Origin of the sequence: Ligilactobacillus saerimneri DSM 16049, assembly GCF_000423265.1 — a bacterium.
Classification (GTDB): domain Bacteria; phylum Bacillota; class Bacilli; order Lactobacillales; family Lactobacillaceae; genus Ligilactobacillus; species Ligilactobacillus saerimneri.
This window is the reverse complement of sequence record NZ_AUHQ01000017.1, coordinates 1-43,937: the sequence shown is the minus strand read 5'-3', so window position 1 is coordinate 43,937 and position 43,937 is coordinate 1. Positions and strand designations below refer to the sequence as shown.

Below are 43,937 nucleotides of genomic sequence, written 5' to 3'. Positions count from 1 at the left end.
GAAGGTTGAAATGGATTTTTTGTGCTCTGATCCAGTAAAAACGATTTTCACTTACTAGATCGGAACAGTGTTCAATTTGATTTTACAATCAGCGAACGCAAATTAACTCGGCACGGCGGACAATTGCCAGCCTGACTGCTCAGCAGGAAAAAGCTAAAAGTATTTCATCGGCGGAAGCACAAGCGCAACGGGCACTATCCGATCAGTTAGAAAAAACTCGGGGCGCAACGGCCCGGGTAAAAGACATTTCAGAGTCCTATGTTCGGGTGTTAGAAACTGAAGGACGAACTCACCAGGCCGCTAAGGCTAAACTTGATGGCTTAATTAATGTCCGTAAGTCACTGGAAGTACAACTCAAGCAGGAAAAAGAACTGCTACGAAGCATTGCCCAGACGTCAGGAACAACTTCTGATGCTTACCAGAAGCAGAAGATCACTGTTGAAAACTTAAGTGCTAGCTATCGGCAGAATGAAGCAGACATTCGTAGTCAGATTCGAACCACAAAGATGTGGCCAGAGTCATTGCACCGGGTCCGTGATGGGGTAGATAACTTAAAATCAACTTTCAAACGTTCTTTTGATGAGATTAAGACGGCAGCAACTGTTGGTATATCAGTATTTACGGCTTTCGGTGGGGTGCTAGTGAGAGGTGCTAATAAAGCATCTAAGTTAAATAGTCAGTACAACGTTATTAAGAACAACTTGGTAACCAGTGGCGAAAGTGTAGCTAAGGCAACTAGAGTAATTAGCCAGATGCAAGCTGACGGTGAAAAGTACTCACTGCGATATGGAAAGTCACAAAAAGAAATTGCTGACGCCTATTTAGAACTGGTAAAGCGTGGTTACTCTGGGAAACAAGCCCTAGGGGCAATGAATACTGAGTTACAAGGCTCGATTGCGTCGGGGGATGACTTTAAAGATGTGGTGGAAGTCGCCTCGCAAACCTTAGAAGGTTTTGGCATGACCGTAGATAAGAACGGCAAACAATTGACTTCTACTAAGGAAATGTCCGCCCAGACGAAGAAAGCAGTCAACGCCCTGGCATATTCGGCTGATGTGACCTCAACTTCATTCCAGTCCTTAGGGGTTGGGATGTCCTATGTATCATCAACGGCACATCAAGCTAAGTTCAGCCTGGCAGAAACAGCCAGTGCGATGGGTGTTCTATCGAACGCAGGTTTAGAAGCAGACAAGGCTTTGGTAAAACTGGCCGCTTAGCGAGTAATCGCTTTGAACAAGCATTTTGTTAATTCGGGGAAGGCTAAACCAGCAATGGCAAGTTGATCCCGAGCCAAGCCTCAAGGGAAACCTGAGGAAGGTGTAACGACTAGAAAGAGTAGGCTAAAAACATTGTTCATGCCGAAATTTCCACGAAGGCAAAACTCCTTGAAAGTGATATAATTAAATATAGAAAGAAACGGATAACGCCAATGGAGGTGGAAGTAATGAAACTGTATAAACCGAAAAAAGGTGACGGCAAGGAACTTATGCTTATTTTTATTTTTGCTATATTATTTGCCGCTGTAATAGTATGGCCTCTTTCAAATATGGGGATCACTTCCATTGACGAGTTGCTCATTCCTGCTTTTGTAATTGTTGGATTTATTTCATTTATCGGTGGAATATTCAGTAAATTATTATGATTAATTGTGAGTCCATAAGGACTCTTTTTTTATGCCAACTTTCAAGGATGAAAAGATAGTCTGAACACTATGGAAACATAGTGAAGTGCGGGATAAAGAGCCCGTACGGTAACATGTTGGGTACAGGTCTGCGAAAAGTTATTAATTCGTTAGTTTCTGCGGTAAAAAATATTGATAGTAAGAACTCAGTCCTTGGTAAACTAGGAATTAAGAAGAATGAAATTGTCGATGCTAGCGGAAACTTGCGGTCTTTAACGGACATCATGGGCGTGTTGAATAAGCATACGCAGGATATGGAAGGGGCTGACAAGAATGCCATCTTCAATGCTCTGTTTGGGACAACCGGTCAACAAGCCGGGATGATCCTAGCTGAAAACTCAAAACGCTTAGGAGAGTTAACCGAGAAAACCCAGGCAGCCGCTGATAAGGGAAAGTACGTTCAAACACTAGCACAAAAGAACTCTGAAACGGCTCAAGCCAATACTGAGAAGTTCAAAAAAGCTTGGGAAGACTTAGAAATCAAGTTTGGGGCAGAATTACTTCCTTACATGACAGAAGCCACTAAGTCACTGAGTGACTTGTTTAGTCAGAAGGATTTCCAGGAAAGTGTTAAAAGTGCTGCTTCTGGAATTGGTGAAGTGGCTAGTTGGATTCTGAAAGTAGCGGAAGGTGCTGTGAAGTATCGGTCAATACTTTGGGATGCTATTAAGTTATCAGCTAGATTGTGGGTAATTGACAAAGTAGTTAATTTTACTTTAAAGATGCAGAAGTTAGTAGAAGTTTTTGGTGGTTTTAAGTCAAAAATAGTAACAGAGCAAACCGAAGTGGCTTCACTAACTGCTGAATATCAAAAACTAGCCGAAGCTAAGACGGCCGCAAGCAATGCCTATACTGAAACGCCTGTGAAGAGTGCAAGTAAAGCTAGTGAAGCGGTTGAAGAAGTAGCTACTAATATTCCTACGACAGGTGGTAAGGCTAAGGGTGTTGGCACTAATGTTGCTAAAGAAGTAGAATCGGAGATTGCAACATCTGGAGCTGTTGCTACTGGTGTGGCTAAGAGCGCTGATGTAGCCACAAAATCATCTAAGCTGTTAAATGCTACAAAATGGCTAGGAAGAAACGTCGGTAATATAGTAGGTTTGGGTATTTCAGCAATAGATATAGGCTTATCAATTCGCTCGGCTATAAAAAGTGGTACTACCGACAGTAAAATGGCCGCAGTAAGCAAATCAGCCGGAATGGCAATAGGCGCTGGTATTGGCTTTGCTACAGGTGGACCAATGGGAGCAATTATAGGTTCACAACTCGGGGAAGTTGTAGGCTCATCTAAGACTGTCCAAAAAATCATTGAAGGAACTCATAAAGCCCTTAAAAAGGCACAGAAGAAGGTCTCTAAAAATGAAATGTTAATTAGCACTAGCGGAGCAACAGTAAACTTTAAAGGTGTGAAAGTAAGTAAAAGCTCCCTAACTAAAGCCCAAAAATCCATTGTCCGTGATCTGAGTAAGACTATGAATAAAACTGATTTGGCAGCTATTAAAATGTCTGTTAAGACGGATAAAAAGAGCCTGGATAAGTCGGCTAATGAATTGAAAAAGTATTATGCTTCCATTCTTAAGACAGCACAAACCCAGTCGAAAAAACGCGCTGATTTAGAAAAGAAAGCTGTTGAAGAAATGTACAAACAGCATAAAATCAGCAAGCAACAATACGACCAATACATTAAGGATATCAATGCTGCCGATGATAAGCGGAAAAAGAAGAATCAGGAGACTTATCAGAGTTTAACCAAGCAAACTGATAACTATAATAAGAAGTTACAGTCAATCACTAACCAGAGTGAGAAGAAGCTGGAAAGCATTGCTAATACGTACAAGAATCGACGTAAGAACTTAGCCGCCCAGGAAGCAACAGCTATCAGCAATGCTAAAGCGGCTGGTTATGTCAAGATCGGTCAGAAAACCTATAAAGGCGAAGAAGCAGTCCGTAAGATTCAAGAGCAATACAAGAAGAAACGGACTAAGCTTGCCCAACAGGAAAAGAAAGATCAAGAGAAGGTCACTAAAGAAACAGCTAAGGCTAAAGAAAAAGTTACTGAATCGTATAACAAGACGCGGTTAAAGAAACTGAAGACCTTGTCAAAGTCAATCGCTAAGGAAATGGGTTCTAGTTCCAAGCAGCAAAAAGAGATCCTTAAAAAGCTGAGTTCTGATAAAGGTAAGCTAACAGATAAGGAAGCCAAGGACTTAATCAATAAGTCAGCCAAGGAAGCGAACCGGATTATTAAGAATGCGGAGAAGACACGGAAAGAAACCGTAACGCAAGCAAAGAAGAACTACGAAGAAAAGAAAGCGCAATACGAAAAGATGCATCAGGACATTCCTGGTTATACCAAGTCCATGATGGAAAAAGATATTGCGAACGCTAAGAGTGAACGTGATGTCACGATTGAAGCGGCCAAGGAAGCCAAGAACAAGACGGTTTCAAGTGCTAAATCGAAGCATGACCAAGTGGTTGATGAAGCATCGAAACAAAACAAGTCGGTTTCTAGCAACGTGGTAGCTGAAGGTAACAACGGAATTAAAGCCTACAATAAATGGGGCGCAGCCGTTCATAATACCTTGAAGTTCTTATCTGATGCGTGGTCGGGAATTGTTAAAGCCTTTGGCGGTTCGTTTAGCGGTGGTGTTAAAGGATATCAAGAACAATCACTGATATCCGCACACGCTACTGGTGGTGTGGCCAAAACTGGATTGTCCCTGGTTGGGGAAGCTGGTCCCGAATTGGTTTACACACCATGGGCTAAGACTGCCCGGATTGTTGGTCAACGAGGGGCGGAAGTCACGCACTTGAATCAGGGTGAACAGGTCTTAAATGCACAAGACACAGCTAGAGTATTAAGTGGTAGTTACACTGGAATCCTTCCAGGATATGCTAAAGGAACAGGCTTTTCATTATCAGGATTACTAAGTGGAATTAAAGACAAGGTCTTAGACATTGCTGACAGTATGCTTGATACCTTAAAGAAGCCAGTTGAATGGATAAATAATGGGTTCAAGCGCTGGACCAGCGTCCAAGCATTTGACTTTACTCATTCAACTTTGATGGATGACACCCGTGATCTGGCTAAGAAGTCAATCATTAAACCGGTTAAAGATGCCTTTGCTAAGTTATTGAAGGGATATGAAGAAAGTGGTGCTGCTAATCCTGGTGGTTCAGGGGTAGCACGGTGGCGACCATACGTTAAAAAGGCTCTCGGTAAATTGGGGTTATCAACCAGTGAGTCGATGATTGCTAGAGTCTTGCGTCAGATTAAGACTGAATCAGGTGGTAATCCTCATGCTAAGCAACCAGGAGCGGATCCTGATGGTGACGGATCAGGACCAGCTTTAGGGTTGATGCAAACTAAGCGGAGCACATTTAATAGTAATGCTTTACCTGGTCATCACAATATTTGGAACGGTTACGATAACTTGTTGGCAGGGTTGAATTACGCTAGACATCGTTACGGCTCTAGCCTTTCATTCTTAGGCAATGGTCACGGCTATGCTAATGGCGGTTTGATTGCTAACCATGGGATGTATGAAGTAGCCGAAGGAAACTTGCCCGAAATGGTAATTCCATTGGACTTATCCAAACGGTCACGAGCTTACCAGTTAATGCAACGGTCGTTAGATTATTTCGCTCAGTCGGATAATCATGCTCAGCATGTGGTGCAACCACGCCAAGACGATGCTAACCAGAAGCTAGAACAAGGATTCAAGCTAGCAATCGATCTGATGGCTAAGATCCTCGGAGTCAATGAAGAACAATTAAATGTATTGAAACAAAACAAAGGAACAGATTTAAACAGTCTGTACAAGCGAATCGCAGTCGATAAAGGCATGCGTGATTATCAAGGGTGGTGAGTGAATGGATCCACAGTTATATGTACAACTGGATAAAGATAGTAAGGAATTTGAAATCTCAACTAAGATTCCTGGGCTAAAATTTTTAAGTCTAACGGATACCCCAGTTCAGACCAATTACTATCAGGAATATAGTGGAGTGGATAGCAGTGTTTTCTATTATTCAACGACCAGTAAAAATACAGTTACGGCTAAGTTTTTGCTTCGGTATCGGAACTACTACCACTACAAAGCTTTACGGCAAGAAATTTATCAGTTGTTTATGCAAAAGCACTTGTATCGGCTCAGGACTGATGCCGAAAGGATGAAGGTTAACTATGTTATCCCGACTTCGTTTGACATCGAACCAGCCGAACCGTTAGCCAAGTATGCACAGATCACAATTGCATTTGAAAATCCGAGTGGGTATAAGTTTTCCCGCTATCGGTCGGATGAACAAAAAGATATTTGGGATGATTATCCTTTGGGTTGGCATCTACCTGTATTGACAGGGGATGCTTTTCTTTTTAGAAATAATGCTTTCAGTGTCTACAATCCCAGTGACATTCCAATTGATCCGTACATGCAAAAAAATGATCTGAAGCTTAAGATGAAGTTTCAAGGGAGCGATATCAATGTTCAAAATGAAACGAACGGTAGCAACTGGGCTTTTAATGACCAGGTGTCCATGCAAGACACCATTGTTTTAGATGGGATTAATACTTACCTAAACGGCAGTCCTGCTAGCGGGAAGACAAACTTTGGTAACCTGGTGCTAGATCCGGGTTGGAATAAAATCTCAGTGGGTGGTGCAGCTGAGACGGAAATGATTTTTAGCTTCCCGTTTGTCTACATTGATTAGTGAAAAGATTCTGGTTAAGGGGTTGAATAGCACCAATCAGGAACCTCTTAACTACTATCCAAATGGGACCTTTGTTGTTTCATGGGAGAAAAACTCGACCTGGCAACTACAACTGACAGCGATTAATGATGGGTCTTTGGCTTATCAGATGTTAGAACCAGAGGCAACTATTATTTGGAAAGGGCAACAGTTTGTTATTAAGCAGAGCGTGGATGATCATCAGAACCGAATTGCGACCAAACAAATTGTGGCTACACATATTTATAGCGAGATTCAACGGGTTAGACAGAGTGCAGTTAAGTCTGGAACTTTAACATATACGGTTAATGATGTTTTAGCCTTTGGTTTGAATGGTAATGAGCTAGGTTTTACTTGGCAGGTTATCGGGAGCTTTGACAAACATCAAATCACCGACTTAGGTAATTGCTCTGGCAAGGATATCCTGGCTAAAATCACCGAAGCCTGGCCTGATGCAGTGATCTATCCGGATAACAAGCTAATCAAGGTGTATCAGCAGAACGCTTTTACGACTAACAATAGTAACCGGATTGATTACTTGAACAACGCTAGTGAAGTTAAATTGACCTACGATTCAACCGGAATTGTGAACAAGGTACGAGCACTGGGCAAAGAAAAAGAAGGCGATAATGCGGGCTATTATTTTAATCCGTTTGTCGTCGAGAATTCTGATTCGATTCAACGCTACGGGGTTCATTGGGGCGATGATGTATCTGATGAGCGTTTTACTGACGCTAATAACATGCGCCAGTATGCTTTAACCCAGCTTTCACCTGAACCAGCCTTAACTATTGAAGCTGTTTTAAATACGCGGGAGGAGCCAGTTCCTGGGGATGTCAGACGGGTAGAAGTACGTGAGGATGGCTATATCACTGAAGTTGAAGTAGTCGCCTACCAATACTATCCGTTTGATAAAGATCAGGTGACACAGGTTACTTTAAACAACCGGGCTAAGACAATTCTGGACTATCGCAACAATGTTCAAGCAAATATTTTGAAAGTGATTCGGGATCAACGCAATAAGATTGGTTTATTACAAGCTAATATCGGGAACTTGGAAAAACAACACCAACAAGACACCCAGAGCTTGAATGATTTTAGAAGCCAATATGAAAAGACCATTGCAGAACTACAACGGCAGTTAGATGCATTGAGTGGTGGTAATGAACAACATGTTGGTAAAATTATCGACGTATCAGAATGGCAAGGCGTAATTGACTGGCCGGCGGTGGTTGCAGATGATGTTACCCTAAGTATTATTAGGGTTCAACATGGCTCAACTCACCAAGATTTGAAATACATGGAGAACTTGCAAAAATGTATCGCCGCAGGCGGAAAATATGCAGTCTATGCGTACTTTGCCGCCGTTTCAACAGCTGATGCGCAAGTTGAAGCACAAGATTTTTATAACCGCACTCAGCAGGTTGTTGCAGGCAAGCAGCAACCTCTTTTTTATGCGATCGATATCGAGAGCGTGGAAATGAATGGTGATGTTAGCCAGATGCGAGCTGGGGTGGAAGCCTACATGAATAAATTGAATTCATTAGGAATCCCTGACAGCAAAATTGTTCTTTACATTGCTAATCATTTATATGACAGCTTCAATTTAAACGTATCTCGGCCAGGAGCAATCTGGATCCCGTCTTATGGTCAAAATGATGGTAGTTTGGCTAACAGCTTGAAACCAACTCACCCGTATGACTTATGGCAATACACAAGTAAAGGGGCGGTTAAAGGAATTACCGGTAATGTCGACATGAACACCGGTGCCAGTGACCGCTTCAAAGCGCTTATTAAATGAAAGGAGGAAGAAGATGGCTTATCGTGATGAAACACCAATCACTACTGATGATACAGACAAACTGATGAATGTTTTATCAATAGGGAATATTGATACGGTGGCGATGCAGGTTGCTACATGGCTCCGTGAAAAAATGTATGGCGATGATGTTCGAGAAGCTATAGCTCAATGGACGTTATTCAGTGCCAAAATATCTGAATACCTGATCAATGATGAACAGGCTTTTAAGCTTGATATCACACGGACCAAAAACGACCTACTAGAACGACAAGGGCAAGTTGAGACCAGGCAAACGGATATCGAGAATCAATTTCGGGAAGTTGTAGCTAATGCTACTAAAGACAGTGAGATCATCTTAGCTCGTGATAGTAAGAAGTATGGGGCTTTTGCAACGGTAGATGACCGGATGGAAAATATTGAAAATTTAGTTGCTCAATATATTCCTACTGGATTCACTGTAACTATCAAGCACAACCAACACAGACAACCTAAAGTTAGGGTTAGATACTATGAGTACGCACTGGGAACCGAACCTGATGGGATCGGGACTGGTCCGAAAGGATCGTTTGGGGGTTATCACAACGTTGATGTGCCTGCTACCGTTGAATACAGTGACATGGACACTTGCATTGTTCGATTACCGTTAGATTATCGGATGGCGGGCAAACCAAAGTTTGAAGTTGACAAGTGGCGCCTAATTGACGGCTATAAAACGCTCAGTATTGAATTGGATGGTACAGTTGATTCTTCACGGGCGTTAGCTGGAAATGACAGTAACAGCACTAACTACAATGTTGATGATTTGGCAGCACCTCGGAACCTACAAGGGACGACACTTAATGGAAATACAGAAAAACTAGATTGGGAGTGAGAAAATGAAATACTACGTTTATCGCGGGATCGGCTCTTCAGGGGAACTGACTAAGATTGGCGAAGTCACTGATACCAAAACCTATACGGATACGGGATTGCAGCCGAAGACGGTTTATCGATATGCTGTATCGGCTTACAACGGGCTTAGAGAAAGTGCCAAATCTAACATCATCACAGTAACAACTGCCGAGATCCCAGTTTCAACAATTACTTTATCTCTTACTAAAACAAGCTTTGAAGTGGGAGAAAAGGCTAAAATTACAGTTACTGTAACACCACCTAATCAAACTTCAGGTGTGCCAACGTTAACTAGTACTAATACGCAAGTAGCAACGGTTGATAACTTCGGTAACGTTAATGCAATTGGTGTTGGAACGACAACCATTCAGGCAACTTTGGCAGGTAAAACATCTAATGTACTGACATTAAAGGTATATGAAGCTTTGGTTACAGTAAACTCTCTGACATCAAGCAACATTACAGCAACTGGTGCAACTTTGACCTGGGAGTAATGTTATGGAGTATCGGATTTATAAGAATTCGAGCTTGATAGCTACTACTAGTTCAAAGTCATATACCTTAGCTGGATTGCTACCGGCTACTAGCTATCAGTTTGGAGTTGCGGCTTATAACGGACAAAGAGAAGGAACTAAAAGTACGATAACAGTTACCACTAGAGGCATTCGCTTGCTAGTTGATAAAGGAATGGCTGTTGGCAGTACAGCAACCCTTCACTATCAAGAGTATAGCTTGGGGTTAGTACCAATTGGAACCGAGCCAAAAGGAATGTTTGGGGGTGGTAATCGTCAAGTACTATCAGCAAAAGTCACTTCAAGTACAAACGGTCAAAGTGTGATTGAATTGCAATCAAACTTTACTAAAATGCCTGAAAACACGAAACTAACTTTACACAATGGTGTATACAGTGCCTTTGTAGGATATAAAGCGATTTATTTGAAATAAGGAGGAAATAAAATGGTTCAATTCACAAAAATTGCTATTGGTGACGAAGACGGAGTAAAGAAAATTAACGATAATTTCGATACAACACAACAGACATTAAATTTGGAAGAGCGCAAAGAAATTTCCATTCCGCTAAGTAGCGGTTGGAAAACGATTAACAACAACTCGCTAAAGTTAGTGCTTACACCAGGCAGAGCTTGGTTATATGGAGATATTGGTGGTACATCAGGCTCAAGCTCTCCTTATGGATATAACAACCCGATTGCGATGGCAGTTCCTACTAGTACTACTTTTAGAAATAAAAAGTATAATTTGAAAGGAGTATATGCATTTTGTCCGGTTGGTGGGCATGGTGGTAACACGGCTACAAATGGAGTACGTGTACTCTGTGATAGTGGTGGCAGATTATATCTAGATGAACCTAGTGACAAAGTAAAAGATGGAACCCTAACAATCAATATCCAGTTGGACATGTACGAAGCATAAAAAAGCACCTCTTAACTGAGGTCTTTTTTTAGTATCTGTGAAAGAGGTGAGGAGATGCAGCATACTTTTTTGGGGTTCTCTATCAACGAGTGGGTTGGATTATTGGGAATTTTTACGGCAATTATTACGGGGGTGGGACAGATTTTTAATCGAACACTAAACCGTGCGCTTGATAAAACAATGCAGCCGTTGCGATATGCGATTGATAATCTCAGTAAAACCATTGAAGCGTTAAAGCACGATAATAGTGCACAGCAGGTCGAAGTCCGCAATTTAGGTAAGAGTTTTGAAAATCATTTAATTGATTCTCAGGAGATTAAGACCAAGGTTATCAATCTCGAAAAGGAAGTTTTTAGAAGGGGTGGACACAATGATTAAAAAAGCCTTTATCAATGAAGATGGAAAGTTGAATCGCAAGACAATTACTTCTCTGGCGTTGCTACTGATTGTTCTAGTCCAACAATTATGTGCAATTTTTGGAATTAAGTTTACAGGTGATCCGTCACGAGTTATGGACCTTGTGAACACGATTTTAACCATCGGCGGTATCCTAGGTTTAGTCGATGGAGTTACTGTTGACACAGAAACAGTCAAATCCATAGATGAAACAGCAAGCAAGGCTTTAGAACTTGCAACTCAGCACCAAGAAAAAGGTGGTAAGAATGATTAAATTGAATAAGAAATGGCTTGTAGGTCTAACCTGTATGGTTGGACTTTTTTTATTGCCAATGAATGCTGATGCTGCTAGATATTATGGAGTTGATGGTTCTAGATATCAAGGCAACACTCTTAAAAAGGTAACATCTGAAGATAGCTTTGCTATTTCTCAAATAGGGGGCTACTACAATGGGACATTTATTCCACAAGCAACCTATCAATCACAAGTGGCAAGCGGTATCGCAATGGGTTTACGAATGCACACCTATATTTATATGGAGACTGGTGCTAACCAAGCGCAAACCAAGGCGATGCTTGATTACTACTTACCAAGGGTGCAAACACCAAAAGGCTCTATTGTTGCCTTGGACTATGAAAGTGGTGCTAGTGCTAATAGGGAAGCCAATACAGATAATGTATTATATGGTTTACGTAGAATTAAGGCAGCAGGTTATACCCCAGTACTATACTCGTACAAACCTTATATCTTAGCTCACTTAAATCGTCAGCGGATTACAGCCGAGTTTCCTAATTGTTTATGGGTTGCTGCATATCGTGATTACTCTGTGATGACGAGACCGGATTATAACTATTTTCCATCCATGGACGGTATCAATATGTGGCAATTTACGTCTACTGCAATTGCTGGTGGATATGATTACAATGTTGATTTACTAGGCATTACTTTAAATGGTTATAAGAAAGGTAATGCAGAACGGCCTAATAGTGAAACAAAAGCTATTCAGCAAGGACAAAAAGCCGACAACACGCCTAAGAGTGCCATTAAAGTGGGCGATACTGTTCGCGTTAAGTTCGGTGTGAAACGCTGGGCTAACGGTGTTGGCATGCCAAGCTGGGTACAAAGCAATACTTATAAGGTGCAAGAAGTATCAGGTAGTAAACTATTGTTAGGTGGCATTATGTCATGGATTAATGCTAGAGATGTAGAAATAGTTAGTGTAACTAACAATATTTCATCTAGTTACTATATAGTAAGATATGGCGATACATTAAGTGGTATTGCCAGTCGTTATGGTACTACTTGGCAAAACTTACAACGCTTAAATGGCTTGAATAATCCTAATTGGATTTATCCAGGCCAACGTTTAAGGGTGACTGGGAATGCATCTGCTAAGAGAACGTACACAGTCCGTTATGGTGATACATTATCTGGTATCGCGTATCGTTACGGTGTAAATGTATATACTCTAGCACACAATAATGGGATCAGGAATATTAACTTGATTTATCCTGGTCAAAAACTATCCTTATAATAGGAAACAAAAAATAAGAAAAGGAGAAATCCTCGATAATTAACAAGACCCTCTACTGGATGTCCGGTAGAGGGTCATTTTTTGTTGCCGTCTTTCTTGCTGAAGTATGGATAAAGTATGAATATTTTTGTTTTAAGGGCTGTGAAAGCCTTGATATCAAGGGTTTACAAGAGTAATACCAGGTTCAATTATACTCAGGAAAAAGCAGTTAGTCCATATCGTCCCGGGTATTTTCCCTAAAGAATTTCGATAATTATCCTTTTATATTTAATAGTAGCTTGCAAAGCAGAAGGACGTCAAGGAAGGGAAGGAATGGTTTTGACTATAAAATAGGAATAGTGACTAAGATTGAAGAAATTTACCAGTACCTAACTAAATAAATCTGGTTACGTATTTGAGCCAATAAAAAACGCTCCATCACTCCCCGTAAGGAGAGAAGATGGAGCGCCTTTACATATATTGAAATTATACAGTAATCAGCATTGGCAAAATCATTGGATGGCGTTCTGTTTGGTCAAACAGGAACGATTGTAAGTCAGCAATGATATTTTCTCTGATCTTAGCTTCAGTTACCTTGTCACCTTTGAGTGACCGGGTAATCGACCGGAAGAGTTGCTTCCGGGCTTGGTTGATCAGTTCACCAGATTCACGCATATAGATGAAGCCCCGTGACAATAAGTCTGGACCAGCTAAAATGCGGCGTTTCTTCATATCGATGGTTGCAACAACTACCACCAAACCTTCTTCGGATAAGATCCGCCGATCCTTGAGGACGATGTTGCCAATATCACCAACACCTGAGCCATCAACATAGACATCATCGGCATTGAAATGACCAGCATAGCGGGCACTATCCTTAGTGAGGGCGAGGACATCACCGTTTTTCAGGATAAAAGAGTTTTCCTCAGGGACCCCACATTGTTCAGCCAATTCGGTGTGGATCTTGAGCATCCGGTATTCACCGTGGATTGGCATGAAGTACTTCGGCTTGATTAACCGAAGCATCAATCGTTGTTCTTCTTGACCACCGTGACCAGAAGCGTGGATGTTGTTGATCCGCCCATGGATAACATTAGCCCCGGCTTCTTCTAGTTCATTGATTACCTTGTTAACACTTAAAGTATTACCAGGAATAGGAAGACTAGAGAAGACGACTGTATCTCCGGGGTGAATGGAAACTTGCCGGTGAGTACCGTTGGCAATCCGACTAAGGGCGGCCATTGGTTCACCTTGGGACCCCGTACATAAGATCATCACCTTATTGGCAGGGAGGCTATTGAGTTCCTTGGCAGAAATCAAAGCCTTATCAGGAATGTCCAAGTAACCTAAACGGCGCCCGTTTTCGATGGCGGCTTCCATGCTCCGACCAAAGACAGCAATCTTGCGACCCTTGCCTAGGGCAGCAGAAACAGCTTGTTGGACCCGGGAGATATTAGAAGCAAATGTCGCAAAAATAATTCTCCCGTCAACTTTTTCAAAAATTCGGTGGATTGACTTACCCACCCATTGTTCTGACTTAGTGAAGTTAGGTACTTCAGCATTGGTACTGTCAGAGAGGAGACACAAAACACCTTCTTCACCTAAGCGCGCCATCTTTTGGAAGTTTGGTGCCTGGTGGGTGATCGGTGTCAGGTCGAACTTGAAGTCCCCTGTTTCAACAATCGTCCCAGAAGGGGTCTTAACAGCTACCCCTAAGGTATCGGGGATTGAGTGTGTTGTTCTGAAGAAAGAAACACTCGTTTTGCGGAACTTCAAAACAGTATCTTCATCAATTTCGTGTAATTTAGTTGATCTGAGCAATCCATGTTCTTCTAATTTGCTCTTGATAAGAGCTAATGCAAGCGGACCAGCATAAATAGGAACGTTAACTTGTTGAAGGAGGTAGGGAATACCACCAATGTGGTCTTCATGCCCGTGGGTGATAACCAGCGCCTTGATCTTGTCACGGTTAGCCACTAAATATTGGTAATCAGGAATGACATAGTCGATCCCAAGCAGGTCATCTTCAGGGAACTTGATCCCAGCATCAATCAGGATGATTTCATCTTGGAACTGAACACCATAGGTATTCTTCCCGATTTCGCCTAACCCCCCAACAGCAAACACGGCGGTTTCGTTATTCTTAACCTTTAACTTCTTCATTCCGCATTAAACTCCGTAACTTTGAAGTCAGGACTTTCTTGTTCATAAGCAAGTGCCTTTTCATCGAGCTGTTCGATGTATTCAATATTGTAGGATGTGTTTTCTTCCACTAAACGCCGTGCACTAACTTCAGAATCGGCATCCAAATATAACGACCGGGTGTTTTCCCGCCGTGGGTTAATTTTCATGGATGGTTGATAATAAACTTTAAAAATCATAGTTGTTTAAATCTCCTTTTTTATTTAAGATTGCGATAAATCGCGCATATCCGAACATAGATTGCTTTCGCATTAGTTAATGCAATTCTATCATAGTAGTGCTGATAGTGCTAGTACCGCCCCGTGCAACAAGTTGCCAGGGATGAAGTAGCCAGGTGAAGATACCTAGTCTATAATTAAATTGAAAGGGTGAAAGCAATGAAAGTAATATTGGTAGTTGCAGTGCTTATGCTGGTCGTTTTGCTGATTCTTTTGCAAAAACGCCGGCGGGTTAAGGCGCTAAAAGTCTTACAGAGTGCGAGTCTTAAACAAGTCAATCAAGCCCTAAGTACGTGTTTGCCCCAGGTGCAAACGGAAAATTTTGATGGCAAAAAGTACCATATAGATAATAATGCGGAACTTTTGGCCGATGTTTGGGGCAAGGGGGTCATGGCCTTTGAGTATTCTTTGCCCGGAGTTCAACTCAGTGTGCAGGATTTACCAGCTATCCGCCAGGCATTGGGAGCGTTGTTGACCCAGTACGCCCACGACCAACGAATAGTTGGCTACCAGGAGGAACCGCCCTTTGTAGTTTCTGATATTTGGGTGTTAGCTGATGTTTTACATCTGGATATCTCATACGTAGTTAACCGTGCAACCAGTGAATATCTACATGATATTGCCGCTCCGGAGCATGAAAATAATTAAAGATCACGCACAGATACTAAAAGTCCGCAACGATCATTGGGTCGTTACGGACTTTTTTGGTGCAATATTAGCCGAGAATAACAGCATCATCGGGAGCAGCAAATGGATCTTTCTTGTTAATGTGGTCATAGAAGAGAATGCCGTTCAAGTGATCAATCTCGTGTTGGCATACGATGGCTGGATAGTCACGGAGACGTTCAACGTGTTCATTACCCTCTAAGTCGAACCAGCGTAATTTGATTCTTTGGTGCCGCAAAACATAGCCAGGAATATCCCGGTCAACTGACAGGCAACCTTCACCTTCAGCCAAACCCGCTAAGCGAACGGATTCAGAGATGATAGTCGGGTTGACCAAAACATGTTTGAAGATGATTTCATCGTCTGGTCCGGGAATGAGGACTGCTGTCATCCGCTTGGAAACATTAACCTGCGGAGCGGCGAGACCAACCCCAGCGCGTAAACGGTATTTCTTAGCAATTTCAGGATCTTGGCTATTTTCAAGGAATTCCATCATTTGGTGGGCTAATTCCTTTTCTTCATCACTTAACGGGAAAGTAAGTTCTTGAGCCCGTGCCCGTAAAGTGGGATTACCATCACGAATAATATCATGCATTGTAATCAAGGTTATCTTCCTCCTTAATTGGTATCTAACTTATCATATCACATTTAATGATGGCTGACGTGTGTTTTGCGTGTTCACTTGTGGCTGGAATGCAGAAAAAGACCCCAGTTAAAAAGTTTCATGCCAAACACGGGATAATTATACTGGGGTGGTAACCACGAGGGGAGGTAAACTATTTCGAATAATTCTTTCCTATTATCTATGGCAAGTAATAATGCTGTTAAAACGATGACCCAAGTAGCAGGCTAATGCTTGTTAAAAAATATGAAATAGTCCATAATTTGAGTAAGAACTTTAGCAGTATCAGAGGAGGAACGGCAATGAAAGAGAATTACGCATACCCGTTATTCGATGATTGGACTACGGACGAAATTATCATCATGGTTGATTTTTTTGCGACAGTGGAAAAAGTTTACACAACTGGAATTAAACCGTCAGAATTTGCCCGCCATTTAGACGCATACCGCCAGGTGGAACCATCCAAGATGCGACAAAAACAACTCGATCGTCAATTCCAAGCTGCCAGTGGGTTAAGCATTTATCAGGCAGTCAAAGCCTACGAAGAACAGCAAAATAATAAACTCGTAAGAATCGCTTCGGGGAGGATGTAATTATGGTAGAAGCGTTACAGATCAAACAGCAGGTGCGGCAGTGGATGGACACAGCTCGGCAAATGATGCTGGACGGCTTAAATGAAGGAATCGATGTCACCACCAAGACAGGTCCCCATGACTTAGTAACCAACATTGACCGCCAGGTTGAGCAGTATTATATTACCCAAATCAAGCAAGCTTATCCTGAGGCTCACTTTTTTGGTGAAGAAAGCATCCATAATTATACCCAAGAAGGAATGATGTGGATCATTGATCCGGTAGATGGAACGATGAATTTTGTTAAGCAACAGGATAACTTTGCCAGTATGGTAGCTGTCTATCAGGATGGCAATCCAGTGGTCGGATTTATTTTGGATGTAGTCAATAATGACCTTTATTGGGGTGGGCCAGAAGTGGGTGCTTATCGTAATGAGCAGCCATTATTGCCCCCAGCGGATCTGAGCCTTGAGCAGGGACTGTTGGGAGTCGGCAGTCGGATGATCTTATCGAACAATTATCATTCCCAAGAACTCGGTCAAAGAGCATTCGGCATTCGGGTTAATGGCAGTGCCGGGATGGAGTTTATCAGTGTTTTAACAGGCAAAACTACGGGTTACTTGTCCTACCTCCATCCGTGGGATTTTGCCGCGGGAAGAATTATTGCTGAAAGTCTGGGATTAACTGTGAAAAAAATTGACGGTAGCGCGCTAGATATGCTATCATCAACAACTGTATTAGTAGCAACTAAGCGCACTGCAGCTGAAGTAATTCGTGTTGCTAATTCATAGGTAGCCAAACGGCTGTGACGGATGTCACAGTTTTTTTATAGCAGTGAGTTATTGAAAAATGCTTTCCAGCGCTTACATTATTTAATATGAAAATTTACACCGAAGGGAAGAGAAAAAGTTGAAATTACGGGAAGACATTCGTAATGTTGCAATCATCGCTCACGTTGACCACGGTAAAACCACTTTAGTTAACGAAATGTTGAAGCAATCAGATACTTTGGATGAACATACTGAAATCGCTGATCGGGCGATGGACTCCAATGCAATTGAAAAGGAACGGGGTATCACTATCCTGTCCAAGAATACAGCCGTTAAGTATAAAGGTAAGCAAATTAACATCCTTGATACACCAGGGCACGCTGACTTCGGGGGCGAAGTAGAACGGATCATGAAGATGGTTGATGGCGTTCTCTTGATCGTTGACGCTTTTGAAGGAACGATGCCACAAACACGTTTCGTGTTGATGAAGGCGTTAGAACAACACTTGACACCAATCGTAGTTATCAACAAGGTTGACCGTGAAGGTGCTCGTCCAGAAGAAGTGGTAGACGAAGTGTTAGACCTCTTTATCGAATTAGGGGCTGATGAAGATCAATTAGACTTCCCAGTGATTTATGCATCTGCTGTTAACGGGACTAGTTCTTTAGATTCTGATTTATCTACCCAAGAACACACTATGGATCCAATCTTTGATACCATTCTGGATACAATCCCAGCACCAGTGGACAACTCAGATGAACCATTACAATTCCAAGTTGCAATGCTGGACTACAACGACTTCGTTGGTCGGATTGGGATCGGACGTGTTTTCCGGGGCAAGATCAAGGTCGGAGACCAAGTTACTGTTATGAAGCTAGATGGTTCCCAAAAGAACTTCCGGGTTACTAAGTTGTTTGGTTTCTTTGGTTTGAAGCGGTTAGAAATCAAAGAAGCTAAAGCAGGCGACTTGATTGCTGTTTCTGGTATGGAAGATATCAACGTTGGGGAAACTATCACACCAGTTGATCACCCAGAAGCTCTGCCTATTTTGCGGATTGATCCACCTACTTTGCAAATGACTTTCATGCAAAGTGACTCACCATTTGTTGGTCAAGACGGTGAACACGTAACTGCACGGAAGTTAGAAGACCGTTTGAAGCGGCAATTGCACACTGACGTTTCATTGCGGGTTGAAGATACTGATTCTCCTGATGCATGGATTGTATCCGGTCGTGGGGAACTTCACTTGTCAATCTTGATTGAAACATTACGGCGTGAAGGCTTTGAACTATCTGTTTCTCGGCCAAAAGTTATTTACCGTGATATTGATGGTCAATTATCTGAACCATTTGAAAATGTTGTGATTGATACACCAGATGAATATTCTGGTTCAATCATTGACTCCTTGGCTCAACGTAAGGGTGAAATGACCAACATGGAACCAAACGGTAACGGGACTACCCGGTTAACCTTCTCCGTTCCAACTCGTGGTTTGATTGGTTACGATTCACACTTCCTTTCCATGACACGGGGTTACGGTATTTTGAACCACACTTTCTCAGAATACAAACCAGTTATCAAGAACTGGAACCCAGGACGGCGGAACGGTGCTTTGGTTTCAATCAACCAAGGCAAGGCCACTACTTATGCAATCATGGGGATTGAAGGCCGGGGAACAATCTTTACTGATCCCGGAACTGATGTTTACGAAGGAATGATCGTTGGTCAATCTTCTCGTGAACGTGATATTTCCGTTAACATCACTAAAGGTAAGAACTTGACTAACGTTCGGGCAGCTGCTAAGGACGAAACAGCCAAGATCAAGAAGCCAACGCATTTGACTTTAGAAGAATCAATGGAATTCTTGAACGAAGATGAATTGTTGGAAGTAACACCAAATCACTTGCGGCTACGGAAGCGGATCCTCAACACGAGTGAACGTGAAAAAGCTGCTAAGCGGGCAATGAAGGCTGCCAACAACGACTAATTGAAATATAATTAAAATATTCCTCATCCATTTTGGATGGGGATTTTTTATTGTCGTGAATTTTAAAAAAAGAAACGTTATTTTAAAAAGTAACCGTACCAAAAATTCATTTTTGTCATAGGACACAGGGGATATAGTAAAATATGTGCCTAATTTAAGCGAAAGCCTGATTTTAAAGCTGGGAAAACCAATGCGCCAATTTTTCTATATGTCGTGGGGAGGAGAAAAACTAAAGCGAGGAGAGAACTTTAATTTTATTTGAGAGTTTTTTATTATAACTAGCAGTTCTTGTCTTGCCAAACTGTAAACGATATAATTTATTCAAGCATATTTTAAATAGAAGTAAGAAAAATGATAAAAAACATACGACAAAAAATTAAGTATCTAGATTTATATTTATTTATTCCCTACGTTATTCTCTGTATGATCGGGGTAGTAATGGTTTATTCGGCCAGTTCAATTAATTTATCCTATGCCGATATGGCAGCGAACAGTTACTTGAACAAGCAACTGGTATTTGCATTTTTAGGAATTTTTTGCACTTTAGTAGCAACGCATATTAATCCCTCGATGTTAGTTAGCAATAAATTGATGGGGATTGGTTATGGTGTGGTCCTTCTTGGACTGGTTTGGGCACGGATGTCTGGCGCAGTTAACGGGGCTGCTGGTTGGATTAATATGGGGCCGATTAGCATTCAGCCTTCGGAATTTTGCAAACTTTTTCTAAGCTTGTATTGTGCTCGCTTGCTAGCCCAAAGGGAACAACGAATTTATCTCCGACTACCGGACCCGGCCCCTGTTTGGGGAAAACTGACTGCCGAGCATATCAGATATATTGCGATAGCAGGGTTGTTATTGTTGATCTTGATCGAACCGGACTTAGGAGGGTTCATGATCAACAGTTGCATTGTTTTAATTCTATGGTTGGCGAGCCGGCGTGATTACCGGTGGTCAGTTAAAGTGTTAGGGGGCTTAGCCCTGGGGGTAATTTTACTCTCACAGTTAATGCGCTTTTTCAATCCATTTTCTGGTAGACTAGAATATATGTATCGGCGATTTACAGCATATTTCAATCCGTTCCAGTATTCAAATGCCGAAGGGAAGCAGTTGGTTAACTCATACTATGCGATTAGCAACGGTGGGTTTATCGGTCGCGGGTTGGGTAACAGTATTCAAAAACGTGGTTACCTCCCTGAACCATATACTGACTTTATTCTCTCAGTGATAGCCGAAGAAATCGGTTTTATTGGGACCTTAGTTGTACTAAGCCTGTTAGCATGGATCATTTGCCGGATCATTTTGATCGGGATTCGTTCCAAAAATACATATAATAGCTTGGTTTGTTACGGAATTGGAACATTTATGATGGCCGAAGCGTTGTTTAATATTGGTGGTGTAAGTGGTTTGATTCCAATCACGGGGGTTACCTTGCCGTTTGTTTCCTACGGGGGGTCAAGTATGATTGTTTTATCGCTATCTTTAGGGATAGTGATGAATATCTCTGCTAACCAGCGGCGAAACCGTGAAATTGATTTGATTTCTACTACTAAAGACATTTAGGGAGATGAAACGATTACTATGGAAATTAAGAAGGTTTTAATTGCTAACCGTGGCGAAATTGCCATTCGGATTATTCGTGCATGTCATGAATTGGGAATTGCAACCGTTGCAGTGTATGCACACGAAGATGAATATGGGGTTCACCGTTTTAAAGCGGATGAAGCCTATGAGATCGGTCAGGGTAAGAAACCAATTGAGGCTTATCTGGATATGGACGCTATCATTGAAGTGGCTAAAAAAACACATGCTGATGCGATCCACCCTGGCTATGGTTTCTTATCTGAAAATGAAGAATTTGCCCAAAAATGTCACGACAACGGAATTATCTTTATTGGGCCTAAAGTTGAACATTTGGAAATCTTTGGGGATAAGATCAAGGCTAAGCAAGTAGCCGAACAAGCTGGCTTGAAAACCATCCCTGGGACGAAAGATCCGATCGCAACGGTGGCCGAAGCCAAGGAATTTGGGGCTACCCATGGCTATCCGATCATGCTTAAAGCTGCGATGGGTGGCGGTGGCCGTGGGATGCGGATCGTCCACAATGAAGCTGAGCTCCAAGAAGCCTATGATCGCTCACAAAGTGAAGCCCAACAATCATTTGGGGAAAGTGACATGTATGTTGAAAAATACTTGGAACACCCTAAGCATATTGAAGTGCAGATTCTAGCTGACCAACATGGTCATGTCTTGCACCTCTTTGAACGTGATTGTTCTATTCAACGACGGAACCAAAAAGTAATCGAATTTGCTCCTAGTTTGTCACTGACCCCAGAACGGCGGGCAGAAATCTGCCAGGCGGCCGTGCATTTGATGGAATCAGTCCACTATCAAAATGCGGGGACGGTTGAATTCTTAGTAACCAATGATGATTTTTACTTCATCGAAGTCAACCCCCGGGTACAGGTAGAACACACTGTCAGTGAAATGATTACTGAAATTGATATTGTGCAAGCCCAAATCAAGATTGCGGCCGGGCAAGACTTATTTGCTGACATTGGTTTACCTAGCCAAGATGATCTCCAGTATCGGGGTTATGCTATTCAATGCCGGGTAACCACTGAAGACCCAGAAAATAACTTTATGCCTGATACTGGTAAACTTGAAACTTATCGGTCTCCTGGTGGTAATGGTGTCCGCTTAGATGGGGGGAATGTCTACGCGGGAGCTGTGATCTCGCCATTCTTTGATTCCTTGCTGGTTAAGGCATGTGTGCAGGGACGGACATTTGCTGAAACAGCGGCGAAGATGCTCCGGGTATTGGATGAATTTAATATCACGGGAGTCAAGACTAATATTGATTTCATGAAACGGGTTATTGCCCACCCAGTCTTTTTAGCTGGTCAAGGCTACACTACTTTTATTGATGAAACACCTGAATTATTTGAAAATAATCACCGACCTAACCACGACATCCAGTTATTACGTTACATCGGGGATGTTACCGTCAATGGTTTCCCTGGTGTTACCCGGCATGAAAAAGTCTTCGTTCCAGACGTTCACTTGGAAGATGGACCCGCTGCTCAACCAGCCCACTTGGTTACTCCTAAGGACTTATTAACGCAGTCAGGGGCGACAGCAGTGATGGACTGGGTCAAGCAACAACCACGGGTATTATTGACAGATACAACGATGCGAGATGCGCACCAGAGTTTGTTTGCTACCCGGATGCGGACTAAAGATATGTTGCCAGTAGTTGAACAGTACGAAAAGCTGATGCCAAATGTCTTTTCAGCTGAAGTTTGGGGCGGGGCAACCTTCGATGTGGCGTACCGCTTCTTAAATGAAGACCCATGGGAACGGCTCAAGAAGATGAGAAAAGCGATGCCTCATACATTGCTCCAAATGTTAACACGGGGGTCCAATGCTGTTGGCTATCAAAACTATCCTGACAATGCCATCAAAGAGTTCTTACATAAGAGCGCTGCTAATGGTATTGACGTCTTTAGAATTTTTGACAGTTTAAACTGGGTTGCCCAAATGGAAAAGAGTATTCAATTTGTGCGTGATACCGGGAAAATTGCCGAAGGAACCATGTGTTACACAGGGGATATTTTAAATCCGGATGAAAATAAGTACACCCTGGACTACTACTTGCACTTAGCACAACAGTTAGTTGATGCTGGGGCTAACATGATCGGGATCAAGGATATGGCCGGACTCTTAAAGCCTAAGGCAGCTTACGAATTGATCGGTGAGCTCAAGAGTCGGTTGGATGTGCCAGTTCACCTCCACACCCATGATACGACAGGTAATGGTGTGGCAACTTATGTTCAAGCTACTCGGGCTGGGGTTGACATCGTTGATGTGGCAGCTAGTGCTTTAGCAGGGACTACTAGTCAGCCAAGTATGACGAGTTTCTATTACTCCCTTGCAGATGATGACCGGCAACCACAGTTAGATATTGAGCAAGCAGAACGGATGAACCGCTACTGGGCTGGTGTCAAGCCATTCTACAAGGACTTTATGAATGGAATCACTGCACCACAGACGGACATTTATCAAACTGAAATGCCAGGTGGACAGTATTCCAACTTACAGCAACAGGCTAAAGCCTTGGGGATCAAAGACTTTGAACAGGTCAAGGAAGCGTATCGAACAGTTAACCAAATGTTAGGTGATATTGTTAAAGTTACACCAAGTTCTAAAGTTGTTGGTGACTTTGCAATCTTTATGATCCAAAATAACCTGACTCCTGAGATGATTCTCAGTGGCGAACGCAGCTTAGACTTCCCTGACTCAGTGGTTGCCTTCTTTGAAGGTGACTTAGGGCAACCAGTTGGAGGCTTCCCAAAGAAGTTGCAAGAAATCGTCCTGCAGGGTCGACCTGCGATCACGGTGCGGCCAGGGAGTTTGGCTAAACCAGTTGATTTTGCGGAAGTAAATGCCGAGTTGAAAACTAAGTTAGGGCGCACACCGAGTGAAGAAGAAGTTATCAGCTACATCCTATATCCAAAAGTATTTATGGATTACCGTAACAATATTGAACGCTTTGGGGAAATGGCGGCTTTGGATACGACTACCTTCTATCAAGGGATGCGTCCCGGCGAAACTGTGCACATTAACTATGGTCCAGGGAAGACTTCGATTGTTAAGTTAAATTCCATTTCTAAGCCAGATGAAAAGGGCGATCGGACATTATTCTATTCCTTGAACGGGCAAACCATCCAAATTACAATTCATGATAAGGATAGCCATAGCGCAGTAGTCACAATTCCAAAGGCTGAACCAACTAATCCCAACCATATCGGGGCAACTTTGAGTGGGTCAGTATTACAAGTGTTAGTTGAAACAGGACAGACGGTCGCTAAGGGTGAATCACTTATTGTAACTGAAGCAATGAAGATGGAAACAACAATTAAAGCACCGTTTACCGGAATTATTAAGCATATTTACGTGAAAAACGGTGATGTGTTACAGCCACAAGATCTCTTAATTGAGATGGAACCAAGCAAGTAAAAAAATTGATTAACAGAGCTACGTCAATGTTGCTCTGTTTTTTGGATATAAGTAGAGAGGGGGAGTAGTGTGGCCGACTTTGAGATGAAAAAGCGCCAAAGTGTGAGTGTCTTTATTAGCCATCTTCGTCAGAGTAAACAACTGCGTCGCTTTGGAGATATCATATATGTTTCGCGGCGGATGAAGTATGTGGTGATTTACATGGATCAAGATCAAGTTACTAGCAATGTACAACGGCTCAAGCAACTTGGCTTTGTGAAAAAAGTAGTCGTTTCACCGCGGAATCAAATTAATATGAATTTTGATGAAACGCTGAGTAAATATCGACTGACAGAAGAAGACCAAGAAAAAATCAAGGATCAGAGTGAAGAGAAATGAGAATTATTTCAGGTGAATACCGTGGTCGCCGGCTCAAGGCAGTGCCGGGGATGAAGACGCGTCCCACAACTGACAAAGTGAAAGAAGCAATGTTCAATATTATTGGCCCATATTTTGCGGGCGGTGTGGCATTGGACTTGTTTGCTGGTAGTGGTGGGCTGAGTATTGAAGGAGTTTCCCGGGGGATGACCACCGCCTACCAAGTCGACCGGCAATATCAGGCAATAAAAGTAATCAAGGATAACAACGCGGTCACAAAGAATCCCGATAAATTTAAAGTCCTGAAAATGGATGCGTGGCGGGCACTAGAATATTTTGTAAAAAAAGGGATTACGTTTGATTATGTGTTCCTAGATCCGCCGTATAAAAAACAGCAGATTATTGCGATGCTAGACGAAATGGTAACTAAAAAACTATTAAATCCAGGTGCGGTTATCGTGTGTGAAACAGATCTTGAGGCTGATTTGCCCCAAGATTTGCCACAATTTGCGGGCTTACGGCAAGCAAAGTATGGTATTACTTTAGTGACCGTTTATCAGTACAAAGGGGCTGAATAGTATGACCAATGTAGCAATTCCTGGAAGTTTCGATCCCATTACTCAAGGACATTTGAATATTATTCAACGTTGTGCCAACTTGTTTGACCAGGTGCATGTTTTGGTAATGACCAACACTAGTAAAAAAAGTCTGTTTACCCTGGACGAACGGGTAGACTTGGTTGCTGGTGAAGTGGCGCCACTAAAGAATGTCACGGTCCATGGCTTTGCTGACCAGTTGACAGTTGATGCTTTGCAGCAGTTGGATATCCAGCTGATGGTTCGGGGAATTCGCAGTGCTAGCGATGCGGAATTTGAGCGTCAAATTGCGGGGTTGAACCATCAACTTGATCCGCAGATTGAAACTTTATTTATGCCCTCTGAGCCAGAGTTCAGTGTTATTGCATCAAGTATGGTAAAAGAGATCGTTCGCTTTGGGGGCGATGCTTCGGGGATGCTTTCTTCCCGAGTATTACAGGCGGTGAGAGCAAAGTATGCGCAAAAATAATAAGAAAATATTTGGTGGCATTTTAGCTGCAATAGTCATATTGCTATTTATGTTATTGCCGTTGCCATATTATATTGAATCACCTGGTGGTGCTGAAAACATCAGTCACTTCATCAAAGTGGATGGGCATCGCTTGAAAAAGCGGGGGCAATACCAATTAGTGTATGTCCAAATGCAACGGGCAACCCCATTTACGTATGTAATGCACTTTTTTAAGCCCCATACGGATGTTTTGTCTGCTAGTGAAGTTATGGGAACAGACACCAATTACCAAGAATATTCCCGAATTCAAAAGTATTATATGGATAGTGCTGTTGCTAATGCCAAGTATGTTGCACTGCAAAAGAGTCACTATCCAGCGCGTCTGGTATATCAAGGAATTTATGTTATGCAAGTACAAAAGAATTCTTCATTTAAAGGGCGCTTAGCTGTGGGTGACGTGGTTGAGAAGGTTGACGGGAAGCAATATACCACAGCGGCTGGTTACCAAAAAGCTGTCAACCGGGGCCACCATGGGCGCAAGTTAACACTGACGGTGTTGCACCAAGGAAAAGAAAAACAATTGACCGGACACACAGTTAAACTGGGTAACAGTAAGCGGTACGGAATTGGGATCATTATGAGTGACCGCCTAAAAGTTAAGACGCCGGTCAAAATTACCGCCAATATGGAAGCTATTGGTGGACCTTCTGCGGGGTTGATGATGACCCTGCAGATGTACGAACAGCTAGGTAAACACAATCTGTTGCAGGGAAGAAAGGTTGGCGGAACCGGAACCATTGCGCCGGATGGGAGCGTTGGCGAAATCGGTGGCGTTGACAAAAAGGTTGTTTCCTGTGCTCGTTCTGGTTGTCAAATTTTCTTTGCACCCGAAGAACATTATCCTGGCGAAAAATCCAACTATGAGGTGGCCCAAAAAACAGCTAAAGAGATTCATACTAAGATGAAAATAGTGCCAGTTAAATCAGTAGATGATGCGATTGCTTACTTGAAAAAAACTGCATAATTTTCCTGAAAGTCTGCTAGTATTAGCAGGCTTTTTTCGTATTTAGTTTATTAGGAAGGAGGAAAAATATGCAGTGGCAATATGTAACAGAATGGATTAAGGAGCATAAGCAACAGTTCTTGCTTTATGGAGGGATTGTTTTTTTATTAGTTACTATCGGTATCATTTTTAGTTGGCGGCGGGGGACATCTAGCCACAAAGCACCAGTTACGCCCCGGGTGGCCTCTTTGTCGACTAAAGTTGCTACATCACCTGCGCCGCCAGAAGCCAAGCGTTCTTCCCCAACTAAAGAAGCAGCGCTCTATGTTGACATCAAAGGGGCGGTTAAACATCCCGGTGTATATAAGATAGCTAGCAATGAACGGGTGAGCACGGTTATTCAACGGGCAGGGGGATTATTGGAGCAAGCAGATCTTCAGCAAGTTAATTTAGCCCAGAAATTAGCTGATCAGGCGGTGATTTATATCCCCCGGGTTGGTGAGGAAACAGTGGGGGAGTGCGTAACTTTTATTGAACAGCCAACTACTGCAACAGCGCCAGCACCGGCGTCAGGCGCTACTAGTACGTCCACTGCGGAAGGAAAAGTTAATTTGAATACAGCCAGCAAGGATGACCTAACTAAATTAACGGGAATTGGTCCGAAAAAAGCTGAACAAATTCTGGCATACCGGCAAGAGCACGGAGCATTCAAAAGCATTGATGAGATCAAACAGGTATCAGGCATAGGAGAAAAAACCTTTACAAGTATTAAGGATCAACTGACGATATAAGAATGACAATGTTATACTTTATACAAATGAATTTGAGGTGAAGTTAGCGATGAAAAAGGATAAGCGGATTCCATGGAATCAATATTTTATGTTACAAGCAATTCTATTATCGATGCGGAGCACCTGCGAACGCTTGTCAGTCGGGGCGATCATTGTACGGGACAACCGGATTATTGCTGGTGGGTATAACGGGGCTGTTTCAGGTGACGACCACTGTATCGATGTTGGTTGCTACATTCGGGATGGTCACTGTATGCGGACAATTCATGCTGAAATGAATGCGGTCCTCCAATGTGCAAAGTTTGGTATTCCGACAGCAGATGCCGAGATTTATGTGACTGATTTTCCATGCTTGCAGTGTACCAAGTCCTTACTGCAGGCAGGAATCAAGAAGATCCATTATTTGCGCAACTACAACAACGATGAGTATGCAATCCGACTGCTGGAACGGAAACACGTTGCCGTTGAACAAGTGTCAGTTGATCCAAGCTACTTGAATAGCGTTATTAAGGATAAGTTTTAGATATTGCGTCAACAGCTAGTATTTTATCTAGCTCTTGCTACGGTTTGTCTTAGCCTACTGGTAACTAGTAGCCACAAGCTATTATTTGCCTTAGTATGGGTGCTATTAACACTACGGATCATTTGGGCCCAACAAAAGTCCTGGCTAATAGTGTGGCTCATCTGGAATATAACTGCTACTGCATGGTTAAATTGGCGGAGCCACGACCTGAACTTGCCCCCAGGTAATATCACTCATGCTCAGTTTCAAGTTTATGCTGATGATGTCGAAGTTGACGGTGATCGGGTCGCATTGGTCGGGACTTTAGTGGAGCAAGAAAAGCTACCTAAGGTTCGGGTCCAAGCTTACTACTATTGTCACGATCAGCGTGAGCAAGCCTTTTATTGTCAAAATAAGCACAACCTGGTATTGACCATTGCTGGGCAAGTACGTCCAGTTAGCGGGCCTACCAATGAGAACCAGTTTGATTACCGCCATTATCTAGCTAGCAAAAGACTGGCGGGGGTTTTGACTATTAAGCAAATTCGGCGAGTTGCTGTTGCCCGTGGGACGCCAGTAGGGATGGTGCATCATTGGCGCCAGCAATGGCGGTTATATCTGGAAAAACTACCGTATTACTTGAAATGGTACAGTAAGGCGTTGCTTTTGGGAATAAACGAGACAGCTGAGCCCCTCTATACAGATATTCAGCGTTTGGGTTTGATATATCTTTTTTGCTTGTCAGGCATGCACGTTTTTTACTTGGTTACCCTCGTTCAAAAGTGTGGTCAGTATCTTCATATTAGTCGGGAAACGAGCAACTGGATATTACTAGGGATCTTGCCAGTTTTTTTGATTATAGCAGGCCAGAGTCCTAGTTTGATACGGGCTGTTTTAATGGTCGAATTAACGATTTTTTTGCGGGATATTTTACATTATCCTGTGCATAGCTTGACCATATGGGCAGTAGTGTTATCAGGTAACCTATTGTGGAGTCCGTTTCAGGTGCAGATGTTGGGATTTGAGTTAAGTTATTTGTTGACGATGGTCTTGTTATTGAGTCAAGAAATATCAAGTTTACGGCTAGGTGTCCGGCTAAATCTGGTTAGTTTTCCGCTCTTGGTGTGGCATACTTTTCAGTGGAATTGGCTCACCATTCCCTTATCACTAGTGGTCATGCCCGTGTTTCAGGTACTTATTTTACCTAGTACAATTGTCGGTAGCATTTGGCCTGGCGGATTTAACGGGTGTGAGGAGATTTTGAAAGGCATATCTGCCGTATGGGAAAGCATGGCTAAGTGGCCAACTACGATTACATATGGGAAACCTGCCTTAATTACTGTTATTGGTATGATAAGTATGCTCCTCTATCATCAGGTAGCAGTCCGCAAAAAGATAGTAAAGATACTGTTAATGAGCATGCTGTTGCTTAATTATGGGATCATTCATTTCCCTTTAAGTGATGAAGTAGTCTATTTTGATATTGGACAAGGAGATGCGACTCTGTTGCGCCAGCGTTTTAATCGGCAAGTAGTTCTGATTGATACTGGTGGGCAGGTGTCGTTTAACCGTGAACGGTGGCGCCAACGTGCGTCAAGAAGGACGAATGGGGAAACAATAATTGTAAACTATCTGTTGAGCCAGGGAATTGATCATCTGGATGGATTATTATTGACACACCAAGATACAGACCATACAGGGAATATGCCAAGTATAATGTGGCGTATTGCTGTTCGAGAAATTTATGTTCCATGGGGGATGGAACACAATCAACATTTTCGTAATAAGATCCAAGAACCAACTACTATCCACCCAGTGGTTGCAGGGAGCAAACTTCCATTTCGGGGCATGACGGTGTTACATCCAATTCAAAAAGGAATGGGGAAAAACGAAGATTCAATGGTCCTAGTATATAACTGGCAGCAACGGTGGTTCTTTTTCTCTGGTGACTTAGACCAGGCAGGAGAAAAAGCAATTCTGCATCAAAATCCTGATCTTAAAATCGACTACCTTAAACTAGGCCACCATGGGAGTAAAACGGCGACTAGTATTGAGTTATTACGCCAAGTTGAGCCACAAATAGCAATAATATCAGCCGGAAGAAATAATCGTTACCATCATCCCAGCGAAGAAACGGTTACCAAACTCAACGAAAGAAAAATTCCATTTATGAATACCGCAGAGGTCGGGATGATCAAAATTAAAAAAGGCTGGCATGAGGAGATTATGACGTTTTCCCCCAATGAGCAGGCTGAACACAAGTAAAGAATAGGTGATGAAATGGCAATTAATAAAGGAACTATTACGATTAACAAGTTGTTTGAACAACTAAAACAGGGAGAAGTAGCACCTGTTTACTTGGTGTTGGGGGAAGAAAGCTATTTTCTCAACCCGATTAAAGAGGCGTTCATGGGATTAATCGCTAGTGAGCAAGCTAGTTTTAATATTGGTCAATACGATATGAAAACTACCCCCTTGGCCCAAGCAACTGACGATGCTATGTCAATCCCGTTTTTTGGTGAGCGCCGGTTGGTAATAATCAAGAATCCAATATTTTTAACAGGCGAAAAGACTAAAGGTAAGATTGAACATGATACAGCTAGTTTTGCTGACTATCTCCAAAATCCACTTTCGTCAACTGTTTTAGTGATCTTTGCGCCATACAAAAAGCTCGATGAACGCAAGAAAATTGTTAAGCAGCTCAAGAAGAGTGCAGTCATTGTTGACAACAGTGTAATGAACGAATTTGCAGTGCGCAATTACTTTGCTAACAAAGTGACTGAGGCAGGATTAACGATTGATCGGGCAGCATTAGACCTAATTTTAGAGCGAACAGATGCGAGTTTGCAGTTAATGATGAATGAGTTGCCCAAGCTCAAAGTAGCAGTTGGCGAACAAAAAAAGATAACAGAAAAAATCGTTGATGCAGTGGTGACCCAGACATTGGAGCAGAATATTTTTCGCTTAGTTGATATTGTTCTCGCTAAAAATGTTCCAGCTGCCCTCCGCGTATATCATGATTTATTGACACAAAAGATTGAACCCCTGAGTATCAATTCGATCTTGATTAGTCAGTTCCGCTTGTTGTTGCAGACGCAAATTTTACGGAAGCATGGGTATGCGCAGGGAAATATTGCTGCCGTCCTCAAAACCCACCCATACCGGGTAAAGCTAGCTATGCAAAAGGCTAACCACTTTTCACGGCAAGATTTGAAAGAAGCATACTTGGGGTTGGCTGAAATTGAAGAGAAACTAAAATCCAGCCGTCAGGATCCTGAATTAATGTTCCAATTGTTCATGCTAGAATTTAGCAGACGAAAAAATGTCAGCTAAAAAAAGCGAGTAGGAATTATCCTACTCGCTTTTTTTAAAAGGTAATTATTCAATTACTTGTTAGCATTTAAACGTGCAGCTAAACGTGCTTTATCACGGGAAGCCTTGTTAGCCTTGATTAAGCCCTTAGCTTGTGCCTTATCGATGGCAGCAACTGCTTTGTTAAACAAAGCTTCAACGTTATCAGAACCAGCTGTCACAGCCTTTTCAAAAGTCTTAACAGCAGTCCGCATTGCGCTCATTTGGCTTGCGTTCTTGGAACGAGCTTGTTCGTTAGTCTTAACGCGCTTGATTGCAGATTTGATGATTGGCATGAAATTCACCTCCGCCTACTTATATGATTCCGTATCGGTCATCATTAATTTTTAACATTAACCATTATACAAGAGCACTATCAACAATGCAATAAAAAAATCATTAACTGTCAAGATTATTTCCTTGACAGAACTCTTTAAAGAGGTAGTTGCATTTTGTGGTGACTTCTAGTATATTAAGTGATGTTGTAAAACGACCTCTTACTTAGTATACCCGCTTCACCGGCGGTCAACTCGGTTTGAGGTGACTTTAAAATGAAAGGTGGAAATAGACAATGGCTATTTCAAAAGAAGAAAAGAACAGAATTATTGCTGAATACGCAACTCACGAAGGCGACACTGGTTCCGCCCAAGTACAAATCGCAGTTTTAACTGCTGATATTAACGAATTAAACGAACACATCAAGCAACACAAGAAGGACTTCGCTTCTCAACGTGGTTTGATGAAGAAGATCGGTCACCGTCGTAACCTTTTGGCTTACTTACGGAACAATGACTTACAAGCATATCGTGAATTGATCAAGCGTTTAGGCTTACGTCGTTAATATTTTTTTCCAGCAAGGTGTTATCGCCTTGCTGTTTTTTTATGCAATAAACTTTTACCAAGTGAATGTGTGCTATAATATATATTCAAGATAGGATTTACGGTTTGACAGCAAAGGAAGCTTGATTTGCTGTTTCTTTTAATGAAGAGAGGTAACAGAAATGAATTTTGATAACGCAAGAATTATTACTGCGATGGTTACTCCATTCAATCAAGCAGGCCACATTGATCGTGACTTGCTAGCTAACTTGATTAACCATTTATTAGACCATGGTTCTGAAGCTTTATTATTGTTGGGGACGACTGGTGAAGCACCAACATTGACCCATGATGAAAAGATTCAGCTGGTTCAGTGGGCCACAGAAATTATTGCTGGGCGAGTACCATTGATTGTGGGAACAGGTTCTAACAATACGGCACAGACAATTGCCTTTACCAACGAAGTGGGGCAGATTGCTGGGGTTGACGCAGCCTTAGTGGTGGTTCCGTACTACAATAAGCCTGACCAAGCAGGAATGATTGCTCACTTTACTACTGTGGCAGACAACGTTAATTTGCCGATCTTTATGTACAACATTCCTGGGAGAACTGGGGTTCAAATGAATTTAGCAACGGCAGTTCAGTTAGCTCAACATGAAAACATCATTGGGATCAAGGATTGCCTAGGGAACGAAAACTTGGCCCAATTGGCTGAATTAACACCAGATGACTTCTATGTTTACAGTGGTGAAGATGCTGATGCTTTAGATGCACGGATGTTTGGAGCACAAGGGATCATCTCTGTTGCCAGTCATATCTATGGCGATCAAATGAAAGAAATGTATGATGCGTTTGATGCTCATGATACAGCTAAAGCAGCTGCTATTATGCGGCGGTTAATGCCAGCAATGGGAGCATTGTTCTCCCACCCATCACCAAGCCCAGCCAAGGCCGCTTTGAATCATCTCGACGTTGCCGTAGGTGGTTGCCGGCTTCCTATCCTGACGCTTAACGCGGAACAAGAACAAGAATTATTTAAGAAATTAAAAATCTAACTATAAAGTGAGGTAAGATAATGAGTTCAGTTAAGATTATTCCTTTCGGCGGGGTACGTGAAAACGCGAAAAACATGTACGCTGTTGAAATTAATGATGAAATCTTCATCTTAGACTGTGGACTCAAGTATCCAGAAAACGAATTACTTGGTATTGATATTGTGATTCCAGATTTTGAATATCTGCGGACACGCAAAAAAGATATTGCGGGGGTCTTTTTAACCCACGGCCATGCTGATGCAATTGGGGCTTTGCCATATTTTGTCAGCGAATTTGATGTGCCGGTTTTTGGATCGGAACTAACCATCGAATTAGCCAAGATTGCTTGTGAAAGTGAAAGCAAGGCTAAGCAATTCAACGATTTCCATGTGGTGACGGAGAAGACAGAGATCGATTTTAAGCATGCAACGGTGTCATTCTTCAAGACGACCCACTCAATTCCTGAATCATTAGGAATTGTCTTGGGCACGGATGAAGGAAGCATTGTATATACTGGTGATTTCAAGTTTGATCAAACGGCAGCTGCCGGATATCAAACAGATTTTGCTCGCTTAGCCCAGATTGGGCAAAGTGGGGTGTTGGCTTTGATGTCAGATTCAGCCAACGCAGAAAATACTGACAACCGGCAACAAGTTGCTGATGAATATGAAATTGCTGACCTGATCAGTTCTAACTTCGAATACCAGGCTGGACGGATTATTGTGGCATGCAAAGCTTCTAATATCTTGCGAGTTCAGCAGGTTTTGAATGCGGCAGCGGAAAATGAACGGAAAGTCTTTTTGACAGGTCGCGACCTCGAAAAGATTGTGCAAACAGCCATCAGATTAGACAAACTCCACTTGCCAGAAGATGATTTGCTAGTACCAATTTCCGAAATTGGTAACTACAAAGATGACCAAATTGTAGTTCTTGAAGCGGGGCGGTCAGGAGAACCATTAAAGTCACTACAAAAGATGGCATTGCGACGGCACAAAAATATCGAATTGCACAAGGGTGACTTGGTATACATCACGACGACCCCATCACATGCAATGGAAACAATGGTGGCCAAGACCCGCGATATGATTTATCGCGCTGGCGCAGAAGTTAAGGCAATTTCGGACGAAATCAACTCATCCGGGCATGCTAGTCGTAACGACTTGCAATTGTTAATGAACTTATTGCAACCACGGTATGTAGTCCCAGTTCAAGGTGAATACCGGCTATTGGCTGCTAATGCCGAATGGGCCAAAGAATTAGGAATTGCGCCGAAGGATATTTTCATTCTTAGCAAGGGTGATGTCTTAGAATATCAAAAGGGCAAGATGCTTGTGGCCGAAAAGATCACGGTTGGCAATACGATGATTGATGGTATTGGTGTGGGTGATATTGGTAATATCGTCTTACATGATCGGAAACTGTTGTCTGAGGATGGTATTTTCATCGCGGTGGTGACGATTGACCAGCGAAAGCGAAAAATTATTGATTCACCAAAGATCACTTCGCGCGGTTTCGTATACGTTAAGAACAGTCGTGACTTGATGAATGAAAGTGCTGAGATTGTCCGTAAGTCAGTCCAACAAAATCTTGATAATAAAGAATTTGACTGGAGCCAGTTGAAGCAAGATGTTAGAGATAAATTGAATCACTTCTTGTATGAGCAAACTGGACGCCATCCTGTTATCTTGCCGGTAATTATGGAAGTTAACCAATATAACCACCGGCGGAATAAAGGTCAGTCCAATAAGAAAGACAATGCTAATTCAGGCTCTACAAAAGGCAAGGGGACCAAGAAACGGCCTAAAAAGCGTGAAAGCAACAATAAAGCCACTGGACCTAAGAAAAAACAAGCACATCGCGCTCGGCGGACACAACGGAAGAAGCCGGCTTCAGCAGGAGAAAATAAAAAGAACTAAGTAGTCAAAACGAAGGTCGGAGTTACCTTCGTTTTTTGGCTTATGGGGAGGAAAATATGGATGTTAACGTAACTGCAGGTGAGCAGTTTTTAGAGCAAAAAAATTATGCCGCTGCTTATGAAAAATTCTTGCAAGCATATGTCAGCAAAAAATCAATGCGGACGAACCATTTGCTGTTTACGGCTGCCTTTGCTGGCAAGCAGTATGCCGATGCCTACGCAATTGCTGCAGATTACTTAGCCGAGTACATTGCTGATGATGCACTATTTTCAAAGTATCTGAAAGCAGGTGTTATGGCAGGTAAAAATATTAACGTTGTCCAGCTATTAATCCTGCTAACACCGTACATGACATCTGCTGAAAAAGAAGCATGCCAACAGGTAGTTGCGACAACTCTTACTCGCTATCAGCAGGAACATCCTGAAATAAAGAAGAAGTGGCAATACTTAGGAGCGTATTCTGTGTTTGAACAGCGGGATTTGTTTGCTATGGCCCATGCTTTGCCGACTACTGATTTTATTGCTTATAGTCGCCAATGGCTGGTTGATAGCAATGTGCACCCTATACTACGAGCAAGTATTGTCGATGATCTCCGGCAGTTAGGTGTGACAGAAGAAGTGGCATTAATCAATCTCAACCAGGAACAAGTAACGGTTATTCCGGCTCAATTACCTGCGGTGGAACAGACTGAAATCGGGGAAAAAGTTTTAGCCTCATTACAGACAACAGCTAATGAAGCCTTAGTAGGTGAGGTCAGACTACGCTTACAAATTATGTACCCCTTTGTCTTTAAAACGCTCACGTCTGAACAAATCCAAATGATTGCTATGGCACCATTAAATACTACCGTTCCTAGTGAGAACAAGTTGCTACAACGCCTAGAAGCAGCGCTGCAAGAATGGGTAGTTTAACGGTATTCATGCTAAAATAAAGATGAGGTTTACTCAGTAAAGCAGGGGGTGATTTAGCTGGCAAACATGGAGGAGCGCAAGATAATTCATGTTGATATGGATGCTTTTTATGCAGCCGTGGAAATGCGGGATCATCCCGAGTGGCGTAACCTCCCCTTGGTAGTGGGAAGAAATCCGCGCCAAACAGGGGGACGGGGTGTAGTGGCGACTGCTAACTACCATGCGCGGCGCTATGGAATTCATTCTGCGATGAGTACGCAAAAAGCATGGGAATTGTGTCCCCACGCGGTTTTTAAGCAACCTGACTTTGCTAAATACAAACAAGTTTCCCAGCAGATTCATACTATTTTTCATGAGTATACTGATATTGTAGAATATGTTGCTTTTGATGAGGCATATTTGGACGTTACACAAAACAAAAAGCAGCTTGAATCAGCAGTGGCGGTAGCGGCGGCCATTCGGAATGATATCGAGCAAGTGACGGGGCTAAATTGTTCGCTGGGAATATCCTATAATAAGTTCATGGCTAAATTAGCTTCAGATTACTGCAAGCCGGCGGGAAATACGGTGATTGATGCAACGGATGCGCTAGCCTTCTTGTTTCCCTTGCCAATTGCTGCCTTTCGGGGCGTGGGGAAAAAGACTTTGCCTAAAATGCTGGCACTTAATATTCAAAATGGTGCCGACTTGTACCAGTGGAAACAAGCAGATTTGATCAAAGAATTTGGCAAGTTCGGTTATGTCCTCTATGAACGCGCACGGGGAATAGATCGTCGTCCAGTTGCTGCAACGGCACAACGAAAGTCAGTTAGTAGCGAACGGACCTTTGATCAACCGCTAACGACGCGGATTGAAGTTACGACGGAATTAACCAAGTTGGCACAACGGGTAACCCGCGAGTTAGCTCGTCATCATCTACATGGCAAGACAATTGTTTTAAAAGTTAGGAATAGCGATTATGAGACATTTACGAAACGGATCACATTAGCAGATTACGGAGCAACAGAAGTTGGAGAATTGGTCGAAGAAGGCCAGAAGCTGTTTGATGCGATTCAAGCTACGGTGATTGATGTCCGTTTGCTGGGAATAGGGGTAACTACCCTAGAGTCAATTGATTATAAAGATATTAATCTTGATTTGAAACTTTAAGAATTATATTTAGGTATTGTATACTTAATTATTAATAGTGATGTGAGGAGAAAAATGACAGTAGAACAACAAATTATTGAAAAAATTAAGGAGTTTGACACGATTATTATTCATCGTCACCAGCGCCCTGATCCGGATGCTTTTGGCTCGCAGTGTGGCTTGGCGACAATTTTGCGGGCTTCTTTCCCTCAAAAGCAGATCTACCAGGTAGGTAAGGATGAACCTGGTTTGGCTTGGATTGGGCAAGAACAAGAAATAGCAGACTCCGTTTATGCTGATGCTTTGGTAATTGTTACTGATACAGCTAATCGGCCCCGGGTCGATGATGACCGTTATCTTACGGGTAAGTTCTTGATTAAGATTGATCATCATCCGAATGACGACCCGTACGGGGACTTGATGTTGGTGCGGCCTGAGGCTTCCAGTTGTTCAGAGCTCATTGTAGATTTGGTCAACGCTGCTGCGGGAACTTTAGTCTTGAATCAAGAAGCGGCTGCTAAGTTGTATGCTGGGATTGTTGGTGATACGGGACGTTTTATGTATGCTGGTACTACTGCGCACACGATGGAAGTAACGGCCCAACTGATGCACACAGGGATTGCGGCTGCGGCGATTAACCGGAAACTGGATGAAATCAGCAAGCCTGAGGCCCGTTTGGCAGCCTATGTTTTACAAAATATGCAATTTACCGCACATGATGCTGCATATATTGTCCTGACTAAGGATGTCTTAGCAGAACTAGATTTAGGCGATGCAGGTACATCTTCTGCGGTTCCGTTGTTGGGTAAGATTGCACAAATTATTTGTTGGACTGTATTTGTTGAACAGCGTGACGGGTCATACCGGTTACGAATTCGGTCCAAACGTCCTCATATCAATGAGCTGGCTAAGGAATATGGTGGTGGTGGTCACCCATTGGCAAGTGGCGCGATGATTAGCGATGCTACCCAGATTCCTGAGTTTGTTGCTAAGTTAGATCAGATCGCCGCTAAGGATACAGGAGATACAGAATAATTTATGAAATTTACAGATTTTGAATTTAAACCATTTATTAACGACGCACTAGCAGAGATTGGCTTTACAGAACCAACGGAAGTACAGGAACGTTTGATTCCGATGATTCTAGATGGACGCAGTGTGGTTGGGCAGTCACAGACTGGTAGTGGGAAAACCCATGCCTTCTTGCTACCTATCATGCAGAATGTGACCGCTGATGACTATGTGCAAGCTGTAATTACAACCCCTAGTCGGGAATTAGCTTATCAGATTTATAAAGCTGCTAAACAAATTGTTCAGCATGCGGATCAGACGATTCAGGTGGTTAACTATGTTGGGGGAACAGACAAGCACCGCCAAGTAGAAAAATTACAGCACCACCAACCACAAATTGTTATCGGAACGCCAGGACGGATTCTTGATTTGATCAGGACTAATGCCCTTGATATTCATAAAGCACATTATTTTGTAGTTGATGAAGCTGATATGACGCTTGATATGGGCTTTTTAGCCCCCGTAGATGCGATTGCGTCCACAATGCCACAGGACTTACAGATGTTGGTCTTTTCAGCTACCATTCCGGTTAAATTACAGCCGTTTTTGCGTAAGTATATGAATAATCCAGTAGTGGAAGTAGTAGAAACCAAGACGGTAATTAGTCCTACTATTGAAAATATTTTGATTTCGACCCAGGGGAAAGACCGTAACCGGTTGATTTATCAACTGTTGACGATGGGAGAACCATTCTTGGCGTTGGTTTTTGCCAACACGATTAAGCGGGTTGATGAATTAACCGCGTATTTACGGGCACAAGGATTGAAAGTGGCTAAAATCCATGGGGACATTCAACCCCGGCAACGGAAACGAATCATGCGTGAAGTGCAGCAATTAGACTATCAGTTTGTCGTTGCAACGGACCTGGCAGCCCGGGGAATCGATATCGAAGGTGTTTCGCTGGTAATCAATGATGACATCCCAGAAGATTTGGAATTCTTCATCCACCGGGTTGGTCGGACAGGGCGCAATGGAATGGCCGGGACGGCAATTACTTTATATGGTCCGGGTGAAGACCAGATGATTGTTGAACTAGAAAAGATGGGGATCCACTTCAAGCCGCAGATGTTGCGGAACCATGAGTTGGTGGATTCATATGATCGTAACCGGCGGGATAAGCGTCGTGTAAGACAACAAAAACTAGATCCACGTCTGGTCGGAATGGTTAAAAAAGAAAAGAAAAAGCGCAAACCAGGCTATAAGCGCAAAATTAAACAAGCTATCCAAAAAGATCGCCAACAAAAGAAAAAGTTAGAAAAGCGGCAAGTACGGCGCCAACAACGGCGGCGGGGTTAATAATATTATCCAGAAAGAAGCTGGGGGAAAATGCTATTTTCTCACCAGCTTCTTTTTTGTTAATCTGACTCACAGATAGTATAGAAAAACAAGTGCCAATCTAGTCGCTGAGGGCAAACGAAGATCGTTACATCTGCGTTATTCCTCGTCTTGGTTTAGCCAAATGACTTGCTGTGTAGGTTAAAACATAATTTATTGATATTGATTTTTGTTGCTTTTATAATTAATGGGGCACATGCTGAGTTAGTTTAGGTGATAGGGGGATATTTGATGAAAAAATTATTCTTAAAAATTATGGTAGGATGTCTTGGTTTGTTTTTGGTTAGTGGGTCTGTCCAGGCTAAGAAGGTATCCAATAAGAAAATCAATAAAATTGTAAAGAAAATGACGTTGGATGAAAAAATAGGCCAAATGTATGTCAGCCCCAGTTCAGGCAATATCGATACCATGATTTCCGATAGCAAAAACTACCATTTGGGGGGGATCGTTTTATTTGGAAGTGACTTTGCCAAGCAGGATGCACAAGCAATGAAAGCTAAAGACCAGGCACTGCAAAAAGCAAGTCGATACGGTGCCTTCATTGCGACGGATCAAGAAGGAGGGACTGTTTCGCGATTAAGTACATATCCAGGACTGACTAATAATAGGAAATTTCCTGCACCCCAGACGGTGTATAAGCAAAAAGGTATGGCGGGAGTGGTTACTGAGTATAGTGCTGTAGCCAAAATCATGCATGGCTTGGGGATTAACTGGAACTTTGCTCCGGTTGCTGATGTTACTACTGACCAGGGAAGCTTTATTTATCCGCGAACTTTAGGTGAAAACTATCAGATAACGGCTAACTACGTTAAACAGGTAGTGCCAGCGATTCAGAAGCAAAAGGTCGGCGCAACACTGAAGCATTTCCCTGGCTATGGGGCAGCAGCTGACACCCACGTCGGTTTTGCGAGTGATAATCGTAGTTTGGATGTCTTTCGTCAGAATGATTTTTTACCCTTTGTGGCCGGGATCAAGGCGGGAGCTGATTCGCTATTAGTAGGTCATGTGGTAATAAAAAGCGTTGATGGCAGCAAGCCAGCCTCTTTGTCCAGGCCGGTTCATGATTTGGTCCGTAAGGAACTCAAGTTTAAAGGAGTTATTGTCACTGACGATATGAACATGGGGGCAGTCACTAAGTTTGCCCAGGAAAAGAAGATTAATGCGGATGTTTTAGCTGTTATGGCGGGCAATGACATGCTTTTAAGCTCAGATTATAAGACTGGAATTCCGGCGATTAAAGCTGAGATTAAGCGGGGAAATATTTCTACTAAACAAATTAATCGGTCGGTAACGCGGATCTTAAAAATGAAGGCTAAATTAGGCATCCTTAAATATTAAATTTTTATAAAGATAATGGTATAATAAGTCTACTAATAAATACAAAAAGGGATGATTTAGATGAAATATTGTACTAATTGTGGTGCAAAGCTAAAAGATGGTGCAAAGTTTTGTACAAGTTGTGGTCAAGCAATTGTTCAGAAAACTGAACCAAAACCTGTGTTAGAAGAAGTAGTAGCCGAACCACAATCACAGCAACCAGTGGTAGAGAAACAAGCAGTGACAGAAAAAGTATCCTCCCAGCCTGAGCCACAGCCCAAGGCGGTAGAGCAGGCTGAAGCAACGGCTCAACCACAACCTGCTCCAGCTGTCAAAACAGCTGTGGTAAATAATGAGAAAATGAAGCAGGTTGCTGGCAATTACTGGAGCTGGTTAGCTAGTGCCTGCAAGAAGCCTTTTACACCCCAAGAGGGACCGAAGTATGCGGGAGCAATAACTTTACTGATTGAAGGAATCCTCTTTGGGTTATCAATTATGCTCTTGATTAGAAAGATTGCTAGGGCAGTAATGAGCGTTGCCAGTGCATTGATCAATTCATTTGTTACAGATTACCCAACGATTGAAAGCCGGGTTGGATTTTACGTGTTCTTTGCTTTCTTTTCAATAACAGTGATCGCAGCATTTGCAATGATTGGGGTTAACTACTTGGTTGAGCAAAGTTTTTCAGAAGCTAAACACCCAAATTTTGTGACAATGATCAATAATATTGCACATAAATCAGTTTATCTATTGCCATTGAACTTGTTGTTCCTATTAAGTGTAATGATGATTTCTGACCAAAACTTGAGTGGGATGAAATTCTCCCTGGTAGTTATTGGTTTGATGTTAGCTGTCTGGACAATTGCTATTCTTGCCACAGGTTATGAAATCGTTAAGCCAAAGTTTGATAGATTTTATGCAACATTTGCGATCTATCTGGTTGATGCAATTATTTATTATATTGCATATTCCGTATTATACGGAGCCTATTACGAAGTATTTAAAGAAGTTATTGACCGTCTGTTGAATAACTAAAGACCAGCAAGGAGGAGTAAGCAATGGCAGCTAACAAATTTTGTCCTAACTGTGGACATCCAGTCAGTGAAGATGAAAAGTTCTGCGCAAACTGTGGGCAGGTACTCCAGGAAGCTGAGCCTAGTCAACCTGCGGAATCTCAGGAAGTCCAAGCAGAACCAGTAACTCCTGAGCCACAGCCAATGGCGGAACAACCGCAAGAACAAGAGATACAACAATATAGTCGGCAAAGTCCTGCTAACCAGTCCAAGAAAACGAATAAAGGAATTGTAGCGGCTGTAATTGTTTTAGTAGTGCTGCTGGGAGGCTACCTCTTTGGGCGCAACTACTATACCAGCGCTAAACAGATGGACCGCTTTTTGACAGAACTAGCCGACAGTAAAGGGGACGTGTCACCATACCTGACTAGTAGTGATTCTTCGTTAGAGATTTCAAAGGATGAAGCCAATGCATTTCGGAAGATGTTTACTGGTGATCAAAAGACAATTGATGGCTTGAAGAGTGCCTTAACCTCGAATATGACCTATGGCAGGTGGACTTGGGTCAAGTCTGGTCACCGGTTACTAGTGTTCCCAGCTTATAAGCTCCAAGTTGAACCGGTATATGTGAAATTGTATACCAACCATAGTGGGGTTAAGGTATACCGGGATGATAAGAAATTAACAACGACAACCGCTGCTTCCCAGGTAGTTAAAGTTGGCCCAATCTTACCAGGGCGGTATACTTTCAAAGCTACAGGTACTGTAAAGGGTAAGAAGCTGAGTTCAGTCAAAACGGAATACATTACATACGGTAAGGATAACCAGGTAAAGTTGAATCTGAAGACAGCTACGTTTACTGTCCAGGGGCCAGAAAATAGTACGATTTATATCAATGGCGAAAAAGTTGGTTCATTGGATAAGGATGGTAAAAAGAAGTTTACGGATTATCCATTAACCGATGGGGGTAAATTGTACTTGCAAACTAAGTTCGATGGCAAGACGGTCAAATCTAAGACGGTTTCTATCGAAAAGGAACTTGATAAAGGTAACAATACGATCACCCCTGACTATGACGGGTTGGTTGATAAAGAAGCCGCTGAAGAACTGCTGGCGGATGCCTTTTCAGGCTTGAAATATGGCGAAGATAGCTCTGTGGCTGATGATGACTTTATTGATGGCGAAAATAATGATGGTTACAATGAGTTGGTTGCTTTCTTTAACAGTATTGGGGACAATCTGCAGGACGTTAAAGTTGTTAAGGTCAACAGTATTGCACCTTTGGAAAAGAACAAAGCACGGATCTCATACTCCGTTAAGTATCGTTTCAACAATGAAGATTCAGTGAAGATCCAACAGTTTACTTATAACAATGCTGAGATTGAAAAAGAGGATGGCTCATACAAGATCAAAGCAATTGGTAAAACCGGGACGGAACCTGATTGGGAACGGACACTGGAAGACTAATGGCGTTAAATCCACCACAATTTATTTATTAAATAGCAGACGCCAATTGCAATAATAAATTGAACACTTGCCAATAGCATCTGGTAGATTTTGACTATCTGTGTCGATAAATATGGTCAAGCTCTATGTCAAAGCACTCTTCTGGAGTCTTGTAGTTTAAGATCTTTCGAGGAAGAGAGTTGCACCATACTTCGATCTTAGCAATGTCTTCCACGCTGTACTTATCTATCCGGTCTCCCTTAGGAATATAGCGTCTGATAAGCCCGTTGTGCCGCTCTACGCTACCTTTATCACAGGATGTATAAGGGTGAGCATAATACACAAGCGTCTTGGAAACTTGCTCAAGATTTGATAGATCCGCGAACTCGGAGCCGTTATCG

General features: G+C 42.5%; 41 protein-coding genes. 36 read left to right on the top strand and 5 right to left on the bottom strand.

Annotated elements, in window-relative coordinates:
• Window positions 1–266: 266 nt before the first annotated feature.
• The 12 genes from G541_RS0105730 to G541_RS0105675 all read left to right on the top strand — a co-directional run bounded on the left by G541_RS0105730 (window position 267) and on the right by G541_RS0105675 (window position 12,463).
• A complete protein-coding gene (locus G541_RS0105730; protein ID WP_027826814.1) occupies window positions 267–1,217 on the top strand; it encodes a phage tail tape measure protein in 951 nt (316 codons plus the stop codon).
• 227 nt (window positions 1,218–1,444) lie between these two features.
• Window positions 1,445–1,642 (top strand): hypothetical protein, encoded by a 198-nt coding sequence (locus tag G541_RS0105725; protein ID WP_027826813.1) that lies wholly within the window; start codon window positions 1,445–1,447, stop codon window positions 1,640–1,642.
• A 113-nt stretch (window positions 1,643–1,755) separates the two neighbouring features.
• On the top strand, window positions 1,756–5,550 hold the full coding sequence (locus G541_RS09990) for a phage tail tape measure protein (protein ID WP_027826812.1): 3,795 nt from the start codon (window positions 1,756–1,758) through the stop codon (window positions 5,548–5,550).
• Window positions 5,551–5,554: 4 nt separating this feature from the next.
• Entirely contained in the window at window positions 5,555–6,391 is an 837-nt protein-coding gene (locus tag G541_RS0105715) for a phage tail domain-containing protein (RefSeq protein ID WP_027826811.1), read from the top strand.
• A complete protein-coding gene (locus G541_RS10185) occupies window positions 6,375–8,210 on the top strand; it encodes a phage tail protein (protein WP_155824508.1) in 1,836 nt (611 codons plus the stop codon). The genes G541_RS0105715 and G541_RS10185 overlap by 17 nt, the downstream gene beginning before the upstream one ends.
• 13 nt (window positions 8,211–8,223) lie before the next feature.
• Complete coding sequence (locus G541_RS0105705) at window positions 8,224–9,081, top strand: hypothetical protein (protein ID WP_027826809.1); 858 nt, start codon at window positions 8,224–8,226, stop codon at window positions 9,079–9,081.
• Between the two features lie 4 nt (window positions 9,082–9,085).
• The gene (locus G541_RS0105700) at window positions 9,086–9,595 is read left to right on the top strand and encodes an Ig-like domain-containing protein (protein WP_027826808.1); all 510 of its coding nucleotides are present in this window, start codon (window positions 9,086–9,088) and stop codon (window positions 9,593–9,595) included.
• Between the two features lie 4 nt (window positions 9,596–9,599).
• Window positions 9,600–10,046, top strand: a complete 447-nt coding sequence (locus G541_RS09445; protein WP_035163018.1) for a fibronectin type III domain-containing protein — start codon at window positions 9,600–9,602, stop codon at window positions 10,044–10,046.
• A 12-nt stretch (window positions 10,047–10,058) separates the two neighbouring features.
• On the top strand, window positions 10,059–10,532 hold the full coding sequence (locus G541_RS0105690) for a hypothetical protein (RefSeq protein WP_027826806.1): 474 nt from the start codon (window positions 10,059–10,061) through the stop codon (window positions 10,530–10,532).
• 54 nt (window positions 10,533–10,586) lie between these two features.
• Window positions 10,587–10,910, top strand: coding sequence for a hypothetical protein (locus tag G541_RS0105685; RefSeq protein WP_027826805.1), 324 nt, complete (start codon window positions 10,587–10,589; stop codon window positions 10,908–10,910).
• Window positions 10,903–11,202, top strand: coding sequence for a phage holin (locus tag G541_RS0105680; RefSeq protein ID WP_235806354.1), 300 nt, complete (start codon window positions 10,903–10,905; stop codon window positions 11,200–11,202). The genes G541_RS0105685 and G541_RS0105680 overlap by 8 nt, the downstream gene beginning before the upstream one ends.
• Window positions 11,195–12,463 carry a LysM peptidoglycan-binding domain-containing protein gene (locus tag G541_RS0105675; RefSeq protein ID WP_035163015.1) on the top strand — a complete coding sequence of 423 codons (1,269 nt, stop codon included), beginning with the start codon at window positions 11,195–11,197 and terminating at the stop codon, window positions 12,461–12,463. The genes G541_RS0105680 and G541_RS0105675 overlap by 8 nt, the downstream gene beginning before the upstream one ends.
• A gap of 465 nt (window positions 12,464–12,928) precedes the next feature.
• Here the strand turns inward: G541_RS0105675 and rnjA are convergent, their stop codons facing one another.
• Entirely contained in the window at window positions 12,929–14,605 is a 1,677-nt protein-coding gene (rnjA, locus tag G541_RS0105670; protein ID WP_009551846.1) for a ribonuclease J1, read from the bottom strand.
• Window positions 14,602–14,823 (bottom strand): DNA-directed RNA polymerase subunit epsilon, encoded by a 222-nt coding sequence (locus tag G541_RS0105665; RefSeq protein WP_009551844.1) that lies wholly within the window; start codon window positions 14,821–14,823, stop codon window positions 14,602–14,604. Before G541_RS0105665 ends, rnjA begins: the two co-directional genes overlap by 4 nt.
• Before the next feature lie 198 nt (window positions 14,824–15,021).
• Between G541_RS0105665 and G541_RS0105660 the strand changes: the two genes are divergently transcribed.
• Window positions 15,022–15,510, top strand: a complete 489-nt coding sequence (locus G541_RS0105660; protein WP_027826802.1) for a hypothetical protein — start codon at window positions 15,022–15,024, stop codon at window positions 15,508–15,510.
• A 67-nt stretch (window positions 15,511–15,577) separates the two neighbouring features.
• On the opposite strand, the gene def is transcribed toward G541_RS0105660, so the two are convergent.
• Window positions 15,578–16,132, bottom strand: coding sequence for a peptide deformylase (def, locus tag G541_RS0105655; protein WP_009551840.1), 555 nt, complete (start codon window positions 16,130–16,132; stop codon window positions 15,578–15,580).
• A 320-nt stretch (window positions 16,133–16,452) separates the two neighbouring features.
• On the opposite strand from def, the gene G541_RS0105650 reads away from it, so the two are divergent.
• The 13 genes from G541_RS0105650 (at window position 16,453) to holA (ending at window position 31,528) form a co-directional block, all read left to right on the top strand.
• Window positions 16,453–16,743 (top strand): UPF0223 family protein, encoded by a 291-nt coding sequence (locus tag G541_RS0105650; protein WP_009551838.1) that lies wholly within the window; start codon window positions 16,453–16,455, stop codon window positions 16,741–16,743.
• A gap of 2 nt (window positions 16,744–16,745) precedes the next feature.
• The gene (locus G541_RS0105645; protein ID WP_027826801.1) at window positions 16,746–17,513 is read left to right on the top strand and encodes an inositol monophosphatase family protein; all 768 of its coding nucleotides are present in this window, start codon (window positions 16,746–16,748) and stop codon (window positions 17,511–17,513) included.
• 118 nt (window positions 17,514–17,631) lie between these two features.
• On the top strand, window positions 17,632–19,479 hold the full coding sequence (gene typA, locus G541_RS0105640; RefSeq protein WP_027826800.1) for a translational GTPase TypA: 1,848 nt from the start codon (window positions 17,632–17,634) through the stop codon (window positions 19,477–19,479).
• Between the two features lie 351 nt (window positions 19,480–19,830).
• Window positions 19,831–21,039: an FtsW/RodA/SpoVE family cell cycle protein gene (locus tag G541_RS0105635; RefSeq protein WP_027826799.1), complete on the top strand. Its 1,209-nt coding sequence runs from the start codon at window positions 19,831–19,833 to the stop codon at window positions 21,037–21,039.
• Between the two features lie 24 nt (window positions 21,040–21,063).
• A complete protein-coding gene (locus G541_RS0105630) occupies window positions 21,064–24,495 on the top strand; it encodes a pyruvate carboxylase (protein WP_027826798.1) in 3,432 nt (1,143 codons plus the stop codon).
• Window positions 24,496–24,564: 69 nt separating this feature from the next.
• A complete protein-coding gene (locus G541_RS0105625; RefSeq protein WP_009551828.1) occupies window positions 24,565–24,873 on the top strand; it encodes a YlbG family protein in 309 nt (102 codons plus the stop codon).
• Window positions 24,870–25,430 carry a 16S rRNA (guanine(966)-N(2))-methyltransferase RsmD gene (gene rsmD, locus G541_RS0105620; RefSeq protein ID WP_027826797.1) on the top strand — a complete coding sequence of 187 codons (561 nt, stop codon included), beginning with the start codon at window positions 24,870–24,872 and terminating at the stop codon, window positions 25,428–25,430. The genes G541_RS0105625 and rsmD overlap by 4 nt, the downstream gene beginning before the upstream one ends.
• A 1-nt stretch (window position 25,431) precedes the next feature.
• Window positions 25,432–25,917, top strand: a complete 486-nt coding sequence (gene coaD / locus G541_RS0105615) for a pantetheine-phosphate adenylyltransferase (protein WP_027826796.1) — start codon at window positions 25,432–25,434, stop codon at window positions 25,915–25,917.
• Complete coding sequence (locus G541_RS0105610; RefSeq protein WP_027826795.1) at window positions 25,904–26,923, top strand: SepM family pheromone-processing serine protease; 1,020 nt, start codon at window positions 25,904–25,906, stop codon at window positions 26,921–26,923. The genes coaD and G541_RS0105610 overlap by 14 nt, the downstream gene beginning before the upstream one ends.
• Window positions 26,924–26,991: 68 nt before the next feature.
• Window positions 26,992–27,693 carry a helix-hairpin-helix domain-containing protein gene (locus tag G541_RS0105605; protein WP_035163012.1) on the top strand — a complete coding sequence of 234 codons (702 nt, stop codon included), beginning with the start codon at window positions 26,992–26,994 and terminating at the stop codon, window positions 27,691–27,693.
• 49 nt (window positions 27,694–27,742) lie between these two features.
• Window positions 27,743–28,216 (top strand): ComE operon protein 2, encoded by a 474-nt coding sequence (locus tag G541_RS0105600; protein ID WP_009551819.1) that lies wholly within the window; start codon window positions 27,743–27,745, stop codon window positions 28,214–28,216.
• A 3-nt stretch (window positions 28,217–28,219) separates the two neighbouring features.
• Window positions 28,220–30,460, top strand: coding sequence for a DNA internalization-related competence protein ComEC/Rec2 (locus G541_RS09440; protein WP_051174571.1), 2,241 nt, complete (start codon window positions 28,220–28,222; stop codon window positions 30,458–30,460).
• A gap of 15 nt (window positions 30,461–30,475) precedes the next feature.
• Window positions 30,476–31,528 carry a DNA polymerase III subunit delta gene (gene holA, locus G541_RS0105590; RefSeq protein WP_051174570.1) on the top strand — a complete coding sequence of 351 codons (1,053 nt, stop codon included), beginning with the start codon at window positions 30,476–30,478 and terminating at the stop codon, window positions 31,526–31,528.
• Window positions 31,529–31,581: 53 nt separating this feature from the next.
• Here holA and rpsT read toward each other — a convergent pair whose 3' ends face one another.
• Window positions 31,582–31,842, bottom strand: a complete 261-nt coding sequence (rpsT, locus tag G541_RS0105585; protein WP_009551813.1) for a 30S ribosomal protein S20 — start codon at window positions 31,840–31,842, stop codon at window positions 31,582–31,584.
• A gap of 275 nt (window positions 31,843–32,117) precedes the next feature.
• Between rpsT and rpsO the strand changes: the two genes are divergently transcribed.
• The 10 genes from rpsO (at window position 32,118) to G541_RS0105535 (ending at window position 43,557) form a co-directional block, all read left to right on the top strand.
• Window positions 32,118–32,387 (top strand): 30S ribosomal protein S15, encoded by a 270-nt coding sequence (gene rpsO / locus G541_RS0105580; RefSeq protein WP_009551811.1) that lies wholly within the window; start codon window positions 32,118–32,120, stop codon window positions 32,385–32,387.
• A gap of 160 nt (window positions 32,388–32,547) precedes the next feature.
• Entirely contained in the window at window positions 32,548–33,420 is an 873-nt protein-coding gene (gene dapA / locus G541_RS0105575; protein ID WP_027826792.1) for a 4-hydroxy-tetrahydrodipicolinate synthase, read from the top strand.
• Window positions 33,421–33,440: 20 nt separating this feature from the next.
• Window positions 33,441–35,315 (top strand): ribonuclease J, encoded by a 1,875-nt coding sequence (locus G541_RS0105570; RefSeq protein WP_027826791.1) that lies wholly within the window; start codon window positions 33,441–33,443, stop codon window positions 35,313–35,315.
• 56 nt (window positions 35,316–35,371) lie between these two features.
• Window positions 35,372–36,226: a hypothetical protein gene (locus tag G541_RS0105565; protein WP_027826790.1), complete on the top strand. Its 855-nt coding sequence runs from the start codon at window positions 35,372–35,374 to the stop codon at window positions 36,224–36,226.
• 66 nt (window positions 36,227–36,292) lie between these two features.
• A complete protein-coding gene (gene dinB, locus G541_RS0105560) occupies window positions 36,293–37,375 on the top strand; it encodes a DNA polymerase IV (protein ID WP_027826789.1) in 1,083 nt (360 codons plus the stop codon).
• Window positions 37,376–37,429: 54 nt separating this feature from the next.
• On the top strand, window positions 37,430–38,389 hold the full coding sequence (locus G541_RS0105555; protein WP_027826788.1) for a DHH family phosphoesterase: 960 nt from the start codon (window positions 37,430–37,432) through the stop codon (window positions 38,387–38,389).
• 3 nt (window positions 38,390–38,392) lie between these two features.
• On the top strand, window positions 38,393–39,721 hold the full coding sequence (locus tag G541_RS0105550) for a DEAD/DEAH box helicase (protein ID WP_009551799.1): 1,329 nt from the start codon (window positions 38,393–38,395) through the stop codon (window positions 39,719–39,721).
• 270 nt (window positions 39,722–39,991) lie between these two features.
• Window positions 39,992–41,098, top strand: coding sequence for a glycoside hydrolase family 3 protein (locus G541_RS0105545; protein ID WP_027826787.1), 1,107 nt, complete (start codon window positions 39,992–39,994; stop codon window positions 41,096–41,098).
• 60 nt (window positions 41,099–41,158) lie between these two features.
• Window positions 41,159–42,112, top strand: a complete 954-nt coding sequence (locus G541_RS0105540) for a DUF6574 domain-containing protein (protein WP_027826786.1) — start codon at window positions 41,159–41,161, stop codon at window positions 42,110–42,112.
• A gap of 23 nt (window positions 42,113–42,135) precedes the next feature.
• Window positions 42,136–43,557 (top strand): zinc ribbon domain-containing protein, encoded by a 1,422-nt coding sequence (locus tag G541_RS0105535; RefSeq protein ID WP_027826785.1) that lies wholly within the window; start codon window positions 42,136–42,138, stop codon window positions 43,555–43,557.
• Window positions 43,558–43,651: 94 nt separating this feature from the next.
• On the opposite strand, the gene G541_RS09435 is transcribed toward G541_RS0105535, so the two are convergent.
• The coding region (locus tag G541_RS09435; protein WP_035163010.1) for an IS30 family transposase at window positions 43,652–43,937 on the bottom strand (286 nt) is incomplete at its 5' end.

What these genes read in the sequence shown, in the direction of transcription:
- G541_RS0105725 (WP_027826813.1), top strand. Translation starts at nt 1,445, where the DNA reads ATGAAACTGTATAAACCGAAAAAAGGTGACGGCAAGGAACTTATGCTT.
- G541_RS09990 (WP_027826812.1), top strand. Translation starts at nt 1,756, where the DNA reads ATGTTGGGTACAGGTCTGCGAAAAGTTATTAATTCGTTAGTTTCTGCG.
- G541_RS0105715 (WP_027826811.1), top strand. Translation starts at nt 5,555, where the DNA reads ATGGATCCACAGTTATATGTACAACTGGATAAAGATAGTAAGGAATTT.
- G541_RS0105705 (WP_027826809.1), top strand. Translation starts at nt 8,224, where the DNA reads ATGGCTTATCGTGATGAAACACCAATCACTACTGATGATACAGACAAA.
- G541_RS0105700 (WP_027826808.1), top strand. Translation starts at nt 9,086, where the DNA reads ATGAAATACTACGTTTATCGCGGGATCGGCTCTTCAGGGGAACTGACT.
- G541_RS09445 (WP_035163018.1), top strand. Translation starts at nt 9,600, where the DNA reads ATGGAGTATCGGATTTATAAGAATTCGAGCTTGATAGCTACTACTAGT.
- G541_RS0105690 (WP_027826806.1), top strand. Translation starts at nt 10,059, where the DNA reads ATGGTTCAATTCACAAAAATTGCTATTGGTGACGAAGACGGAGTAAAG.
- G541_RS0105685 (WP_027826805.1), top strand. Translation starts at nt 10,587, where the DNA reads ATGCAGCATACTTTTTTGGGGTTCTCTATCAACGAGTGGGTTGGATTA.
- G541_RS0105680 (WP_235806354.1), top strand. Translation starts at nt 10,903, where the DNA reads ATGATTAAAAAAGCCTTTATCAATGAAGATGGAAAGTTGAATCGCAAG.
- G541_RS0105675 (WP_035163015.1), top strand. Translation starts at nt 11,195, where the DNA reads ATGATTAAATTGAATAAGAAATGGCTTGTAGGTCTAACCTGTATGGTT.
- rnjA (WP_009551846.1), bottom strand. Translation starts at nt 14,605, where the DNA reads ATGAAGAAGTTAAAGGTTAAGAATAACGAAACCGCCGTGTTTGCTGTT.
- G541_RS0105665 (WP_009551844.1), bottom strand. Translation starts at nt 14,823, where the DNA reads ATGATTTTTAAAGTTTATTATCAACCATCCATGAAAATTAACCCACGG.
- G541_RS0105660 (WP_027826802.1), top strand. Translation starts at nt 15,022, where the DNA reads ATGAAAGTAATATTGGTAGTTGCAGTGCTTATGCTGGTCGTTTTGCTG.
- G541_RS0105650 (WP_009551838.1), top strand. Translation starts at nt 16,453, where the DNA reads ATGAAAGAGAATTACGCATACCCGTTATTCGATGATTGGACTACGGAC.
- G541_RS0105645 (WP_027826801.1), top strand. Translation starts at nt 16,746, where the DNA reads ATGGTAGAAGCGTTACAGATCAAACAGCAGGTGCGGCAGTGGATGGAC.
- G541_RS0105635 (WP_027826799.1), top strand. Translation starts at nt 19,831, where the DNA reads ATGATAAAAAACATACGACAAAAAATTAAGTATCTAGATTTATATTTA.
- rsmD (WP_027826797.1), top strand. Translation starts at nt 24,870, where the DNA reads ATGAGAATTATTTCAGGTGAATACCGTGGTCGCCGGCTCAAGGCAGTG.
- coaD (WP_027826796.1), top strand. Translation starts at nt 25,432, where the DNA reads ATGACCAATGTAGCAATTCCTGGAAGTTTCGATCCCATTACTCAAGGA.
- G541_RS0105610 (WP_027826795.1), top strand. Translation starts at nt 25,904, where the DNA reads ATGCGCAAAAATAATAAGAAAATATTTGGTGGCATTTTAGCTGCAATA.
- G541_RS0105605 (WP_035163012.1), top strand. Translation starts at nt 26,992, where the DNA reads ATGCAGTGGCAATATGTAACAGAATGGATTAAGGAGCATAAGCAACAG.
- G541_RS0105600 (WP_009551819.1), top strand. Translation starts at nt 27,743, where the DNA reads ATGAAAAAGGATAAGCGGATTCCATGGAATCAATATTTTATGTTACAA.
- holA (WP_051174570.1), top strand. Translation starts at nt 30,476, where the DNA reads ATGGCAATTAATAAAGGAACTATTACGATTAACAAGTTGTTTGAACAA.
- rpsT (WP_009551813.1), bottom strand. Translation starts at nt 31,842, where the DNA reads ATGCCAATCATCAAATCTGCAATCAAGCGCGTTAAGACTAACGAACAA.
- rpsO (WP_009551811.1), top strand. Translation starts at nt 32,118, where the DNA reads ATGGCTATTTCAAAAGAAGAAAAGAACAGAATTATTGCTGAATACGCA.
- dapA (WP_027826792.1), top strand. Translation starts at nt 32,548, where the DNA reads ATGAATTTTGATAACGCAAGAATTATTACTGCGATGGTTACTCCATTC.
- G541_RS0105570 (WP_027826791.1), top strand. Translation starts at nt 33,441, where the DNA reads ATGAGTTCAGTTAAGATTATTCCTTTCGGCGGGGTACGTGAAAACGCG.
- G541_RS0105565 (WP_027826790.1), top strand. Translation starts at nt 35,372, where the DNA reads ATGGATGTTAACGTAACTGCAGGTGAGCAGTTTTTAGAGCAAAAAAAT.
- dinB (WP_027826789.1), top strand. Translation starts at nt 36,293, where the DNA reads ATGGAGGAGCGCAAGATAATTCATGTTGATATGGATGCTTTTTATGCA.
- G541_RS0105555 (WP_027826788.1), top strand. Translation starts at nt 37,430, where the DNA reads ATGACAGTAGAACAACAAATTATTGAAAAAATTAAGGAGTTTGACACG.
- G541_RS0105550 (WP_009551799.1), top strand. Translation starts at nt 38,393, where the DNA reads ATGAAATTTACAGATTTTGAATTTAAACCATTTATTAACGACGCACTA.
- G541_RS0105545 (WP_027826787.1), top strand. Translation starts at nt 39,992, where the DNA reads ATGAAAAAATTATTCTTAAAAATTATGGTAGGATGTCTTGGTTTGTTT.
- G541_RS0105540 (WP_027826786.1), top strand. Translation starts at nt 41,159, where the DNA reads ATGAAATATTGTACTAATTGTGGTGCAAAGCTAAAAGATGGTGCAAAG.
- G541_RS0105535 (WP_027826785.1), top strand. Translation starts at nt 42,136, where the DNA reads ATGGCAGCTAACAAATTTTGTCCTAACTGTGGACATCCAGTCAGTGAA.